At 64.5% G+C, this 57,671-nt stretch carries 42 protein-coding genes and 1 pseudogene (1 of these 43 only partly in view); 21 read left to right on the plus strand and 22 right to left on the minus strand.

All coding sequences use genetic code 11. From position 1 onward, the window contains the following. Window positions 1-341 precede the first annotated feature (341 nt). From V473_RS17445 to galB, 5 genes are all read left to right on the plus strand, one after another. The gene (locus V473_RS17445) at window positions 342-1,301 is read left to right on the plus strand and encodes a 2-hydroxyacid dehydrogenase (RefSeq protein ID WP_066607980.1); all 960 of its coding nucleotides are present in this window, start codon (window positions 342-344) and stop codon (window positions 1,299-1,301) included. After that, window positions 1,285-2,070, plus strand: a complete 786-nt coding sequence (locus tag V473_RS17450; RefSeq protein ID WP_066607981.1) for a kinase — start codon at window positions 1,285-1,287, stop codon at window positions 2,068-2,070. The genes V473_RS17445 and V473_RS17450 overlap by 17 nt, the downstream gene beginning before the upstream one ends. A gap of 126 nt (window positions 2,071-2,196) precedes the next feature. Further along, the gene (locus tag V473_RS17455; protein WP_066607985.1) at window positions 2,197-3,036 is read left to right on the plus strand and encodes an amidohydrolase family protein; all 840 of its coding nucleotides are present in this window, start codon (window positions 2,197-2,199) and stop codon (window positions 3,034-3,036) included. Window positions 3,037-3,156: 120 nt separating this feature from the next. Continuing rightward, window positions 3,157-3,354, plus strand: a complete 198-nt coding sequence (locus V473_RS17460; RefSeq protein WP_066607988.1) for a hypothetical protein — start codon at window positions 3,157-3,159, stop codon at window positions 3,352-3,354. Between the two features lie 150 nt (window positions 3,355-3,504). Further along, window positions 3,505-6,219, plus strand: a complete 2,715-nt coding sequence (gene galB, locus V473_RS17465) for a beta-galactosidase GalB (RefSeq protein WP_244884471.1) — start codon at window positions 3,505-3,507, stop codon at window positions 6,217-6,219. Window positions 6,220-6,253: 34 nt separating this feature from the next. Here the strand turns inward: galB and V473_RS17470 are convergent, their stop codons facing one another. Genes V473_RS17470 through V473_RS17495 form a run of 6 tightly spaced genes read right to left on the minus strand, consistent with a single transcriptional unit; the run spans window position 6,254 to window position 14,282 of the window. Next, window positions 6,254-7,708 (minus strand): GH1 family beta-glucosidase, encoded by a 1,455-nt coding sequence (locus tag V473_RS17470; RefSeq protein ID WP_066607991.1) that lies wholly within the window; start codon window positions 7,706-7,708, stop codon window positions 6,254-6,256. A gap of 13 nt (window positions 7,709-7,721) precedes the next feature. Next, the gene (locus V473_RS17475) at window positions 7,722-10,040 is read right to left on the minus strand and encodes a glycoside hydrolase family 31 protein (RefSeq protein ID WP_066607993.1); all 2,319 of its coding nucleotides are present in this window, start codon (window positions 10,038-10,040) and stop codon (window positions 7,722-7,724) included. A gap of 19 nt (window positions 10,041-10,059) precedes the next feature. After that, a complete protein-coding gene (locus V473_RS17480; protein ID WP_066607996.1) occupies window positions 10,060-11,685 on the minus strand; it encodes an alpha-L-fucosidase in 1,626 nt (541 codons plus the stop codon). Next, complete coding sequence (locus tag V473_RS17485; RefSeq protein WP_201785548.1) at window positions 11,682-12,479, minus strand: SGNH/GDSL hydrolase family protein; 798 nt, start codon at window positions 12,477-12,479, stop codon at window positions 11,682-11,684. The genes V473_RS17480 and V473_RS17485 overlap by 4 nt, the downstream gene beginning before the upstream one ends. 52 nt (window positions 12,480-12,531) lie before the next feature. Then, window positions 12,532-13,500, minus strand: coding sequence for an alpha/beta hydrolase (locus V473_RS17490; protein WP_066608000.1), 969 nt, complete (start codon window positions 13,498-13,500; stop codon window positions 12,532-12,534). Beyond that, window positions 13,497-14,282, minus strand: a complete 786-nt coding sequence (locus V473_RS17495; protein WP_066608004.1) for an IclR family transcriptional regulator — start codon at window positions 14,280-14,282, stop codon at window positions 13,497-13,499. The genes V473_RS17490 and V473_RS17495 overlap by 4 nt, the downstream gene beginning before the upstream one ends. Window positions 14,283-14,534: 252 nt before the next feature. On the opposite strand from V473_RS17495, the gene V473_RS17500 reads away from it, so the two are divergent. The 7 genes and pseudogenes from V473_RS17500 to V473_RS17530 all read left to right on the plus strand — a co-directional run bounded on the left by V473_RS17500 (window position 14,535) and on the right by V473_RS17530 (window position 23,700). Then, a complete protein-coding gene (locus V473_RS17500) occupies window positions 14,535-17,228 on the plus strand; it encodes a TonB-dependent receptor (protein ID WP_066608007.1) in 2,694 nt (897 codons plus the stop codon). Between the two features lie 92 nt (window positions 17,229-17,320). Continuing rightward, a complete protein-coding gene (gene fucP, locus V473_RS17505) occupies window positions 17,321-18,544 on the plus strand; it encodes an L-fucose:H+ symporter permease (RefSeq protein ID WP_066608008.1) in 1,224 nt (407 codons plus the stop codon). Then, window positions 18,541-19,482: pseudogene (locus V473_RS17510) on the plus strand (aldo/keto reductase); the annotation flags it as partial. The gene fucP and the pseudogene V473_RS17510, both read left to right, overlap by 4 nt. A gap of 314 nt (window positions 19,483-19,796) precedes the next feature. Continuing rightward, window positions 19,797-21,023, plus strand: coding sequence for a UxaA family hydrolase (locus V473_RS17515; RefSeq protein WP_066608010.1), 1,227 nt, complete (start codon window positions 19,797-19,799; stop codon window positions 21,021-21,023). Beyond that, window positions 21,007-21,738 (plus strand): SDR family oxidoreductase, encoded by a 732-nt coding sequence (locus V473_RS17520; RefSeq protein ID WP_066608013.1) that lies wholly within the window; start codon window positions 21,007-21,009, stop codon window positions 21,736-21,738. Before V473_RS17515 ends, V473_RS17520 begins: the two co-directional genes overlap by 17 nt. Next, complete coding sequence (locus tag V473_RS17525; protein ID WP_066608016.1) at window positions 21,738-22,082, plus strand: L-rhamnose mutarotase; 345 nt, start codon at window positions 21,738-21,740, stop codon at window positions 22,080-22,082. Before V473_RS17520 ends, V473_RS17525 begins: the two co-directional genes overlap by 1 nt. A gap of 10 nt (window positions 22,083-22,092) precedes the next feature. Continuing rightward, window positions 22,093-23,700, plus strand: a complete 1,608-nt coding sequence (locus tag V473_RS17530; RefSeq protein ID WP_066608020.1) for a DUF5597 domain-containing protein — start codon at window positions 22,093-22,095, stop codon at window positions 23,698-23,700. A 67-nt stretch (window positions 23,701-23,767) separates the two neighbouring features. On the opposite strand, the gene katG is transcribed toward V473_RS17530, so the two are convergent. Then, entirely contained in the window at window positions 23,768-25,972 is a 2,205-nt protein-coding gene (gene katG / locus V473_RS17535; RefSeq protein ID WP_066608029.1) for a catalase/peroxidase HPI, read from the minus strand. Window positions 25,973-26,149: 177 nt separating this feature from the next. On the opposite strand from katG, the gene ku reads away from it, so the two are divergent. Next, window positions 26,150-27,022, plus strand: a complete 873-nt coding sequence (ku, locus tag V473_RS17540; protein WP_066608732.1) for a non-homologous end joining protein Ku — start codon at window positions 26,150-26,152, stop codon at window positions 27,020-27,022. A gap of 3 nt (window positions 27,023-27,025) precedes the next feature. Beyond that, window positions 27,026-29,527: a DNA ligase D gene (gene ligD / locus V473_RS17545; protein ID WP_066608032.1), complete on the plus strand. Its 2,502-nt coding sequence runs from the start codon at window positions 27,026-27,028 to the stop codon at window positions 29,525-29,527. A gap of 3 nt (window positions 29,528-29,530) precedes the next feature. Here ligD and V473_RS17550 read toward each other — a convergent pair whose 3' ends face one another. Continuing rightward, window positions 29,531-30,175 (minus strand): TetR/AcrR family transcriptional regulator, encoded by a 645-nt coding sequence (locus V473_RS17550; RefSeq protein WP_066608034.1) that lies wholly within the window; start codon window positions 30,173-30,175, stop codon window positions 29,531-29,533. A gap of 83 nt (window positions 30,176-30,258) precedes the next feature. On the opposite strand from V473_RS17550, the gene V473_RS17555 reads away from it, so the two are divergent. From V473_RS17555 to V473_RS17565, 3 genes are read left to right on the plus strand one after another with little or no spacing between them, the layout of a single operon-like run. Beyond that, a complete protein-coding gene (locus V473_RS17555) occupies window positions 30,259-31,383 on the plus strand; it encodes an acyl-CoA dehydrogenase family protein (protein WP_066608038.1) in 1,125 nt (374 codons plus the stop codon). Between the two features lie 14 nt (window positions 31,384-31,397). Next, entirely contained in the window at window positions 31,398-32,582 is a 1,185-nt protein-coding gene (locus V473_RS17560) for an acetyl-CoA C-acyltransferase (RefSeq protein ID WP_066608039.1), read from the plus strand. 13 nt (window positions 32,583-32,595) lie between these two features. After that, a complete protein-coding gene (locus V473_RS17565; protein WP_066608042.1) occupies window positions 32,596-33,357 on the plus strand; it encodes an SDR family NAD(P)-dependent oxidoreductase in 762 nt (253 codons plus the stop codon). A gap of 72 nt (window positions 33,358-33,429) precedes the next feature. Here V473_RS17565 and V473_RS17570 read toward each other — a convergent pair whose 3' ends face one another. The 4 genes from V473_RS17570 to V473_RS17585 all read right to left on the minus strand — a co-directional run bounded on the left by V473_RS17570 (window position 33,430) and on the right by V473_RS17585 (window position 41,725). Continuing rightward, entirely contained in the window at window positions 33,430-35,484 is a 2,055-nt protein-coding gene (locus V473_RS17570) for a glycoside hydrolase family 97 protein (protein WP_066608057.1), read from the minus strand. Window positions 35,485-35,495: 11 nt separating this feature from the next. Beyond that, window positions 35,496-37,103, minus strand: a complete 1,608-nt coding sequence (locus tag V473_RS17575; RefSeq protein ID WP_066608734.1) for an alpha-amylase family glycosyl hydrolase — start codon at window positions 37,101-37,103, stop codon at window positions 35,496-35,498. Between the two features lie 16 nt (window positions 37,104-37,119). Continuing rightward, window positions 37,120-38,949 carry an alpha-amylase family glycosyl hydrolase gene (locus V473_RS17580; protein WP_082679192.1) on the minus strand — a complete coding sequence of 610 codons (1,830 nt, stop codon included), beginning with the start codon at window positions 38,947-38,949 and terminating at the stop codon, window positions 37,120-37,122. A 73-nt stretch (window positions 38,950-39,022) separates the two neighbouring features. Then, on the minus strand, window positions 39,023-41,725 hold the full coding sequence (locus tag V473_RS17585) for a TonB-dependent receptor (protein WP_244884473.1): 2,703 nt from the start codon (window positions 41,723-41,725) through the stop codon (window positions 39,023-39,025). A gap of 278 nt (window positions 41,726-42,003) precedes the next feature. On the opposite strand from V473_RS17585, the gene V473_RS17590 reads away from it, so the two are divergent. Next, the gene (locus tag V473_RS17590) at window positions 42,004-43,038 is read left to right on the plus strand and encodes a LacI family DNA-binding transcriptional regulator (RefSeq protein ID WP_066608061.1); all 1,035 of its coding nucleotides are present in this window, start codon (window positions 42,004-42,006) and stop codon (window positions 43,036-43,038) included. 7 nt (window positions 43,039-43,045) lie between these two features. Here the strand turns inward: V473_RS17590 and V473_RS17595 are convergent, their stop codons facing one another. The 5 genes from V473_RS17595 to V473_RS17615 all read right to left on the minus strand — a co-directional run bounded on the left by V473_RS17595 (window position 43,046) and on the right by V473_RS17615 (window position 50,976). Continuing rightward, window positions 43,046-44,437, minus strand: a complete 1,392-nt coding sequence (locus V473_RS17595) for a uracil-xanthine permease family protein (protein ID WP_066608064.1) — start codon at window positions 44,435-44,437, stop codon at window positions 43,046-43,048. Further along, window positions 44,434-45,561 (minus strand): purine nucleoside permease, encoded by a 1,128-nt coding sequence (locus V473_RS17600; protein WP_148648438.1) that lies wholly within the window; start codon window positions 45,559-45,561, stop codon window positions 44,434-44,436. Before V473_RS17600 ends, V473_RS17595 begins: the two co-directional genes overlap by 4 nt. Before the next feature lie 60 nt (window positions 45,562-45,621). After that, on the minus strand, window positions 45,622-48,132 hold the full coding sequence (locus V473_RS17605; protein ID WP_066608067.1) for a TonB-dependent siderophore receptor: 2,511 nt from the start codon (window positions 48,130-48,132) through the stop codon (window positions 45,622-45,624). Between the two features lie 187 nt (window positions 48,133-48,319). Then, window positions 48,320-49,849: an adenosine deaminase family protein gene (locus tag V473_RS17610; RefSeq protein ID WP_066608070.1), complete on the minus strand. Its 1,530-nt coding sequence runs from the start codon at window positions 49,847-49,849 to the stop codon at window positions 48,320-48,322. Beyond that, the gene (locus V473_RS17615; protein WP_244884474.1) at window positions 49,846-50,976 is read right to left on the minus strand and encodes a purine-nucleoside phosphorylase; all 1,131 of its coding nucleotides are present in this window, start codon (window positions 50,974-50,976) and stop codon (window positions 49,846-49,848) included. Before V473_RS17615 ends, V473_RS17610 begins: the two co-directional genes overlap by 4 nt. A gap of 103 nt (window positions 50,977-51,079) precedes the next feature. Here V473_RS17615 and V473_RS17620 point away from each other — a divergent pair, with 103 nt between their 5' ends. The 3 genes from V473_RS17620 (at window position 51,080) to V473_RS17630 (ending at window position 53,237) form a co-directional block, all read left to right on the plus strand. Next, on the plus strand, window positions 51,080-52,012 hold the full coding sequence (locus tag V473_RS17620) for a LysR family transcriptional regulator (RefSeq protein ID WP_066608076.1): 933 nt from the start codon (window positions 51,080-51,082) through the stop codon (window positions 52,010-52,012). A gap of 86 nt (window positions 52,013-52,098) precedes the next feature. Beyond that, complete coding sequence (locus V473_RS17625) at window positions 52,099-52,629, plus strand: phosphoribosyltransferase (RefSeq protein WP_066608741.1); 531 nt, start codon at window positions 52,099-52,101, stop codon at window positions 52,627-52,629. Window positions 52,630-52,658: 29 nt separating this feature from the next. After that, window positions 52,659-53,237: an LOG family protein gene (locus tag V473_RS17630; RefSeq protein ID WP_066608079.1), complete on the plus strand. Its 579-nt coding sequence runs from the start codon at window positions 52,659-52,661 to the stop codon at window positions 53,235-53,237. Window positions 53,238-53,259: 22 nt separating this feature from the next. On the opposite strand, the gene V473_RS17635 is transcribed toward V473_RS17630, so the two are convergent. The 5 genes from V473_RS17635 to xdhB all read right to left on the minus strand — a co-directional run. After that, window positions 53,260-54,276, minus strand: coding sequence for an adenosine deaminase (locus V473_RS17635; protein ID WP_066608744.1), 1,017 nt, complete (start codon window positions 54,274-54,276; stop codon window positions 53,260-53,262). A gap of 76 nt (window positions 54,277-54,352) precedes the next feature. Next, window positions 54,353-55,045: an HAD family hydrolase gene (locus tag V473_RS17640; RefSeq protein WP_066608745.1), complete on the minus strand. Its 693-nt coding sequence runs from the start codon at window positions 55,043-55,045 to the stop codon at window positions 54,353-54,355. A gap of 22 nt (window positions 55,046-55,067) precedes the next feature. Then, window positions 55,068-56,348, minus strand: a complete 1,281-nt coding sequence (gene guaD, locus V473_RS17645) for a guanine deaminase (protein WP_066608082.1) — start codon at window positions 56,346-56,348, stop codon at window positions 55,068-55,070. Next, entirely contained in the window at window positions 56,345-57,265 is a 921-nt protein-coding gene (gene xdhC / locus V473_RS17650; RefSeq protein ID WP_066608084.1) for a xanthine dehydrogenase accessory protein XdhC, read from the minus strand. The genes guaD and xdhC overlap by 4 nt, the downstream gene beginning before the upstream one ends. Beyond that, window positions 57,262-57,671: the 3' end of a xanthine dehydrogenase molybdopterin binding subunit gene (gene xdhB, locus V473_RS17655; RefSeq protein ID WP_066608087.1), read on the minus strand. 1,900 nt of this gene lie beyond the right edge of the window; only the last 410 of its 2,310 coding nucleotides appear in the window; its start codon lies off the right edge, out of view; it ends in the stop codon at window positions 57,262-57,264. The genes xdhC and xdhB overlap by 4 nt, the downstream gene beginning before the upstream one ends.

Genomic DNA, 57,671 nt, shown 5'->3' on the forward strand with positions numbered 1-57,671 from the left:
ACTCTTTCTAGAGCATCGGTTTAAATTCGCATAGATGAAATGTTCATAAATACGAAATTACATGAACATCTGTCTTAATGACGTTTTCGCGGTTGTCCTCCCGCAGAGCTTGCCCCGCCGGCGGCGAACGTCCATCATCCTGGCCCCCATGGCGTCATCGTTATCCTTCCTTGCGGCACGCCCTTTGCGCCGCCGCGGGGGAGGAGCGAGCCGGCGCGGCGCGCCCATGTGGAAGGAGACGAGGTGCGGTTTGATTACGATGAACTGGGGACTTTTGTGGATCAAGTAATAGCGACCGATCGAGGCGAGCCGATGCTCTACCCTGCGCTGCGAGGCATGTTATGAGCGCAGGCCCCCGCATCCTTCTCACCCGCCGCTGGCCGGCCATGGTCGAACAGCGACTGGCCGCATCTTATCATGTGACTTTCAATGAAGACGATCGGCCGATGGACGCGGCGGCGCTGGCTCAGGCGATGCGTGATCATGATGCGCTATGCCCGACCGTCACCGACCGAGTGACGCGAGAGGTGCTGCTGACGCAGGGACGACGGGCGCGGATCGTCGCCAATTATGGTGCGGGTTACGACCATATCGACCTCGACGCCGCGCGCGGAGCAGGGCTGGCCGTCACCAATACGCCCGACGTGCTGACGGACGCGACCGCCGATATCGCCATGACCCTGATGCTGATGGCGATGCGCCGGGCCGGCGAGGGCGAACGGGAATTGCGCGCAGGCGACTGGAGCGGCTGGCGGCCGACCCATATGATTGGCCAGTCGCTGGATGGAAAGCTGTTGGCGCTGGTCGGTTTCGGCCGGATCGCCCGCGCGGTGGCGAAGCGGGCGCAGGCCTTTGGGATGCGCGTCGCCTATCACAGCCGGCGTCCGGCGGCGGATATGCCCATCAACGCCTATTTCGCCGATCTGGGCGCGCTGGCGCAGCAGGCGGACGTTCTGTCGCTTCACGCGCCGGGCGGCGTGGAAACGCGACATATGGTCGACGCCGCGCTGCTGGCGCGGATGCCGGCCCATGGCGTGCTGGTGAATACCGGGCGCGGGTCGTTGGTCGATGAAGCCGCGCTGGCGCAGGCCTTGGCGGCGCGGCGGATCGCGGCGGCGGGGCTGGATGTGTATGAAGGCGAACCGCAGGTGCATCCCAGCCTGATCGCGCTGCCCAATGTCGTGTTGTTGCCCCATCTGGGCAGCGCGACGATCGAGGCGCGCACCGCCATGGGGATGAAGGTCGCCGACAATCTCGACCGTTTCTTCGCCGGCGAGCCGCTGCTTGACCCCGTCGCTTGACCGGATCGCGGCGGCGACGCGGGCGTGGATTGCGGCGAGCGACGGGCCGCTGATACTGGGCCTGTGCGGCGCGCAGGGGTCAGGCAAGTCGACGCTTGCCGCCGGCCTGCAGGCGGCGATGGAGGCAGAGGGGTGGCGCACCGCGATCCTCTCGCTCGACGATCTTTATCTGAGCGGCGCGGCGCGGGCGCAATTGGCCGCGGCGGTGCATCCGCTGCTGCGCACCCGCGGGGCGCCCGGCACCCATGATGCGGTGCGCGGCATCGCAATATTGGATGAGGCTAGGGCCGGTGAAACGCTGCTGCTGCCCCGTTTCGACAAGGGGCGGGACGAACCGTTCGCGCAGGATGAAGCGGCCGGGCCGGTCGATCTGCTGATCTTCGAAGGCTGGTGCGTCGGCGCGCGGCCGCAGGCGAAATCGGCGCTCGTCGCACCGATCAATGCGCTGGAGCGAAACGAAGACTCCGACGCGGTCTGGCGGCGTCATGTCAACCGCCAGCTTTGGGGCATCTATGCCGAACTCTTCGCCCGCATCGACAGGCTGGCCTTGCTCGCCGCGCCGGACTTCGGCGTGGTGCGCGACTGGCGCGACCAGCAGGAAGAGGCATTAAGGGCCAGCAAGGCGATCGGCGCGATGGACGCCGCGCAACTCGACCGTTTCGTGCAGCATTATGAGCGGCTGACCCGGCATATATTGGCGGAGATGCCGGGCCGCGCTGATCTCACCCTGTTCCTAGACCATAACCGCCAGCCAAAGGCGGCATCATGATCAAACCCGTCCCCGCTCGACTGTCGCGACGCGGCCGATCATGCTGTGTGAATTGTTATGCCTATAGGAAAAACAAGGTTCGGATATGATGGGAATGACGAGAACCGGCCTGTATGAGGTCAAGGCGTGAGGCGACCGCGCATAGTGGATTCGCACCAGCATTTCTGGCGGATCGGCGGTCCGGGGCAGGTTTGGCCGGATGCCGATTTGCCCTTGCTCCACCGCGATTTTCTGCCCGATGATCTGCGTGCGGCGACGGTGGGCATCGATCTTGCGGGCACCATATTGATCCAGTCGCAGCCCGACGATCGCGATACCGACTGGATGTTCGAACTCGCGGAGAACGATCCGCTGGTGCTGGGCGTGGTCGGTTGGGTCGCGCTGGAGGCGGACACCGCGCCGGCGCGGATCGCCCAACTGGCCGCCTGGCCCAAATGCGTCGGGCTACGCCCCATGCTCCAGAGCATCAAAGACAGCGACTGGATATTGCGGGCCGATCTTGCCCCGGCGATCGAGGCGATGCTGGCGCAAGGCCTGCGTTTCGACGCGCTGGTTCAACCGCGTCACCTGCCCGTTCTCGCCCGCTTCGCCGAGCGCTGGCCCGATCTGTCGATCGTGATCGACCATGGCGCCAAGCCGCCCGCGTCGGACCATATACTCGACCCCTGGCGGGGCGAACTGGCCGTTCTCGCCCGCTATCCCAATATCTGGTGCAAGCTGTCGGGCCTGCGCACCGAACAGGCGTCGGGTCAGGCGGCGGACGCACTCGCCCCCTTTGTCGCGCATATCCTCGCCTGTTTCGGCGATCGGACGATGTGGGGCAGCGACTGGCCGGTGCTACTGCATAGCGGCGATGCGTACCAGGACTGGATCGATCTTACGGCGCGGCTGGTAGGCGATCTGGACGCGATGCAAAACACAAGGCTGTTCGAAGGTGCTGCGCGCGCCTTTTACGGCCTTGCATGAAGAATGTGGGGCTGGATTTCGGCGAACCGGGTTTCGGGGCCGTGGCGATCGACAATGCTATTGCGCGATTCTGGACGGCGCTGCGTGCGCTTATGCCGACCTTTATTGGAGCCTGACGCCATGACCCAGTCGAACGTCCGCAAACTTGTGCGCGATCGCCTGGCGGCGGGGACCGCCAGCAGCGGCCTGGCGAATCCCGATACAGTCGTAGATCCCGGCGCCATCGCATCGATGCTCGCGCAGATCGAAGGCGACGACCGCATCGGCATCCTCGACTCCCGGCCGCGCCGCGCCACTGTCACCCGACTGGGCGCCTGACCGGCCCGATAGGTTTTCCAACATCGCCACATAGGGGATCGGCATATATATCGGCCCGATCGCCGATCGCGACTTCCACTCTTGCCAAGTTGGGCGCTATCGCTCAGAGTAATGATAACGCTACCAGATTGCGGAGGGCCGGGAGAGGAAATGATGGTGCAACTGTCCATGTCGTTGTCGCGATCGCGATTCATGCGGGGACTGTCGCTCGCCGTGACTGGCCTGGCCGCGCTGGCGACGGCGGGCGTCACCCCTCTCGCTATCGCCGCCGACAGCGTGTCGATCAGCCGCGACTGGCGCTTTGCCAAGGGCGACCCGGCCGGCCTCACCACCGACCTGCGCTATGACGTCCGACCGCCGATCGACGATGCAGGCGACGGCAAGCTGGCCGACACGCCCGCCGACGCAGCCGTGAAGGTGGACGACGGCGGCGCGCAGGTGTTGAAACCCTGGATACTCCCCAGCGCTAACCCCTTCATCAAGGATGCGGCCAAACATCATGTCCGCCCGGCGGGCAATCCCGGCGGCGATGTGCCTTATGTGCAGGCGCATTTCGACGACAGCGCCTGGACCAAGGTGGACCTGCCGCATGACTGGGCGATCGCCGGGCCGTTCATCAAGGATGGCCCCTATGGCGGCATGGGTCGCCTGCCCAGCTGGGGCATCGGCTGGTATCGCAGGACGCTGGACATCCCCGCGCGCGACAAGGGCAAGTCGATCTTCCTCGATGTCGAAGGGGCGATGTCCTACGCGACCGTCTGGCTGAACGGGAAGCTCGTCGGCGGCTGGCCCTATGGCTATAACAGCTTCCGCCTCGACCTGACCCCCTATGCGGTGCCGGGGAGCAGGAACCAGCTCGCCATCCGGCTCGACAACCCGCAGGCTTCGGCCCGCTGGTATCCGGGCGGCGGCCTCTATCGCGACATTTACCTCACCACCGCGAACAAGGTCCATGTCGGCCAGTGGGGCGGCACGGTCCGCACCCCGCAGGTGAGCAAGGCACAGGCGACCATCGACCTCAGCCTGACCCTCGATAATGACGGCGACAAGGTAGCGCAGGTCGAAGTCGCGACCGCGCTCTACGCGCTCGACACCAACGGCAAGCGCACCGGCCGCCCGGTCGCCACCATTGCGCGCCAGTCCGCCAGCATCGCACCGGGCGCCAAGGCGGTGCTGAACGGCAGCACGATCCTGACCAACCCCCGCCTCTGGGGACCGCCGCCGACACAACAGCCAAACCGCTATATCGCCCTGTCCACCGTGACCCAGGGCGGCAGGACGATCGACACCTATGAAACCCGCTTCGGCGTGCGCGACATTCAATTCGATCCCGACAAAGGCGTGATCGTCAATGGCGAACATATCCCGCTGCGCGGCGTCAACAACCATCATGATCTCGGCGCGATCGGCGCGGCCTTCAACCGCCGGGCTGCCCAGCGCCAGCTTGAAATCCTGCGCGACATGGGCGCCAACGCCGTGCGCATGAGTCACAATCCGCCCGCGCCGGAATTGCTCGAACTCACCGACCAGATGGGCTTCCTCGTCATGGACGAGATATTCGACAGCTGGGAAAAGAAGAAGACGCCCCACGACTTCCACCTGATTTTCCCCGACTGGCATGAGGCCGACCTGCGGTCGATGCTGCGGCGCGACCGCAACCACCCCTCCATCATAATGTGGAGCGTCGGCAACGAAGTCGGCGAACAATATGACGGCGAAGCCGGCGCGAAGATCGGCCGCGAACTCATCGCCATCGCGCATGAGGAAGACCCGACGCGCCTCGCGACCGGCGCGATGAACTTCGCCAAGGCGGACATGCTGCTGCCCACAACCGTTGATGTCATCAGCCTGAACTATCAGGGCGCGGGCATCCGCGGCATCATCGGCCAATATCCCGCCTTCCGCGCCAAATTCCCCGACAAGGTCATCCTGTCCACCGAAAGCGCATCGGCGCTGTCCAGCCGGGGCGAATATATGTTCCCGGTCGCCGGCGCGATCAGCGGTCCGGTGCGGCCCTGGTCTGGCGGCAATCCCGACACGCATCAGGTGTCGGCCTATGAACTGCACGCGGCCGATTTCGGCTCTTCGCCTGACCGGGTATGGGCGGCCGACGACCAGAATCCCTATGTCGCGGGTGAATTCGTCTGGACGGGCTTTGACTATCTGGGCGAACCGACGCCCTATTACACATCGCGCAGCAGCTATTCGGGCATCGTCGACCTCGCCGGTTTCCCCAAGGACCGCTTCTGGCTCTATCAGGCGCGCTGGAGGCCGGACCTGAAATTCGCCCATATCCTGCCGCACTGGAGCTGGCCGGATCGCGTCGGCCAGATCACGCCGGTCCATGTCTTCTCTTCCGCGGACGCGGCGGAACTGTTCGTCAACGGCCAGTCGCAGGGCAAGATCAAGAAGCGCGACTATGAATATCGCTTCCGCTGGGACTATGTCGTCTATGCACCGGGCGAGGTGAAGGTCGTCACCTGGAAGGACGACAAGCCCTGGGCGACCGAAACGGTCCGCACCGTGGGCGAAGCGGCGAAACTGTCCTTGACCGCCGACCGGTCGACTATCGCCGATGATGGCCGCGACCTCAGCTTCGTGACGCTCAAAGTCCTGGACAGGGACGGCCATGTCGTCCCCGCCGCCAAGCAGACTATCAGCTTCACGATCGAGGGGCCGGGCCAGATCGTCGCCACCGACAATGGCGACCCCACCGACCTCAACGCCTTCCCCTCGCACAGCCGCGCCGCCTTCAACGGCCTGGCGCTGGCGATCGTGAAGGCCAACCGACCCGGCAAAATCATCCTGCGCGCCCACGCCGAAGGATTGGGCGAAACGCAGGTAGCGATCAGCGCGAAGCGCTAAAGCAAAGGGGGCGGATCATGCCGCCCCCTGTCCGTCACACCAGCCTGTTGGTCCGCACCAGTTCGCGATACCAGTCAGCGCTCAGCTTGGGCGTGCGCTTCTGGGTCTTGAAATCGACATGATGGATGCCGAACAGCTTGCTATAGCCGTCCTCCCACTCGAAATTGTCCATCAGGCTCCACACGAAATAGCCCTTCACCGGAATCCCCTCGCGCGTGGCGCGTTGCAGGTGGGTCAGATAGTTGCGCAGATACATGACGCGGTCGGTGTCATAGACCTTGCCGTCTTCGGCCACCTTGTCGTCGGCCGAGCAGCCATTTTCCGAGATGTAGAGGCCCTTGGGCTTCCAGTTTTCGCTGATGGCGCGCATTCCCCAATAAATGACCTCCGGCGTGACATAGAGCCAGGGGGAGGGCATACGCGGCGCCTGGCCGGGATGCGGCAATATCCTGTAGCCCGATGGCGCAGTCTCGTCGGCGCGGACGGTGTTGCCGGTGTAGACATTGACCGACAGGAAATCGAGCGGCGCGCCGATCAGCTTCATGTCGCTATCCTTGACCACCGGGGCATCCTTGCCCTGCGCGGTCAGATAGCTGTCGATATAGCGGCCTTCCATGATGGCGGTGAGGAACATGGTGTTCTCCTCGCGCACGGCCTTCTTCACCGCCTCGATATGCTCCGGCGTCTCGATCGCGGGCACGAAGACGCTGGGATTGTCGGCGATGCCGACCTGCGTTCCCGCCCTGGTCGCCGCGCGGATGGCCTGCACGCCCAGGCCGTGGGCCAGCACGCCATGATGGCGGATCTGGTTCACCTCCTTCATCGGCAGCTTCAGGCCCGGCGCCTTGCCGCCGGTCATGTAGCTGAGGTCCGTGAAGCATCGCAGTTCGTTGACCGTCATGAAATGCCCCACCCGGTCGCCCAGCTTGCCGGCGGTGTAACCGGCATAGTCGGCGAAGGCATAGCTCGTGTCCCGGTTCTGCCAACCGCCCGGCAGCGCATGGGGCAAGTCCCAGTGGAACATGGTGACATGCGGCGTGATGCCGGCGGCCAGCAGGCCATCGACCAACCGATTATAATAGTCCAGCCCCTTGGCATTGGGCTTGCCTTTCCCATCGGGGAAGATGCGCGACCAGGCGATGGAGAAGCGATAGGCTTTGACGCCCAATGCCTTGAGCAGCACGATATCGTCGCCATAACGATGATAGCTGTCACAGGCGACATCACCCGTATCGCCATTGGCGACCTTGCCGGGCGTGTGCGAAAACACGTCCCAATTGGTCTGCCCGCGGCCATCCTCCTTCGCCGCGCCCTCGATCTGATAGGCAGCGGTGGCGCAGCCCCACAGGAAGTCGGCGGGGAAAGCGCTGTCGCCCTGCGGCCGAGCGGTCTGCGCGGTCTGCGCACCGGCGTTGCTGCCTGCCAGGCCCGCGCCCAATGCGGCCGCGCCCAATCCCATGCCCAGTTCGCGGCGATTGATACCCGTCATAGCTCGAAACTCCTTATTGACCGACGACCTGCACCAGCCCGGCGATCGCCTGGCCGGAGGGTAGCTTCGTCTTGCTCGTCAGCGATTTGGCGGCGTCGTTCCAGACCAGTTCGGCCTTGATGCCCCCGTTGCGATAGGCGTTGGTCGTGCCATCATCGTCATAAAGGGTGAAGCGCGCGTCCGCGCCGGGATAAACGCGGATGCTCTCCAGCGCCTGTTTTTCCGCCGTGCTTTGCACCTGAACGCCCATCGGCACGATCGATCCGGCCTTCACGAACAGCGGTATGCGGTTGATCGGCGTTTCGACTTCGACGCTCTGGCCGCCCTCGAACCGCTGGTTGGTCCAATAATCATACCAGGCGGTGCCGGCGGGCAGGTAGACCGGGCGCCTGGTCTGGCCCTGCGCCGTCACGGGGGCGACCAGGAAGGCGGGACCGAACATATATTGGTCGCCGATGTCGGACACTTTGGGATCGTTCGGGAAATCCATGAACAGCCCGCGCATGAAGGGCGCGCCGGTGTCGTAAGTGTGCCGGCCCAACGCATAGATATAGGGCATCAATGTATAGCGCAGCCGCAGCCAGTCGCCCAGGATCGGCTCGGCCGCCTTGCCATATTCCCACAGCGCGGTGCCCGGCCGCTGGCCGTGGATGCGCAGCGTGGGCGTGAAGACGCTATATTGGAACCAGCGGACGAACAGTTCGGGATAGTCGGGATAGCTGGCGTCCATGGCCGTTGCGCCGGCCGGATCGACCAGAATCGGGTTTTCCGCCTTCGGGCCGCTCGGCCATTGCCAGCCGCCAATGTCGCTGCCCCAATAGGCCAGGCCCGACGCGGTGAAGTTGAGGCCGGCGGGCACCTGCCGCTCCAGCGCTTCCCAGGTCGACTTGACGTCCGACGACCAGAACAGGCCGCCATTGCGCTGCGACCCCAGATATGCGGCGCGCGCCAGGATCATGTTGCGGAAATTGGGGCGGTCGCGCTCCGATCCTTCGGCGACACCCGTGGTGTGCACCAGCGGGAACAGGTTGTGATAGCGGTCGCCCGATCCGATCGAAAATTGATAGCCGTCGGGGATCAGGTCCGGTTCCGTCTCGTCCAGCCAGAACCAGTCGAACCCCTGTGATGCGATATTGTCGCGGATCTTGCCCCAAAACCATTCGCGCGCCTGCGGGTTGGTGCTGTCGATCAGCGCGCCGGCCCGGTCGGACCGCATCGGCAGGCCGTCGATGGGATGGCCGTCCTTGTCATGCAGGAACCAGCCCTTGGCCTTGAGAAACTCGAAATAGCGCCCCTCGCGCTCGAAACGCGGCCAGACGCTGATGATCGATCGCATCCCCATGGCGTTCAACTGGTCGTTCATTCCCTTGGGATCGGGAAAATAGCTGCGGTCGATGTCGAGCTGCCCCATGCGGGTCCAGTAGAACCAGTCCAGCACCATCACGTCGAGCGGCAGGTTCCGCTGGCGATAGCCATGGGCGATGTCGAGCAGTTCCTGCTGGCTCTCATAGCGCGCCTTGCTCTGGATCAGGCCGAAACCGGCCTTGGGCGGCAAAGGCGTCTCACCGGTGAGCTTCGCGTAACCGGCGTAAAGTTCGTCGGTCGTCTTGCCGGTGATGACGAAGAAGGAGACGCGCTCGCCCACCTGGCTCTGGAAGCGGGTTGTGCTGTGCAGGCCCGGCCATACCAGCGTGCGGGCCGGATTGTCCCAGACGATGCCATAGCCCTTGTTGGTGACGAGAAAGGGGACGCAGACGGTCTCGCCGGCCGGGGCGTCATAGCTGTGCGAACAGTCGATCTGCTTGCCGCGCAGATCCATATAGCCTTCCTGATTCTGGCCCAGCCCATAATAATGTTCGTCCGCCGGGGAATCGAAGCTGGCGGCGACCTTGAAGGTCTTTTCGCCATTGACCGTCACCGGCGCCATTTCCCAGCCGGTCATCTTGGTGAGGACATTACCAGCAGCATCCTTCACCGACAGGCTGACCGGGGGCAGGGCGGGCGCGAAATAGCGCTCCATCTGTGTGGGTGCCTTGGGCCATGGCTTGGCGTCGATCATCAACGTCAGGGCGGCAGAGGCGAACACATCCCCGCTCGCATCGCTGCGATGGGTCCATCCGGTCGCGTCCGCCTTCGCATTCGGCCCTTCGCCCGGCGCGGCCGAAGCGAGGTCGGGGTCCATCGCGATCGTCACCCGCACGATATTGGGCGCATAGGGCTCGACCGCCACGCGGCTGCCATGGCGATCGAGCAGCGCCATCGGTTCGGCCAGCGCCGGGGCGGTGAGGCAGGACGCGCCCAGTGCGATCCATTTGAAGCTCTTTGCGATCATCCCTGTAAATCCCTGTATTTCAAACGAGGCCATGGCCGTCGATGCGGACGACCGGCACGAAATGGACGCCATGCGGCATGGTGAGATGGAGGCCCGCGCCATCCTGACGGAAGGCGACCGGACCACCGCCGAGCACTGTCACTTGGCTGATTGTGCCGCCCACGCGACCCCGCGCCAGTGAGCGGATGGTCGTAGATCCCTGCGCCCGGCCCAGGAACAGCGCATAGAGCGCCCCCTTGTTGGTGGTGAAGCGGATGTCCTGCGCGGTGAAGGGCTTGGCCTTCTCCTCATTCTGCATCCCTGCGATCAGTTGCGTCGGCCCTTCGCCATAGACGCGCCAGGGCCGCGACCCGAAGATCGCCTCGCCGCCATGCGTCACCCATCCGGCCATGCCGTCCAGCACCTTCTCCGTCTCGCTGTCGATCGATCCGTCGCCCGGTTGCGGGATGGACAGCAGCAGGTTGCCGTTCTTCGACACGACATCGGCCAGCCGCTGGATGACTTCCTCCGCGCTCTTGTAGCTTTTGTCCTGCTGCCGCGCTGTATTGTAGAACCAGTCGCCGATGCAGGTGTCGGTCTGCCATGGCTCGTCCCATAGCCTGTCGGTAAAGCCGCGCTCGACATCCTGCACCATGCCGAAGCGCGCATAGGGCTTGAGCTGCTTGCCGGTCAGCACGACGTCGATCTGGCCGTGCCAGCCGATCGACCGGTTATAATAATCCGCCGCCGCCTCCAGCCCGACCGGGCCGAAGGGCAGTTCATGATCGTCCATATACACCATGTCGGGCTTATATTTCGCAACCAGATCGGTCTGGCGCAGCAGCCAGCGGGTGACATAGGCCGGGTCGTCCTTCGGCCCGGTCTCGATCCACTGGCCGTTATTGGCGTCGTGCCACTTGTCCATCGCCTCGATCGTGTCGATGCCGTCGGGCAGCACGGCATGGCCGCCGGTATAGAGTTCCTGCGGGTCCAGCCCCTCCCACCATTGCCCCTTGCCGTCCGCCTTGCGCAGGCGGAACGCATCGTAACGCTCGCCCTTCTTCGGCCCTGTCGGATCATAGCCATAGGCCGGCTGATACCAGTGCCAGGCATGGGCGGCATGGTTGGACACGCCGAACTTCATGCCGGCCTTGCGCGCCGCCTGTTCCCAGATGCCGACGATGTCCTTCTTCGGCCCGACGCGCAGGCTGTTCCAGGCGTGATAGCGGCTGTCGTAGCAGTCCAGATTGTCGTGATGGCAGGCGAGCGCCATGAAATATTTGGCGCCCGCCTTCTGATAGCGGGCCATCAGTGCGTCGGGTTCCCATTTGTCGGCGGTCCAGAGATTCTGGATATCCTTCATCCCCGCGACCGACGGATGGCCGTAGGTTTTCAGGTGATGCTCGTACATCGGCTGGCCCTGCATATATAGGAAACGGCCATACCAGTCGCCCTGCGCCGGCACCGATTGCGGCCCCCAATGCGACCACATGCCCAGCTTCGCGTCGCGGAACCAGTCGGGATAGCGGTAATTGGCGACCAGCGAGGACCAGCTTGGCTGCACCGGGCCGTGCATCGTACCCATCGGGCTGGCCGCGCGCGCGGCGCGGGCCAGGCCCAGTGCGGCGGCGCCCGCCAGGAACGATCGGCGTCCCAGCATCGTCATTGGATTTCCCTCAAAGCCTTTTCGATCGCCTGCCGCGCCAGCGGGCGCATGATCGCATAGCCTTCCGCCGTCGGATGGACGCCGTCGGTGGACAGTCCCGGCTTCATCGCTCCGTCCGCCTGCGCCATGGCGGCATGATAATCGACATAGGTGAAGCCCCGGCTGCGGGCATAATCGGACAACCACCTATTAATCGCCGCGATCTGCGGCGCGGGTCGCAACCCCGGACTCCAGGGGAAGGCGCCCGCCGGGGGAACGGACGCGAGAACGACCTTGATCCGATGGGCATCGGCCAGTTCGGCCATGGTCTGGATATTGCCCAGCACCGTGTCCATCGTCGCCGCGCCGGTGTTGCCGGCGATATCGTTGGTCATCGCCATGATATGGACCACCTGCGGCTTCAGCGCGATCACGTCCTGCCGGAAACGCACCAGCATCTGGGCCGTGGTCTGCCCGCTGATGCCGCGATCGACCTGCCCGTCGGTGAACATCGACGGATCGGCATTGATCCAGTTGTCGGTGATGGAATCGCCCATGAACACCGCCCGCACCGGCTTGCCCTCCAGCGCCTTGTTGTCGGCGGCATAGCGGCATAGCTGCCCGAAATCGCGGGTCAGCATGTGCAGGTTCCACAGCGTCCACCCGGCCTGATCGGTCGGCTTGGGATGCATGGGGCAGGGGTCTGCGACGATGCCGACCGGATCGTCGACATGGGGATCGCCCGGCACCTTGCTGACGGCGAAAGCCGGGCAGGTCAGCGCCAATGCGCCACATAAAGCGATAAGATGCCGCATCCTCTTCCTCATTTCTGATCGGTCGTCATCATCATTGTCGTGGCGCGTATCGTCATGCCGGGATCAGCCCATCGCGCGCGGCGAAGGTCGCGAACAGATCGGGCCAGGCGGCGGCCTGCATCGTCCGGGGCAGGCGCACGCCGAAGCCATGTCCGCCATCCTCGAAGATATGGAGCGCGACCGGGCGCTGCGCCGCTTCCATCGCCTGGAACAGGGCGATGCTGTTGGCGGGCGGGACCAACCCGTCATCGCCGGCATGGACCAGGAACAGTGGGGGCGTCCCCGCATCGACCCGCAACTCGACCGATCGCGCCCGGCGCATGTCGGTCGATGCGTCCGGCCCCAGCAGCATGTCGCGCGATCCGTCATAGGTGAAGGGGGCGTCAAGACTGACGACAGGATAGACCAGCCCGGCTATAGCGGGCCGGGCATCCTGCCGGTCGGCGGCATCGACGGGATCATAGACTCGCTCACTATGGCGCGTCGCCAGCGACCCGGCCAGATGCCCGCCGGCGGAAAAGCCGAGCACGCCGATCCGGTCCTGTGCGACACCGAGTTGGACAGCATTCGCGCGAATCATTCGCATCGCCCGCTGCGCATCCTGCAACGGCACATCTTCCCGCTGCGCCCAACCTTCGCTGGGCAGGCGGTAGAGCAGGATGAAGACGGTAATGCCACGCGCATTCAGCCAGTCGGCCTGGCTGGTCCCTTCATTGTCGTAGGACAGGAAGCCATAGCCCCCGCCCGGAACCACCAGCATCGCCGCGCCATTGGGGCGGGCAGGGCGGCGCACGACCAGCACCGGGCGGTCAATGCCTGTGACCCAGCGATCGGGCGTGGTCGGGTCTTTCGACTGGTCGGCGATCTTGCGGACGATCCGCGCGCCCTTCCCGCCCGGCGGCGTGCCCGGCCACAGGTCGATCAGTTCGTCGGCGGCGTTTGTCTGCGCAGCGGCCAGGCCCGGCAGCGCAGCGAGTCCCGTTGCCGCCAGCAAGGCCGCACGTCGGTCCATGTCGCTCATTGTCCGCCCTCCACTTCGCGGGGGGGCGCCAGCATGATCGGCGACATCGCGCTTCCGATCATGGCGGCCGCGTCGCGCACCAACTGGCTGCACGCCTCCACCGTCGCCCGGTTCGCCGCGCCATCGACGAAGGGCATGGTCAGCGCCGCGCGCGCGACCCCGCCGGCCAGGATCGGCGCGGACAGGTCGGTTATGCCGGTCAGCATCGGGCTGGGCGCGATCGCGCCGCCATTGGCCACCGCCGCGTCCAGCCGTTCGGCCAGTTCGGCCTCGTTCAGCGTTTCGCCGGTGGCGCGGATATCGTCCAGCATCGCCGCCCGCGCTTCGGGCGGCTGGAAGGCGAGCAGGATGCGCCCGGAATTGGAGCGATGCAGCGGCCGGCGATAGCCCACGCGCACGGCAAAGCCCGACAGGCCCGGCGCTTCGATCGCGATGATGACGACCATCTCCGCACCCGACGCGACCGCGAGATGACAGCTCTGCCCGGCCCGGCGCGCCAGATCCTGCATCACCGGCAGGGCGGTGGAGGCTAGGTCGCGGATCGGCGGCTGGCTCATGCCCAGCGCGAACAGCCGGTTGGTCAGGCGATAGCCTTCCTCGGCGCGGGCGATATAGCCATGCTCTTCCAACACCTGCAACATACGGAAAATCTCGCTCACCGACCGGCCAAGCGCGATGGATATGTCAGACATTATGAGCGGGTCGCTGGCGGCGGCCAGAAGCTCCAATATTTCCAGGCCTTTTGTGAGCGCGGGCGCCTGATAGCGCGTCTTGCCTGTCATGCGGCTCCATTTCCCCTCTCCAAATCGATGATGTTTCACCTATAGGACCATCCTCGCCGGTTCGAACCTCCTACACATTATCCACATATAAAATCAATTTTTATATTTCATAATTTAAAATGTGGGAGTAATGGAAGCTCGTCTTGTTACCGCTCCCAAAGTGGGCGAGGCGCATAAGGGAAGGTTTTCGGCGGCCGAAGTGGTCGCGAATCGAACGCTCCGATCGGGGCGTCAGGGAGAGGAAGGGGTTTCATGACCAAGATCACGCCTATGCCGCGTCGCGCCGCGTTGCTGGCCGGCATTTCGATCGCCAGCATCGCGCTGGGGACCAACGTCCATGCGCAGGAAGCCACGCCGCCGCAGCCCGCCGCGACCGATGGCGACATCGTCGTCACCGGCGTCCGCGCCAGCCTGTCGAGCGCCCAGGCGATCAAGCGCAACAGCGACGTCATCGTCGATTCGATCGTCGCCGAAGATATCGGCAAGCTGCCCGACCGCAACGTCGCCGAAGCGTTGCAGCGCATTCCCGGCATCCAGGTCCAGCGTCGCTTTGGCGAAGGCAGCTCGGTCGCAATCCGCGGCCTGACCCAGGTCCGCACCGAACTGAACGGTCGCGACATCTTCACCGCCAGCGGCGCCAACCAGCTTAATCTGGAGGATATTCCGTCAGAACTGCTGGCTGGCATCGACGTCTACAAGAATCCGTCGGCCGACCTGATCGAAGATCAGTTGTCAGGCACGATCAATTTCCGCACCCGCAAGGCGTTCGACTTTGACGGTTTCAAGGCTGCAGCATCCCTGACCCAGAGCCATTTCGATCTGGTCGACCGTTATAAGCCATCGGCCTCGCTCCTGCTCAGCAACCGTTGGGACACGGGCATCGGTGAGATCGGCGTCCTCGCCAGCGTCTCCTTCCAGAAGACCGCCTTCCGCCAGGACACCATTTCGACCGAGCCCTTCTATACGCTCGACCCGTCCGTCCCCGCTGACGCCGCCGTGCTGGCGACTTTGGGCCGCACTGGTCAGACGACCACGCTGCCCCACGGCACCGGCATCGGCGAAGTCTATGGCGACCGCCGCCGCCTGGGTACCGACGTATCGGTCCAGTGGCGCCCCAACGACACGCTGGAATTGACTGCCGAAGTCTTTCGTTCGGATTACAAGTTCCGCTACGACGACTATAGTTTCTTTGCCTATACATCGAACAGCGCGATCCAGCCTCTGCCAGGGGCGCCGTTCACCTATGCCGACAATGGCGATTTCCAGAGCGGCACCTTCATCAACCTGCCCGTTGGCAACAACACCAGTGCGGAGACGCGCCGGTCGAAGACGACCGACTATTCGCTGAACCTGAAGTGGAAGCCTACCGCCAATCTGACCGTCACGGCCGATGGCCAATATGTGGACGCCAAGACGAAGAATCTGCGTTCGATCTTCGGCCTTAATGGCACCGCCGATACGCTGTACCAGGATATTTCGGGTTCGGTGCCGGTCGTGAATATCGGTTCGGCCACTGGCCTCGCCAATCCGGCGACTTACAACAGCGCCTTCTATCTCGACAACCTCAACGAATCGACGGCGTCGGACAGAACGGCAAGGCTGGACGCGGAATATCGTTTCGACGCGGGCGTCCTCTCGTCGATCAAGGCGGGCATCCGCTTCGCCGACCGCAAGAACCGGACGATCGACACCGGCTATCGCTATACCGGCCTGGCAGGGATTCCCAGCCAGTTGGAAAATGTCGATTTGAGTGATTTCTTCCGCGGCGACGCCGACCTGTTCGGCGACATCATCGCCTTCAACCGCGGCATCATCCGCAACTATCAGGATACGCTCGACACGCTGGGCATCGCCGGCGCGCCGGCCTATGTCCAGAGCGGCACCAACGAACAACGTCAAAAGACCTATACCGGCTATGCCACCGCTTTCTTCAAGACCGATCCTGTCGATGGCAATATCGGTGTGCGCGTGGTCCGCACCAATCTCGACGTGTCGGGCTTCTATCAGCAGATCGCGATCATCCAGAATCCCGACGGCACTGAAAGCAACGGTCCGGCCGAATTCAACCCGATCAATGCGTCGCGCAGCTATACGTCAGTGCTGCCCAGCCTGAACCTGCGCGTCCATCTGGCTGACGCCCTGCAATTGCGCCTAGCGGCAGCGAAGAATATTGCGCGGCCCAGCTTTGGCCAGTTGAACCCCAGCCTCAACATTACCGAACCCGGTCAGGCGCAACAGGATCAGTTGCACCTGACCAGCGGCGGCAACCCCTATCTCAAGCCGATGAAATCGGACAATCTCGACCTGTCTCTGGAATGGTATTTCTCGCGCACGGGATCGCTGACGGCGGCCGGCTTCTACAAGAATATCAAAAACTATATTCAGACCGCCGTCACGCCCCGCAACGTCACCTTCAACAACGGCAACACCTATGAATATCAGGTCACGTCCTTCAACAATGTCGCCAAAGGCAAGGTGAAGGGCTTCGAACTGGCCTATCAACAGTTTTTCGACTTCCTGCCTGGACCGCTCAGTGGCCTGGGTATGCAGGCGAACTTCACTTATGTGGACTCCAAGGCGCCGTCGCCGGCGACCACCGGCCCTGTCGTCAACGTGCCGCTGGAACTGCTGTCCAAATATAATTATAACCTTGTCGGCATTTACGAGCTCGGCGGATTGTCGGCGCGTGTCGCCTATAACTGGCGCAGCAAATATGTCGTCACGACGGCGGGTAACGGAACCGGCAATCTGCCGATCTTCAACAAGCCCTTCGGTCAGGTCGATGCATCGATCAGCTATAATGTCACGCCGCAATTCGCGCTGACGGTCGATGGCGTGAACCTGACCAACGCACGCCGATCGACCTATTTCGGCATCGACAGCCGTCCGCGCGATGTCGTCGTCAACGACCGCCGCATCAGCCTGACCGCCCGCATCACCTATTGATGCGCCATGCGGGCGTTTCTACCGTCCCTCCCCTGGCAGACCGGACCCATAATGGACTGGTCTGCCTCTTTGGGAAGAGAGAGGATGCACTGATGCACATCCAGCAAGCCGGTATCGAACGGAGCAGCCGTGCGGCGATGGTCCTGACGACCGGCCTCTTCTTCCTATGGGGGGTGGCGAACAATCTCAACGATGTGCTGATCGCCCATTTCCGGCACGTTTTTTCGCTGTCGGATTTCCAGTCCGGGTTGGTCCAGTCGGCCTTTTATCTGGGCTATTTCTGCTTCGCCATTCCCGCCGCGCTGGCGGCCGAGCGGCTGGGTTACAAGGCGACGGTGATCCTGGGCCTGCTGCTGTTCGGCGGCGGCGCGCTGCTGTTCCTGCCAGCCTCTATCCAACTCAGCTACGGCTTTTTCCTCGTCGCCCTGTTCGTGATCGCCAGCGGCCTCGCCTTTCTGGAGACGGCGGCCAATCCAATGGTCGCGGCGATGGGACCGGCGGAGGGGGCGGCGCAGCGGCTGAACCTGGCGCAGGCGTTCAACCCACTGGGGTCGATCGCGGGCGTGGCGCTGGGCGCGACGCTGATCCTTTCCGATGCGCCGCAACAGGGGGTCGCGGGCGCGGCGGCGGTGCAACTGCCCTATCTCGGCATCGCGCTGGTGGTGCTGGTCTGGGCCGCGGTGCTGACTTTCACGCGCTTTCCTCGCGCCGCGACGCAGGCCGACGGCAGCGGCGGGTCGGCGCTGGCGGGCTATGGCGCGCTGCTGCGTCGCCCCCGCTATATGGCCGGGGTGGCCGCGCAATTTTTCTATGTCGGCGCGCAGGTCGGCATCTGGAGCTACCTGATCCGCTACGCCGAAAGCGTCGTGCCCGGCATCGGCGCGCAAAAGGCGGCCTGGCTGCTCACTTTGTCGCTGGCGCTGTTCATGGTCGGGCGTTTCATCGGCGCGGCCTTGCTGTCGCGGTCCGATGGCGCGCGACTGATGGCGTTGTTCGCGGGGATCAATATCATCCTGTCGCTGGTGGCAGTCGCGGGCGGCATCGTCGGCCTTGCCGCCGTGGTGGCGACCAGCTTCTTCATGTCCATCATGTACCCGACCATCTTCGTCCTGTCGTTGCGCGGTCTGGGGCCGCTGACCAAGGCGGGCGCATCGATGATCGTCATGGCGATCATCGGCGGCGCGGTGCTGACCATGGCGATGGGTCTGTTGTCCGACCTGACCGGCACGATCCGCGCGGCGATGCTGGTGCCCGCGCTCTGCTTCGCGGTCGTGACGCTCTATGCCCGCGCCGCGTGGCGGGAGGGGGTGGCATGATCCCCGCATTAGGCATGGGCACAGCCCCGATCGGCAACCTCTATCGCGCCGTCAGTGACGCGGAGGCGCGCGCCACGCTCGACGCCGCCTGGGATGCGGGCATCCGTTATTATGACACTGCGCCCCATTATGGCTTCGGCCTGGCCGAACGGCGGCTGGGCGTCATGTTGGCGGCGCGCGATCCGGTGGGCGAAGCGGTGCTGTCGACCAAGGTCGGCCGCCTGCTGGCGCCGACCGATGCGCAGGGCGAACGCCACGGTTTCGTCGATGCCGATTCCTATGAGCCGGTGTTCGACTATGGTCATGACGCGGTGCTGCGCGCCTTCGAAGGCAGTTGCGCGCGGCTTGGCCGCGATCGGATCGACCTGCTGCTCGCCCATGATCTGGGGCGGGCGACCCATGGCGACGATCATAACCGCCACCTGCGCGCCTTCCTGAACGGCGGCTACCGCGCGATGTGCGACCTGCGCGACGCTGGCGCGGTCGGCGCAATCGGCATCGGCGTCAATGAAGTCGCGATCTGCGATGAGCTACTCGACCATGTCCCCCTGGACATGATCCTGCTGGCCGGGCGCTACACGCTGCTGGATCGCAGCGCGGAACGGCTGTTGGCGCGCTGCGCCGCGTTGGGCGTGCAGGTGATCGTCGGCGGCCCCTATAATAGCGGCATATTGGCGCGCGATCTCAGCGGCCCGCTCCATTTCGACTATGCCACGCCGAGCGCGGACATCATCGGCAAGGCGCAGCGCCTGTCGGGCGCCTGCGCCGCCTGCAATGCCTCGCTGCCCGCCGCCGCCCTGCAATTCCCGCTTCGCCATTCCGCAGTCGTCAGCGTCATCCCCGGCCTGGTCGGCGCGGGTCAGGTCGCCGACACCATGACCCGCCTCTCGACGGCCTTGCCAGACGCGCTTTGGCCCGCGCTCGACGCCTCGCTGAAAGACCCCTCCATGTTGCAGGATGATGCGCGCCTGATCCTGCTACACCCCCACGACAATGTCCTGATCTGCGTCCGTCCGATCGAAGCGGGCGACATTCTCCCTGCGTCGGGCGGCACGATCCCCGCGAGCGAGGGCATATCCATCGGCCACAAGATCGCCCGCGCGCCGATGCGCGCCGGCGACAAGGTCATCAAATATGGCGCGCCGATCGGGTCGATGACCGCCGACGCCGCCACTGGCGACTGGGTCCACATGCATAATATGAAAAGCGACTATATCAGCAGCCACACGCGCACCGCGCTGGAGGAGGGGGCATGATCCGGGCCTGGCTCCGGCAGGATGGGCGCAAGGGCATCCGTAATGTCGTCGCGGTCGCCTATCTGGTCGAATGCGCGCATCATGTCGCGCGGCGGATCGTCGACAAGGCCGACGATCCCGATGTGCAGTTGATCGGCTTTCCCGGCTGCTTTCCCAACGCCTATGCCGCCAAGGTGATGGAGGCGATCGCAACCCATCCCAATGTCGGGGGCCTGGTGATCGTGTCGCTGGGGTGCGAAAGTTTCAACCGCGAACGGCTGCGGGCGGTGGCGCGGGCGAGCGGCCGGCCGGCCGAACTGCTGGTGATCCAGGAAACGGGCGGCACGGCCGCGACGATCGCGGCGGGCGCCGAAGCCGTCGCGCGGGTGCGCGCCGCCATCGCCGGGGTTCCGCGCGGGCCGATGGGCGTGGAAGAACTGATCGTCGGCACCATCTGCGGCGGGTCGGACGGGACCAGCGGCATCACCGCCAATCCGGCGGTCGGCCGCGCCTTCGACCGGCTGGTCGCGGACGGTGCCGCCTGCTTATTCGAGGAAACGGGCGAACTGGTCGGCTGTGAAGCGATCATGGCCGACCGCGCTCGCACGCCGGAACTCGCCGTCGCGATCGAGCAATGCGTGCAAAAGGCGGAACGCTATTACGCCATCATGGGCTTCGGCAGCTTCGCGCCCGGCAATGCCGAAGGCGGCCTGACGACGCAGGAAGAAAAGTCGATGGGCGCCTATAGCAAGTCCGGCGCCTCCACCATCGACGGCATATTGAAGCCGGGCGATATTCCCCCGACGGGCGGCCTCTATCTGCTCGACGTCGTGCCCGATGGCGAACCGCGCTTCGGCTTTCCCAATATCTCCGACAATGCGGAGATCGTGGAGTTGATCGCCTGCGGCGCGCATCTCACCCTCTTCACCACCGGCCGTGGATCGGTGGTCGGGTCGGCCATTTCGCCGGTCATCAAAATCTGCGCGAATCCCGACACTGGCCGCCGCCTCGCCGCCGACATGGACATCAATGCGGGCCGGATATTGGAAGGTGCGGCGACGCTGGAACAGGTCGGCACGGAAATCTACGACAAGGTGTTGGCCATCGCCGCGGGCGAACGAAGCATCTCCGAACAATTGGGCCATCAGGAGTTTATTTTGACCTACAAGGCTTTCGACCCCATCGGCCCAGACTGTCTGCCGACGAAGACCGGACTGGGGGGCGCGCATGAGCGGGCGGCTTGACAGCAAGGTCGCCCTCATCACAGCGGCTGCACGGGGCATTGGCCGGGCCACGGCGCAGCGCTTCGTGGCGGAAGGCGCGCGCGTCATCGCGACCGATCGGGACCGCGGCGCGCTCGACGGGCTGGAGGGCTGCGACCTGCGCACGCTTGACGCAACCGACGGGGCTGCGGTGCGGGCGCTGGCGGCCGAGGTCGGCGCGGTCGACATCCTCGCCAATATTGCGGGCGTGGTCCATGCCGGGACCATCCTGGAATGTCCGCAGGAAGATTGGGATTTCGCCCTCTCGCTCAACATGACCGCCATGTATCACACGATCCGCGCCTTCCTGCCCGGCATGGTGGACAGGGGCGGGGGATCGATCGTCAACATGTCCTCCATCGCCAGTTCGGTGAAGGGCATCCCCAACCGCTTCGCCTATGGCGCCAGCAAGGCGGGCGTGATCGGCCTGACCAAGGCGGTGGCGGCCGATTTTGTGGGGCAGGGCGTGCGCTGCAACTGCATCTGCCCCGGCACGATCGACACGCCCTCGCTGCAACAGCGCCTCCACGATACTGGCGATTATGTTGGGGCGCAGGTGGCGTTCGCGGCGCGCCAGCCAATGGGCCGGCTCGGCCGGGCGGAGGAGATCGCGGCGCTGATGCTGTACCTCGCCAGCGACGAAGCGTCCTTCACCACCGGCGCGGTCCATGTGATCGACGGCGGTTGGGTCAACTGATGCGGCATGTCCTGCTGATCGATCTGGCCGACGATGCGGCGGCCATCGCCCACTATGAGGCCTGGCACGCATCCGGCGCCTTGCCGCCCGCTATCGGCGCCAGCATCCGCGCCGCCGACATCATGGCGATGGACATCTACCGCAGCGGCAACCGGCTGGTCATGCTGATGGAAACCGGCCCCGGTTACGATCCGGCGGCCAAGGCGGCGGCTGACGCCGCCGATCCGGCGGTGCAGGCCTGGGAAGCGCAGATGGGCGCTGTCCAGCATTCGCTCCCCTGGGCCGCGCCCGACGCGAAATGGACGCCGGCGACCCATATCTTCTCCCTCGACGAACAGCCCTGAAAGGCCTTTGATGATGCTCGCCCGGACCCTGATCGCCGCGTCCCTGCTGCTCGCTACCCCCGCCCTGGCGCAGGGCGACACGCCCCATATCGAAACCAAGACCGGCCGCCACGCCCTGATCGTGGACGGCGCGCCCTTCCTGATCTTGGGCGGGCAGGTCAATAACAGCAGCAATTATGCCGCGCCGCTGGCGAAGGCCTGGCCGGTGCTCGACCGGATCGGCGCGAACACGGTCGAGGCGCCGATCGCCTGGGAGCAATTGGAGCCACGGGAGGGCAAGTTCGACTTCAGCTTCGTCCAGACGTTGCTCGATGAAGCGCGCCAGCATAACAAGCGCATCGTCCTGCTCTGGTTCGGCGCATGGAAGAATACCGGCCTTGCCTACACGCCGGATTGGGTGAAGCTCGACAATCGCCGCTTCCCGCGCATGAAGACGAAGGACGGGCGGGACCATGGCGTCCTGTCGCCCCATGGCGCAGCGACGCTGGCGGCGGACAAGCGCGCCTTCCTGGCGCTGATGACCTATATTCGCGACCATGACGCCCAGAATACGGTCATTCTGGTCCAGCCGGAAAATGAGGTCGGCAGCTATAAAAATCCACGCGACTACAGCCCCGCCGCGCAGAAACTGTTCGACGGCCCGGTGCCGGCGGCGCTGACCAGGGCGCTGCGAAAGCCCGATGGCAACTGGGCCACGGTCTTCGGCGAAGCGGCCGATCGCGCCTTCAACACCTGGCACACCGCCCGCTATGTCGAGGCGCTGGCGAGCGCGGGCAAGGCGATCAAGCCGCTGCCGATGTATGTGAACGCGGCGCTCGGCGACCCGTTCGGCAAGCCCGATCCGCAAGCGCTGTCGAGCGGCGGGCCGCAGGGTGACGTCATCGACATCTGGAAGGCGGCGGCCCCCTCGATCGATTTCGCCGCGCCCGATATCTACGACCGCGCCAGCCGCAACGTCTTCAAGCATCTCGATCTCTACACCCGGCCCGACAATGCGCTGATGGTGCCGGAAATCGGCAATGCCGCCGAATATGCCCGCTATTTCTGGGCGGCGCTGGGCCGCGGCGCGATCGGCTTCGCGCCGTTCGGCATGGATGACACCGGCTATTTCAACTATCCGCTGGGCGCCAAGCGCTTCGACGATGCGACGTTAAACGCCTTCGCCGCCAAATATCGGGTCATGGCATCGGCCCCCTGGGCGAAGATCGCGTTCGACCATCCCGTTTGGGGCGCGGCCAAGCCCGACGACGGCGCGCCGGTCAGCGCGATCATGGGCGACTGGCGCATCACCGCCAGCTTTGGCCAGTGGCAGTTCGGCCAGCGCGACTGGTTCCCCCAGGCCGACCTGCCGGCCTGGGCGGCCGAAGCCACCGGCGGCGCGGTGGTCGCGCAAGTGTCGGCCAATGAATTTCTCTTCACCGGGGATCATGTCCGCCTGAACTTTGCGGCCAAGGAAGGCAGCGCGCCGGGCGGCATGATCGTCAAGGTGGAGGAGGGGCATTTCGACAAGGGCGCATGGGTCATGGACCGCGTGTGGAACGGCGACCAGACAGATTATGGCCTGAACCTGATCGACCAGCCCGTGTGGATCAAGGTGACGATGGGCCGCTATCGGTAACCATCGACTCCCTGGACAGTGCGCAACGCCGTAAAAGCGCTACGAACTGTCCAGGTCGCTGTCTCGATCAGGCCCTCAGGTCGAACCGGTCGGCGTTCATCACCTTGGTCCAGGCCGCCACGAAGTCCTTTACGAACTTGTCGCTCGCGTCCGATGACGCATAGACTTCCGCCAGCGCGCGCAACTGAGAATTGGCGCCGAAGGCCAGATCGGTGCGCGTCGCCGTCCATTTTTCGGCGTTGCTGGCGCGGTCGGTGCCAACGAACGTCTCGTCGCTCGTATCGTCCACTTGTTTCCAGGCGGTGTCCATGTCGAGCAGATTGACGAAATAATCGTTGGTCAACTGCCCGACACGGGTCGTCAAAACGCCATGCTGCGACCCGCCATGATTGGCGCCCAAAACCCGCAGCCCGCCGACCAGCACGGTCATTTCCGGCGCCGACAGGCCCAGCAGTTGCGCCCGGTCGACCAGCAGCTCCTCCGTCGGCACATTATAGCGCGTCTGGAGATAGTTGCGGAAGCCGTCCGCCTTGGGTTCCAGCACGTCGAAGCCGTCGGGGTCGGTCTGTTCGGCGGTCGCATCGGTACGACCCGGCGTGAAGGGAACGGTCAGGTCATGGCCCGCCGCCTTCGCCGCCTGTTCGATACCCACGCTGCCGCCCAGCACGATCAGGTCGGCGACCGACGCGCCGCTCTCGCTGGCCATGCCTTCATACACCGCCAACACCCGCGCCAATGCGGCCGGTTCGTTGACGTCCCAGTCCTTTTGCGGGGCCAGGCGGATACGAGCACCGTTCGCGCCGCCGCGATGGTCCGACCGGCGATAGGTGACGGCGGACGCCCAGGCGGTCTTGACCAAGTCCTGCACCGACAGGCCGGACGCGGCGATCTTTGCCTTGAGCGCCGTGACGTCCGCTTCGCCCAGCGCCGGTCCGGTCGCGGCCGGGATCGGGTCTTGCCAGATCAGGTCTTCAGCCGGGACTTCGGGGCCAAGATAGCGGGCCTTCGGTCCCATGTCGCGATGGCACAATTTGAACCAGGCGCGTGCGAAGGCGTCGGCGAAATAAACGGGGTCCGCCCGGAATTTCTCCATGACCGCGCGGTAGGCCGGGTCCATCTTCATCGCCATGTCGGCGGTGGTCATCATCGTGGGCACCTTGACGCCGGGCGTATGCGCCTTGGGCGCCAGCGTCTCTTCCGGATTGCCGACCGGCTGCCATTGCTTGGCGCCTGCCGGGCTGCGCACCAGTTCATAATCATGGTCCAGCAGCATGTCGAAATAGCTCATGTCCCAGGTGATCGGGGTCGGGGTCCACGCCCCTTCGATCCCGCTGGTGATGGTATGGTCGCCCATGCCGCTTTCATGGCCACTCTGCCAGCCCAGCCCCTGCTGCGCGATATCCGCGCCTTCGGGTTCCGCGCCGACTAGCGATGCGTCGCCCGCGCCATGCGCCTTGCCGAAGGTGTGGCCGCCCGCCGTCAGCGCTGCCGTCTCTTCATCGTTCATGCCCATCCGGGCAAAGGTTTCGCGAATGTCGCGGCCCGACTGGAGCGCGTCGGGATTGCCGCCCGGCCCTTCGGGATTGACGTAGATCAGGCCCATCTGGATCGCGGCCAGCGGGCTTTCCAGCACCATCTCCTTGTCGGGCTGGATGCGGGTTTCATTGGCTTCGTCGCCGACCCAATTTTCTTCCGTGCCCCAGTAGATGTCTTTTTCCGGCTCGAACACGTCGGCGCGGCCGCCGCCGAAGCCAAACACAGGTCCGCCCATCGACTCGATCGCGACATTGCCGGCCAGGATCATCAGGTCGGCCCAGCTCAGCTTCTGACCATATTTCTGCTTGATCGGCCACAGCAGCCGGCGCGCCTTGTCCAGATTGCCATTGTCCGGCCAGCTATTGAGCGGGGCGAAACGCTGCGACCCGGAGGACGCGCCGCCGCGCCCGTCGCCGGTGCGATAGGTGCCCGCGCTGTGCCACGCCATGCGGATGAAGAAGGGGCCATAATGGCCATAATCGGCCGGCCACCAAGGCTGGCTGTCGGTCATCAGGGCGGTCAGGTCCGCCTTGACCGCATCATAGTCGAGCGACTGGAACGCCGCGGCATAATCGAAATCATGGCCGAGCGGATCGCCCGACAGGCCGTTCTGCTGGAGGATTTCGAGCGACAGCTGGTTGGGCCACCAGTCGCGATTGGTGCGGCCGAGCAAGGTGCGCCGCGCCGCGGGCTCCTTCATCGGGCAGCCCAGCGGGTCAGAGGTCTTGGCATCCATGTCTTCTCTCCTGCTTCAAATCGCTGCACTATTTTGTAGGAGCATAGCCTATCGGGACAAAACCGGGAATCTCGCTTTGTCTGATCGATAATATCGGTCGAAGGCAGTCTGATGACGCGCCATGGCCGCAAGGAACTTCCGCCTTGGCCGGGCGCTGATGCGAACGGAGGTGAGATCATGGCGGCACGCGCATATTGGCAGGGTCAGATCAGGCTCGCCCTGGTATCGATTCCGGTGGAGATATACCCGGCCACCCGGTCCGGCGCGGCGATCAGCTTTCGCCAGATCCATGAGCCGACCGGCAAGCCGATAAGCTATGAAAAGATCGTGCAGGGTGTCGGCCCGGTGGATCGGGACGAAATCCTCAAGGGGTTCGAAATTTCCAAGGGCAATTATGTGCTGCTGGAAGAGGAAGAGATCGAAGCGGTGAAGATCGAAAGCCGCAAGACGCTGGAACTGGTCCAGTTCGTCGAGGCCGATGCCATCGACGTCCTCTACTATGAAAAGCCCTATTTCGTGGTGCCGGCGGACGATCTGGCGGAGGAAGCCTATGCCGTGCTGCGCGATGCGTTGCGTCAGACGAAGAAGGTGGGGCTAGGCCAATTGTCGGTGCGCGGGCGCGAACAGCTGGTGTCCTTGAAGCCCTGCGGTCGCGGGCTGGTGCTCGAAGTGCTGCGCTATGCCGATGAGGTGACGCGCGCCCAGACCTATTTCCGCAACCTGCCCGACGACAAGGCCGACGCCGATCTGCTCGACCTGGCCACCACCATCATCGAAAAGAAGACCGCTCCGTTCAAGCCGGAGGAATTTCACGATCGCTATGTCGACGCGCTCCAGCGGCTGATCGAGAAAAAGAAGAAGGCCAAGGGCAAGCGGATCATCGAGGATATTGAAGAACCCACCAGCGCCAAGGGCGGCAACGTCATCGATCTGATGGCCGCGCTCAAGAAATCGGTCGGCGATGGCGGCAAGGCGTCGCCGACGAAAAAAGCGCCGGTCAAGACGGCCGCGACCAAGCCCCGCGCGCCAGCGAAGCGCAAAAGCGCCTGACCCATGGCCCGCAATCCGCTCGACGCCTATAATGCCAAGCGCGACTTCGCCCGCACCCGCGAGCCCAAGGGCGAAGTCGCCAAGGCGGGCGGGAACAGCTTCGTCGTGCAGAAACATGATGCGACGCGGTTACACTGGGATTTCCGGCTGGAGATTGACGGGGTGCTCAAAAGCTGGGCCGTGACCAAGGGGCCGAGCATCGACCCGGCGGACAAGCGCCTGGCGGTGCGGACCGAGGATCACCCGCTAAGCTACGGCGATTTCGAGGGATTGATACCCGAAGGCGAATATGGCGGCGGCACGGTAATGCTATGGGACCGCGGAACCTGGCGGCCGGTGGCAGGCAAGAGCGCCAAGGATCTGGAAAAGGGCCATTTGCACTTCACCCTGGATGGCGAACGGATGAAGGGTGAATGGCTGCTTGTCCGCATGAAAGGGCGTCCAAAGGAAAAGCGCGAAAACTGGCTGTTGCGCAAGATCGAGGATGCCGACGCCGGCGAGGGCGACCAGTTGGTCGAACGGGCGCTGACCAGCGTGCTGACCGGACGTTCGATGGCGCAGATCGCCGCCGACAAGGCGGGCGCCCAGTCGCTAGCCGGGGTCAAGGGCAAGGCCTTCGCCGGCAAGATGCAGGCGGCGCGGGATCATAATGAGAAGGTCGCGGCCAAGCCGCGCAAGGCCGCAGGCAAGCCGCCCGCCTTCGCCAAGCCCCAACTCGCGACGCTGGTGAACGATGTGCCGGTGGGCAATGACTGGCTGCATGAGATCAAGTTCGACGGCTATCGCGCGCTCGCCGCGGTGGCGGGGGAACGGGTGCGCATCTTCACTCGCAGCGGCCTCGATTGGACCGACAAGTTCCAGCCGCTCGTCCGCGCCATCGCCGCGCTGGACCTGCCGCCCGCGCTGATCGACGGGGAGATCGTCGCCTTCGGCGCGGATGGCAATCCCAGCTTTTCCGCGCTCCAGTCTGTGCTCAAGCGCGGCCATGGCGCGCAGCGGGACGATACGCCCTTCCATTTCTTTGCCTTCGACCTGCTTGCGCTGGAGGGGCAGGATATGAAGGCGCTGCCGCAGATCGAGCGGAAGGAACGGCTGGAAGCCCTGCTCAAGGCGACAAACTCGCCGATCCATGTCGCGGACCATGTCATCGGCGCGGGCGAGGCGCTCTTCCGCTCGCTCTGTGACGCGGGGCAGGAGGGGATCATCTCCAAGCGGATCGATGCACCCTATCGCGGTGACCGCACACGCACCTGGGTCAAGGTCAAATGCACTCGCCGACAGGAGTTTATCATCATCGGCCGCAGCGCCAGTAGCGCGCGGGGCCGCCCCTTCGCCTCGCTGCTGCTTGCCCAGCATGAGGGCAAGGCGCTGGTCTATAAGGGCAAGGTCGGCACCGGCTTCGACGCGGACCTGATGGCCACGCTCGACAAGGTTATGATCCCGCTCGAAACGGACAAGGCGCCGGTCGATGTGCCGCGGACCGAAACGCGCGGCGCGACCTGGCTGAAACCCAGGCTGGTTGCCGAAATCGCCTTCGCCGAATTTACCGCCGACGGCCGGGTGCGCCATGCCAGTTTCCTCGGCCTGCGCACCGACAAGCCGGCAAAAACGGTCAGGCCGGAAAAGCCCGCCGCCGCGCCCAAAGCGACGCCGGTCGTCAGCATCACCAATCGCGATCGCGTCATCTTCCCCGAAAGCGACCAGACCAAAGGCGAACTGGCGGATTATTATGTGGCTATCGCCCCCCTGATGCTGCCCTTCGCCGCGCGCCGGCCGATCAGCCTGGTCCGCTGTCCGCAGGGGCGGGCGAAAAAATGCTTCTTCCAGAAACATGACAGCGGCGCCTTCGGCAAGGCCGTGCGGCAGGTTCCGATCCGCCAGAAGGACGGCGGCAGCGAGGATTATATCTATGTCGAGGATGCCGAAGGGCTGCTCGCCTGCGTCCAGATGGGCACGATCGAGTTCCACGGCTGGGCCAGCCGCACCGACGCGGTGGAGCGGCCCGACCGGATGATCTTTGACCTCGATCCCGACGGAGGCATGGATTTCGACCGGGTGAAAGGCGCGGCGCAGGACATTCGCGCACGTTTGTCCGATATCGGCCTCGTCTCCTTCGCCATGTTGTCGGGGGGCAAGGGCGTGCATGTCGTGGTGCCGCTGACGCCGGGCCATGATTGGGAGACGCACAAGGATTTCGCGTCTCGCTTCGCCCAGGCGCTGAGTGCGGCCGAGCCTGAGCGTTTCGTCGCGACCATGAGCAAGGCCAAGCGCAAGGACAGGATCTTCATCGACTGGCTGCGTAACCAGCGCGGCAGCACCGCCGTGCTGCCCTATTCGGCCCGCGCCCGCGCTGGCGCGCCGGTGGCGATCCCGATCGACTGGGATGAGCTGGACGGCATGAAGGACGCGCATCCCTTTTCGATCGGCGATGCGGAAACGCTGGTCGAACGCGCCGCCAGTCTCAAGGGCTGGGGCTTCGCTGCGCAGGCATTGCCCGACATCTGATCCTCAGCGGCGCGGGGTGAGGCCACCCAGCGCGATATCGACCAGCTTCTCCGCGATCTCTTCCGGGCTGAGCGGCCCATCAGGATCATGCCAGCGCGCCGGCCAGTTGAGCGCACCCGCCAGCGCGAAGGAGGCAAAGCGGACATCGACCGGCGCGATCGATCCGTCGGCGACTCCCTCCGCGATCAGCCCCCGCACCGCATCGTCAATCTCCCGCTTGCGCGCGCGAAAGCGGATGGCGCTGTCCATCGACAACACCTCCTCATTGGTGCGGATCACGCAACGGCCGAAATCGTCCATGTTGATGCAGGCATAACGCAGCAGGAAGGCGCGCAGCCGGTCATGGCCGCTGCCCGGCGCGCCGGCCGCCGTATCCGCGGCCTCCCGCAGCATCGACAGGCCGCGATTGACGCATTCGACCAGCACCTGCTCCTTATTGCCCAGATAATGATAGATGGTCGGCTTGCTGACGCCCAGGCTGGCCGCGACATCGTCCAGCGAGGCGGCATGATAGCCGCGTGCGTTGAACATTCGCACCGCCGCCAGCAGCACGGCTTCGCGCTTTTCCGCCCGGTCATGCTCGCGTTCCGCCTTGCTGCGGAAGGGGGAAGGCACGGCGGCGGCGGGAACGGCGGGCTTGGGCAACATTGTCTCCTTGGGCGTTAGAAGCATTGACAACAAACGCCCGGACAATCAATATACCCATGAGTATAGAAAATACGAGTGAGTTTATGCTGACCGAGATTCAGGCTGCCATCCGCGACACGGTGCGCGACTTCGCGCAGGAGACGATCCGCCCGCACAGTGCTCGCTTCGAATCGGAAGGCGGCTATCCGCCCGAACTGTTCCGCGAGATGGCGGGCCTGGGCCTGTGGGGCATGACCGCGCCCGAAGCCTTTGGCGGCGCGGAAACGGACGCCGTTTCCTATGCGCTGGCGCTGATGGAGATCGCGGCGGCCGACGGGGCGCTCTCCACCATCGTTTCGATCCAGAATTCGATCCTTGTGTCCGGCCTGCTCAAGGACGGCAGCGATGCGCAGAAAGCGCGCTTCCTGCCGGACCTGATCGGCGGGCGCATGATCGGCGCCTTTGCGCTGACCGAAGCCGATGCAGGGTCCGACGCTTCTGCGGTGCGCACCCGCGCGACCAAGGTGGACGGCGGCTGGCGCATCACGGGGGCCAAACAGTTCATCACATCGGGCAAGATCGCCGGCCTGGTCATGATCGTCGCGGTGACCGATCCCGACGCCGGCAAGAAGGGCCTGTCGGTCTTCCTCGTGCCGACCGACCGGCCCGGCTATGGCGTGGACAAGGTCGAGCATAAAATGGGGCAGGGGGCTTCGGACACCTGCGCCTTGCGCTTTGACGACATGTTCGTGGAGCATGACCTGCTGATCGGCCAACCTGGACAGGGCTATCGTATCGCACTGGCTAATCTGGAAACCGGCCGCATCGGCATCGCCGCCCAATGTGTCGGCATGGCGCAGGCCGCGCTCGACATTGCGGTTGCCTATGCCAAGGATCGCAAGAGCTTCGGGAAAGCCATTATGGAGCATCAGGCGGTGGGCTTCCGCCTCGCCGACCTCGCCACCCGGCTGGAAGCGGCGCGGCAACTCGTCCTGCACGCCGCACGGACCAAGGATGCGGGCCTGCCCTGCCTCGCCGAAGCGTCCATGGCCAAGCTGTTCGCGTCCGAAGCGGCCGAAGCGATCGTGTCCGGCGCGCTCCAGACGCTGGGCGGCTATGGCTATCTGGAGGAATATGGCGTCGCCAAAATATACCGCGATGTCCGCGTCTGCCAGATTTACGAAGGCACGTCGGACATCCAGCGCATGGTCATCGCGCGCAGCCTTTAAGCAGGAGTCATAAGATGCAGAACGATCCCATTGTCATCGCCAGCTATGCCCGCACCCCGATGGGCGGGTTCCAGGGCGCATTGTCGGCGGTCAAGGCCACCGATCTGGGCGCAGCGGCGGTCAGGGCCGCGGTGGCGCGCGCGGGCGTGGCGGCCGATGCGGTCGATCGCATCTATATGGGCTGTGTCCTGCCCGCTGGTCTGGGGCAAGCGCCTGCGCGACAGGCGGCGCTGGCGGCTGGCCTTGGCCTCAATACCGAAGCGACCACGGTCAACAAGATGTGCGGTTCGGGGATGCAGGCCGCGATCATGGCGCATGAGGCGCTCGCCAGCGGCGCGGCGGACATCGTGATCGCAGGCGGCATGGAAAGCATGAGCAATGCGCCCTACGCCTTGCCCAAGCATCGCTCTGGCGCGCGGATCGGCCATGACCGCATCGTCGACACGATGATGATGGACGGCCTGGAGGACGCCTATGAACCGGGCAAGGCGATGGGCGTGTTCGCGGAAGAAGCGGTGCGCGACTATCAGTTCACGCGCGCGGATCAGGACGCCTATGCCGTCCGCTCGCTCGAACGCGCCAATGCCGCGATCGGCAGCGGGGCCTTCGCCCGCGAAATCACGCCCGTCACGGTCAAGGGGCGCGGCGGCGACACGATCGTCGATACCGACGAGCAGCCGGGCAAGGCCAAGCCCGACAAGATCCCGTCGCTCAAGCCCGCTTTTGTCAAGGACGGCACGATCACCGCCGCCAATGCCTCCTCCATATCGGACGGCGCGGCGGCGCTGGTCATGACCCGCGCCAGCGTGGCGGCGAAGCTTGGCCTCAAGACTGTGGCCAAGGTCGTCGCCACCGCCGGCCATGCGCATGAGCCGTCCAAATTCACCACCGCGCCGGTGCCTGCCATGCGCAAGGTGCTGGAGAAAGCCGGCTGGTCGGTCGCCGATGTCGATCTTTTCGAAGTCAACGAAGCCTTTGCCGTGGTCGCCATGATCGCCGCGAAGGAACTGGGCATCCCGGCCGACCGTATCAACGTCAATGGCGGCGCGACCGCGCTCGGTCATCCGATCGGCGCATCGGGCGCGCGCATTCTGGCGACTTTGATTGCCGCGCTGGAGACGCGCGGCCTGAAGCGTGGTGTGGCCAGCCTGTGCATTGGCGGTGGTGAAGCCACGGCGATGGCCGTCGAATTAATCTGAAGGGGACAGCGAGATGGACATCAAAGACGTAGCGGCGATCGTCACCGGCGGCGCATCAGGCCTGGGCAAGGCGACCGCGACGATGCTGGCGCAGCAAGGCGCCAAGGTCGCGATCTTCGACCTCAATGAAGAGGCAGGACAGGCGACCGCGCAAGCGCTGGGAGGTGTCTATGTCGCTGTCAATGTTGCGGACGAGGCCAGCGTTTCGGCGGGTCTGGACGCGGCGGAAGCGGCGCATGGCGTCGCCCGCATCCTCGTCAACTGCGCCGGGATCGCTCCGGCGATCAAGACGGTGGGCAAGGAAAATGCGCCGCATCCGCTTGATGCCTTCGCCAAGACGGTGACGGTCAATCTGATCGGCAGTTTCAACATGATCGCCAAATTTTCCGCCCGGCTTGCCGCTGCGGAAGAGATAGACGGCGAACGCGGCGTCATCGTCAACACCGCATCGGTCGCGGCCTATGACGGGCAGATCGGCCAGGCGGCCTATAGCGCGTCCAAGGGCGGCGTGGTCGGCATGACCCTGCCGATCGCCCGCGACCTGGCCCAGCACAAGATCCGGGTGATGACGATCGCGCCCGGCATCTTCCTGACGCCGATGCTGGAGGCCTTCCCGCAACAGGTGCAGGACGCATTGGGCGCGCAGGTGCCGCATCCCAGCCGCCTGGGCAAACCGGCTGAATATGCGCAACTGGTGGAAAGCATCGTCCGCAACCCGATGCTGAACGGCGAGGTCATCCGCCTGGACGGCGCGATCCGCATGGCGCCGCGCTAAATAAAAAAGCCCCCGGATCGGCGTGCAGTCCGATCCGGGAGCGGGGGAGACCGGCCTCAAAGGCCGGATTCCTTATCGGCTGGGCGCCAGTCGCATCGCCGCGCCGCCGCCCGGCGCCAGCCACAGGTCGTAGCGGTCGCCCTTGCGGAACGTCCGCGTCTCATAGGCGATCCTGTGGCGGGCGTCGCTAAGATAGGTCGCGCCCTCGCCATCTTTGTAGATGGTGGCATTGTAGGTCTTGCCCGGTTCCAGATAGTCGAAGTTCAACGTCACCGTCCGCGCGGTCGCGTCGTTGACGCCGCCGACATACCAATTCTCGCTGTTGCGATCCTTGCGCGCGAACATGGCATAGTCGCCCACTTCGCCTGCGATCAGATGGCTTTCGCTCCAGTCGGCCGGGACTTTCGTGATAAAATCCAGTTCCTTTGGATATTTGGCCAGCGTCTCGACAAAATCCGCTGCCATCTGGATCGGGGAGTAAATGGCAAGATAGAGGCCGAGTTGCTTCGCCAAGGTCGATGCCAGCGGGGCATGGTCCGCCCCCTCCAGGCTCAGTACGCCGGGCGTGAAGTCCATCGGGCCGGACAGCAGCCTTGTATAGACCAGCGTGGGTTCATGGTCCGGCCCGTTCGCAAATCTGCCCCAGGCATTATATTCCATGCCGCGCGCGCCTTCGCGCCCGACCCAGTTGGGATAGGTGCGGCGCAGGCCGGTATCCTTGATCGGTTCATGCGCATTGACCGCGACATGATATTTAGCCGCCGTCTCCACGACGCGCAGATGATGTTGCGCCATGCGCTGGCCGTCATGATATTCCATATGCGTTTCGCCAGGCTTGTCCCCCGGCGCGATGATGCCGCCCGCGTCGGCGACATAGCCGGTCTTGACGACATCGACGCCAAGACCAGCATAGAGCTTCATCGCGTCGTCCAACTGCGCTTCATAATTGGCGATATTGCCGCCGGTTTCGTGATGCCCGATCAAGTGCACGCCCTTTGTCTTCGCATAGGCGGCGAGGCCCGGCAGGTCGAAGTCGGGAGTCGATTGCGTGTAGCTGAAGTCGTCGCCATGGCCGAACCAGTCGCCCTTCCAGCCCTTGTCCCAGCCTTCGACCAGCACGCCGCGGAAGCCATGTTTGGCGGCGAAATCGATATATTGCTTCGTGCGGGTGGTGGTGGCGCCATGCTTCGGCCCTTCGGCCCAGCTCCAGTCGCCCCGGATCATGCCCCACCAGATGCCGATATATTTGGCGGGTTGGAACCAACTGACGTCGCCCAGCCTGTTGGGTTCGTTGAGGTTCAATTCCAGATCATTTTCGACCAGCCCCGCCGCACTATCGGCGATGCGGATGGTCCGCCAGGGCGTGTTGAACGGCAGGTCGCGGATCACCCGTGCGCCCTGCGACGAGGGCGAGAGCGTGGTGCGGAAGGTCTGGCCAGACGCGCGCTTCAGCCAATAGGCCGCATAATCGACCAGCGCGGCTTCGTGGAAGCTGAGATGCGTGCCGTCGTCCAGCCGCATGGTGATGGGCGTATGGGCGGTCGAGACAGCGTCGATCGGCGTATTCTGATAGACCTGCTCGTAGCGGTTCCATTCGCCGCCCGGAATCCACCAAGCCGTGCCCTTGGGCGCGATGTCGAACTCGGTCGTCTCGTCGGCGATCTTCATGCGGCTCAGATTGGGCTGCGCGGGCAGTTCGTAGCGGAAGCCGACGCCGTCATCGAACAGGCGGAAACGCACGTTCATCAGCCGCGCGCCCTGCACGTCGGACTGGCGGAAGCGGACCGTCACTTCATTATAGCGGTCGGTGACGAAGCGGCGCTCACCCCAGGGCTGTTCCCATCGATCATCGCCCTGGCCCTTGTCCGACCCGGCGATCGCAAAGCCGCGGACCATGTTAAGGCCGTCGGTCAGGATGAAGCCCAGCTTCGACGGCGCGATCAGCAGCTTGCCTTTGCGCGAGAGCGACCAGGTCGGGCGGCTGTCATTGTCGGTGGAGACGGTCAGGATGATCGAGCCATCGGGCGATGCGGCGGTGACGGCGGGGCGGGCCTCCTGCGCAACGGCCGGCGTCATGAAGACGAATGGAAGGGTCAGCGCGCAGGCGCGCAGCGACAGGTTCAGCATGGAGTCTCTCCTTATTCCTCGATCATCAGCGCGCCGAAGGGTGGCAGGGCGCCGGGCGTGGCGCCATTGACGGCGGACAGCAGCTTGTTGGTCGGGGCGATCTCTTCGGGCCAGGTCGCCGGTTTGGCCGACAGGTTGAACAGGCAGAGCAGCGACTGGCCGTCGGCGGCGCGGCGGAACAGCAGACGCTGGTCGTCGGCGACCAATATCTCCAGGCTGCCGTGGCGCAGCGCCGGGTTCGCCTTCCGCAGCGCGAGCATCGCGCGGGTGTGGTTCAGCAGCGATGCAGGATCAGCCTCCTGCGCGTCGACCGCCAGCGCCAGATGATCGGCACCATGGGGTAGCCAGGGTTCGACACTGGAAAAGCCCGCTTGCGCGGCATCGGCAGCCCATGGCAAAGGCGTGCGCGCGCCGTCCCGCGACAGGGTCAGCGGCCAATTGGCGATCGCTTCGGGATCTTGCAGCTTGTCGAAGGGGATATCGACCTGGGTGATCCCCAATTCCTCGCCCTGATAGAGGATCGCGTTGCCGCGCAGCGCCACCAGCAGCATCGCCTTCAGCCGTCCGAACGCCGGGCGATCCTCCGCCGCGCACCAGCGGGACAGCGCGCGCGGCGCATCGTGATTTTCGAACGCCCAGCTCGGCCAGCCCATGCCCGGTTCATCCGGCCAGCGATCGACCGTGTCAGCCACCAGAGCGGGCGTCAGCGCGTCGGCATAGAGGAAGTTGAAGCCATAGGCGCTGTTGAGGTGGGTTTCGCCCGCCGTATAGGCCTTCATCTCCGTCTCTGACAGGTCGCCGCCGACCTCCGCCACGGTGAAGATCGCGCCATATTCGTCGCAGAGCGTGCGGATTCGCTTGATGAAATCGACTACGCCGGGGTGAGACTGACTATATGTCTTGATCTGGAAATCGAAGGACCGCGTGCGCGGCTTGCCGGTGTCGGGCGCTGGCGGATTGTCGCGCAGTTGCGGGTCGTGCATCGAATGGTTGAGCGCGTCGAGACGGAAGCCATCCACTCCGCGATCGAGCCAAAAGCGCATCGCGTCCAGCAGCGCATCCTGCACCGCCGGGTTGTGGAGGTTGAGCTGCGGCTGGCTGCTCAGAAACTGGTGCATATAATATTGGCCGCGCCGCGCGTCCCAGGTCCAGGCCGGGCCGCCGAACACCGACTGCCAGTTGTTGGGCGGGGTGCCGTCTTCCTTCGGATCGACCCAGACGAACCAGTCGGCCTTTTCACTCGTCCGGCTGGCGCGGCTTTGCGCGAACCAGTCATGAAGGTCGGAGGTATGGGCATAGACCTGATCGATCGTGACCTTCAGGCCGAGCGCATGGGCGCGCGCGACCAGCGCGTCAAAATCGGCCAACGTGCCGAAAATCGGATCGACATCGCAATAATCAGCGATGTCATAGCCGAAATCGCGCATGGGCGACGTGAAGAAGGGCGAAATCCAGATCGCGTCTGCGCCGAGCCGGGCGATATGCTCCAGTCGCTGGGTGATCCCATTCAGGTCGCCGATGCCGTCATGATTGCTATCCTGAAAACTGCGCGGATAGATTTGATAGATCACCGCGCCCTTCCACCAGGGCTGATCGGTCGATGTCGTCGCAAGCGTCATGAAGGAGCTTTCCGGTTCAGGGTTTGGCGGCGCAGACGGCATAGCCGAAGGCGGGGAGAGCGAGGGCCAGGCTGCCCGGCGCTTGCGGGGTGACAGGGCAGGCGCCGATCAGCGACGTGAAGCCGCCGCTGGCCGGATCGACCGCGACAGGGCCAACATAAGGCGTCGCGGCGGTATTGAACGCGACCAGCACTTCGCGGCCCGTATCGGGGTCGATGCGCGACACCGCGAACAGGCCGGGCTTGTCCGAACTGGCGCGCAGGATAGTCGCGCCGCGCGACAGGGCTGGCGTGGCGCTGCGGATTTTCGCCAGCGTTGCGATTGCGCGATAGAGAGGCTGGTCGGTGCGGAAATTGTCCGTCCCGGTGGTTGCGTGCGTCCCGACCAGCCGTTCCGCATTATATTCGGCGACCTGCGAGGCGAACATGTCGTGCCGCGCCTGCTGATCATTGCCCGTGCCGGCGAAACCCTGTTCATCGCCATAATAGAGCGTCGGCACGCCGCGCAGCGTCAGCAACATCGCATGGCCCAGCAGGGCGCGCGCCAGTTCCTCCTCCGCGCTGATGCCGGGCTTGGCCTGACGCAGAAACCAGGCAAAGCGACCCGCGTCGTGATTGCCGAGGAAGGTCGGCAATTGCAGCGCCGCCGCCTTGCCGCCTTCGTAGAGGGCATCATCATCCCCCAGCCGCGCCAGCATGTCGGTGCCGCTCTTGCCGCTGGCTGCATCCACGGCCGCGCGCATGAAGGCGAAATCCAGCACGGCGGGAAATCCCGCGTTGCGCGTCCAGCTGGCCAGCAGCGCCGGATCATAGGCGTCGGTAGCGACTTCGCCGAAGACATGAAAGTTGGGGATTCCCTTGGCCGCGGCATGAGCGCGGATGGCGGGAATGAAGGCGCGCCAGAATGCCGCATTCACATGGCGCGCGGTGTCGATGCGATAGCCATCGATGCCGAAGCGGTCGATCCAGTCCTTGTAGATGGCTATGAAGCCTTCCACCACCCGCGGATCTTCGGTCGCCAGGTCATCCAGCCCGACGAAATCGCCATATTGCGAGCTTTCGCCCTTCCAGTCGGTGTCGCCGCGATTGTGATAATAGATGGGGTCGTTGAGCCAGGCGGGGACTTTGACCGTCTCCTCGCTCTTCGGAACGATCGGGGTGTAGGCGAAGGCCGGATCGGTCAGCTTCGCCCAGTTGGCCGCGCTGCCGTCGCGATCGCCGGCAAAGCCTGTATTGATTGGCTGGCCCGCCGCGCCGCCCCGGCGCAACCAGGGATAGGCCCCCTTGCTGCGATAAGGCGCTGCGCTGGTCGGGCTTTCGCGATATTGGATCACATCGGCCGTATGGTTGGCGATGATGTCCATATAGACTTTCATGCCGCGCTTGTGCGCCGCATCGACCAGCGCCTTGAAGTCGGCGTCGCTGCCGAAATGCGGATCGACGGTAGTGAAATCCGTCACCCAATAGCCGTGATAGCCCGCGCTTTCCTGCCCCTTGGCGCCCTGCACCGGCTTGTTCTTGAACACCGGCGCCAGCCAGATCGCTGTCGCACCCAAGCCCTGTATATAGTCGAGCTTCGCCGTCAGCCCCTTCAGGTCGCCGCCATGATAGAAGGCGCGCGAGGTGGGATCATAGCCGGTCTGGAGCGGGCCGCCCTTCAGGCCGCCCTTGTCATTACTGCGGTCGCCATTGGCGAACCGGTCGGGCAGCACGAAATAGACGATCTCCTGCGCCGGCGTGCGGGCGCGCAGGTCGGCCAGCGTGTCGGCCATCGCCAGCGGCGCGCCCACGAGAGCCGCGCCGATCCCGGCGGCTGTCACGAACAATCTCGTGGCCGTTCGACCCATAAGGGGCACCCCTCTGCTTGAACCTTTGAAAAAAAGGCCCGGCGACGACAAGGCCGCCGGGCCACTCTACACATCAGAAGCGGTAGTTGAAGCCCGCCATGAAGCGGCGGCCATAGCTTTGATAGTTGCGGATCTGGATCGATGCGCCGGTATCGACCGACACGAAGGGTTCGTCGGTCAGATTCTGGCCTTGTACGAAGATCGCCAGCCCCTCCAGCGCGCTGCCCTTCTGGAAATCATAGCCGATCTGTCCATCAACGATGGTTTCGCTCAAGGCCCGGCGCAACTCGCGCTCGCCCCCGAAGCCGACGAACTGGCCGACGAAGGCGGAACGATAGCGGGCCGAAGCGCGGGCGTTGAAGCCCCATTTCTCGAAGAAGATCGTGGCGTTGGCGACCCAGCGCGAATAGTCGGGCAGGTCTTCCGATGCGGCGCCGACGCCCGGCTTGATGCTGGTTTTGGTATAACCCACGCCGCCGGTCAGGCCAAAGCCGTCCAGCGCGGGCGTCACGATGTCGAACGGCACCGTGCCGGCGACTTCGAAGCCATAGAGCTTGCCACCCTCGCCGTTGACCGGACGGGTCAGCGTGCCGTCAGGATCGGTGACGCCCGGCGGCAGCACGACCGGCAGGCCGGTATAATCGAACGCCGCGGTTTCCCGATAGACATAGCTTTCCAGCTTCTTGGCGAACAGTTGCAGGCTGACATAGCCCTTGGTCCCGAAATATTTCTCGACATTCAGGTCCGCCGCCCAGGCGCGATAGGGGCGCAGGGTAGGGTTGCCACCCGTGCCGGTGATAACCCCGCTGGCGGTATTATAGCCATAGTCCAGGCTGACCTTCATATCCTCGAAACGGGGGCGCTGGATTTCGCGGGCGGCGGCCAGGCGGATGATGAAATCGCTGGGAAAGCGCAACGACAGGTTCATACTGGGCAGCACATCCCAATAATTGTCGCCCCGTGTCGTCGGCACCAGATCGGCCGCCGCCAGGTTCACGAAACCGCGCGACTTCTGTTCGGTATTCTGGGCCAGCACGCCGACATTGCCGGTCAGCTCGGCCGAACCCACTTCCGACTTGATATTGGCCATCAGATAGGCGGACATCACCCGCTCGGTCACCGAATAGGCCTTGGCCGGCACATCCTTGCTGGGGTTCAGCGTCTTGATATAGACGCCGTCGCTGAGCAGCTTGAACGGGTCGTAGGACAGGATCGGGCCGATGCCCAGGAAGCTCAGGTCCGTCGCGGCCAGACGATATTGCTCCGGCAGCACCAGCGACGTTGCGCCATTGGCCAGGTTCAGCACATATTCTTCGGGCGTCTTGGCCTTGGTGCGGTCGACATAGCCCAGGCCCGCGGTGACCTTCGACAGGAAGCCGCTCTCGATCTCCTTGCCGAACTCGATCTGATAGCTTTTGATCTCATCATCGATGATGCGGTTGTTATAATAGCCTTCCTGATGGCCCAGCGGCGCGCCTGCGCCCCAACCCAGCGGATCGGTCAACACCATCAGATTGGGGTCGCTATAGTCGAGCTGGTGGCTGGTGAAATGGGTGCCCTTGCCGTCGCTGACGAAGTCCAGCGTATCGGTCGCGCCATTGCCGGGACCATAGCCGGTGCCCGCGTTGGATTCGAGCGACAATTCGCTGCGGTCGGTGCGCGAATAGCCGAAATCGAAGCTGGCCGACCAGCCATCGTCGCCGGTATATTTGCCGTTGAAGCCACCCGAAAAGATCTTCGACTTGCGCTCATAGCCATGGTTGTTGACCACCGCCTCGACACCAGTGAACGTGCCTTTATTGATGAAATCGCCTTCGGCGCCGATGCTGGCGGGGACCAGCGTCGCGCCGCTCCAGTAGAGCGGAAATTCGACGCCGCGCTTGATCTGCTTTTCCTTGAAGTCGCCATAAAAGCCGTCGAAGGTCAGCAGCAGCGTGTCGGTCGCCTGCACCTGCACCGCGCCCTGGATGCCCAGGCGCTTCAACTGGGTGGACACGCCGAAAGGCTTGATGCCGCCGATCACCTTGTCGCCATCCGGTCCGTCGGCATAGCCCCAGGCTTCGAACTCCTTCGACTGATAGGGTTCGTCATTATAGGCGGCCGACAGCGACACGCCGATGCGGTCGCCCGCAAACTGGCCGACATAGGTGCCGGTCAGGCGATAGCCCTTGTCCTTACTGTCGGCATTGACCTTACCCAGATCGGTATAGACGCCGCGGGCGCCGACCGAGAACAGTTCCTTGCCGTAGTCGAGCGGACGGATGGTGCGGATGTCGACAGTGCCGGCCAGACCCTGGTTGATCAGGTTGGCCTGGGGCGACTTGAACACATCGACGCGGCTGACGACTTCGGAGGGATATTGGTCGAATTCGACATTGCGCTGTTCGCCGGTGGACGTCTGGGGACGGCCGTTGAGCGTGGTCGAGGAGAGGTCGGCGCTGGCGCCGCGGATCGCGATCGAATTGGCGCGACCGAACAGGCGCTGCGACGTCAGGCCGGGCAGGCGGGCGATGGATTCGCCGATCGATGCGTCGGGCAGCTTGCCGATATCTTCGGCCGACACCGATTCCACGATCTGCGCGGCGTTCTTCTTGACGTTGACGGCGCTCTGCAACGCGGCGCGGAAGCCGGTAACGACGATCGTGTCGCTGGCCGCATCCTGCGGCGCAGCGTCGGCCTGCGGCGCGTCCTGGGCGAAGGCGGGGCTGGCGGCCGTCGCCATGATAGCCAGAAGCGATGCGCCGAACAAACGGACGCGATGATGATGATGAGCCACTTTTATCCTCTCCCCCATGGACACCGGACAGACCCTGTTCGCCGGTGCTGGAAACCCTGGCCGCAAGCATGGCTGTGCAGCGCCACGTTCCTGCGGATGGGCCGGTCATACGCCCCGTTCGCGCCACCCGGCCATAAGGCATACGTATACGCATATATGCACAGGCCCCGACTGTGGCCGTCATGTCACGATGGGCCTTGCCCGAAAGGACGCAATTGCCTTGTTTTCAGGGTGGCCCTACCATGGCTGTGGCGTATCGACCGCGCCGGGAGAGGGATATGGGGCGCCAGCCCAGTAGCAAGCCGACCAGCTTCGACATCGCCTATCTGGCCGGCGTGTCCCAGCCGACCGTCAGCCGCGCGCTGCGCGGATCGCGATCGGTCAGCCTGGCCACCCGCCAGCGGATCGAGGCGATTGCGCGCGAACTCAACTATTCGGTGGACAAGAACGCCTCGTCGCTTCGATCGCAGCGTTCGAACACGATCGCGCTGCTGTTCTTCGAAGACCGCACGCCCGACGAATCGAACATCAACCCCTTCTTCCTGGCGATGCTGGGGTCGATCACGCGGCAATGCGGCGCGCGCGGGCTGGACCTGCTCATCTCCTTCCAGAAAATGGAGGACGACTGGCATGTTCGTTACCAGGATAGCCATCGCGCCGACGGTCTCATCCTGCTCGGCTATGGCGACTATACGCTCTACGCCCGGCGGCTGACCGAACTGGTCGATCATGGCACGCATTTTGTGCGCTGGGGGTCCGCGGGGGAGGACACGATCGGCCCGACGGTGGGGTCGGACAATGTTGGCGCGGGCCGCCTGGCCGGCGAGCATCTGCTCAGTCTGGGTCGCCGCCGCATCGCCTTTCTGGGCCAGGCGGACGAACATTATCCCGAATTTGCCGATCGTTACACCGGCCTGTGTCAGGCTATGGCCGCGTCCGGCATCGCCCCCGACCCGGCGTTGCAGGTCGATGCGCTGACCGCCGAGGATGCCGGCCATGCCGCCGCCCGGACGCTGATCGCGCGCGGCGCGCCGTTCGATGCGATTTTTGCAGCGAGCGATCTGATCGCGATTGGGGCGATGCGCGCGCTGGCGGAGGCGGGATTGTCCATTCCGGGCGACGTCGCCATTATCGGCTTCGACGATATTCCCGCCGCCAGCCTGACCACGCCCCCTCTGACCACCATCATGCAGGACATGAAGGGGGCCGGCCAGTTGCTGGTCGACACCCTCGTCGCGCAAGTGGAGGATCGGCCCCTGCCGCCCTGCACGCTGGGAACCAGGCTGGTCGTGCGGCGCAGCACGGCCGGATAGGGGCGGGTCAGTTCTGCGGCACGGCCGTTCGGCCCGGCACGATCAGGTTGAGTATCACCGCCACCACCGCGGCTGGCAGCACGCCGGACGCCAGGATGATGCGCGCGGACGCTGGCAGGTGCGACAACGCATCCGGTTCAAGCTCCAACCCGATGCCCAGCGACAAGGCGAGGCCGAAGATCAGCATGTTGCGCTGTGTCCAGGCGACCGCCGACAGCATGGACAGGGCGGCCGACGCGACCATGCCGAACATCAATATCACCCCGCCGCCCAGCACCTCTATCGGGATGGTGGTGATCGCCGCGCCGATTTTGGGCACTAATCCGCACAGGACCAGGAACAGCGCGCCGACCGTCACGACATGGCGGCTGACGATGCCGGTGATGGCGATCAAGCCCACATTCTGGCTGAAACTGGTGTTGGGCATGGCCCCGAACAGCGCCCCGATCGCCGTCCCCACGCCGTCGGCGGCCGTCGCGCCGATCAGTTCGTTGTCACGCGCCGGGCGACCGACATTGGCTTCGCAGATGGCGGACACGTCAGCGATCGATTCGATCGCGGAGATGAAGCCCATCAGGCAGAATCCCACTATGGCGGACGCGGACAGGGCGAAGCCGAAATGGAACGGATCGGGCAGCATGACGACAGGCGCGACGCCGATCGGGTCCAGCGACACCCTGCCCATGGCGGCGGCGAGGGCATAGCCCGCCAGCAGTCCCAGCAGGACCGACGCGGTCGACCAGAGGCCTCGTGCGAAAAAGCTGAGCCCCAGCGTCGTGATGATGACCACGCCCGCCAGCAGCCAGCCCGCCCCCGCGCCATAGGCCGGCGTGCCCTGCGCCATGACCCCGCCGGCGGCATATTGGATGCCGACCCGCATCAGCGACAGGGCGATCATCAGCACGACCAGACCCGTAACCAGCGGTGGCAGGGCGAAGCGGATACGGCCGACAAACATGCTCAATACCGCATGAAACAGCCCGCCGCACAGCGCCGCGGCGGTCAGTTCCGCCATGGCGTCCACCCCGCGCCCGGCGCAGATCGGAATGATGACCGGCAGAAAAGCGAAACTGGTGCCCTGCACCAGGGGCAGGCGCGCGCCGACCGGCCCCACGCCCACGGTCTGGAGCAGGGTGGTCAGCCCGGCGAACAGCATCGCCATCTGGATCATGTAGATGAGCGCGCTGGGTTCCGCCGATCCATAGCCGAACCCGGCGGCGCCCGCGATGATGATGGCGGGCGTGATGTTGCTGACGAACATGGCCAGCACATGCTGGATGCCCAGCGGAATGGCGATGGCCAGGCCGGGGAAATGATCGGGATCGCGCGCCTGCGCCGCCGTCATTCCCATCGGCTGCTCAGCGGCGGCCTGCGGTACGGCGAGCGGCGCTACGGTCATTGCGGCGGCGCCTGCTCGTAACGGTCCCAATGGTTCAGCAGTTCGTCCACGACTTTGGACCCGACCAGATACAGGCTTTCAAGCGATGCCCGCATCCCCGAATAGCCCTCATTCTCCCGCATCAAATTGTCGGCGGCGGCGACGCCTTCGGGCGGCATGGAAAAATTGCTGCCCGACCGCAGCACCATGACCCGGTCCTTGTCCACCCGGCCCGCGCGGGTGAGATAGGCGATGGCTTGCAACGTCCCCGTTTCCTCCATGGCGGAGGTGACGAACTCTCCCTTGCCGCTGGTGGAATAGCGGGTGAAGTCGTTCGCCCAGCGGTTGAGCAGCTTGCCATGCCAGAAGGTCATGGCGGAAAACTGGTCGCCGATCAGGACGAAGGGCGGTTTTTGCGCATTGGGATAGCCTTTGTAGCGCGCACGTTCCTGCTGGATGCCGACATCGTCGGGAATGACGACGTCCTTGGTCAGGGCGAAAGCCCAATCGACCAGCTTGGGGTTGAGCGCGAACACCCGGCCTTCGGTGATGGGCGGGCTCGTGTCGCCCGGTCCCTTCTTGTCGAGAGGGAAGAAGCCCGACGTCCAGTCTTTGGGAATTTCGCGCGCATCGATTTCATGCGCCAGGTCACCGTCGACGCTGTAACGCGCCCAGGCGGCCGATCCGATCGATGCATCCTGCGGATCGATGCCGGCGATCCCGGCCACCAGCCAATAGGCTTTGCCGAGGTCGAAGCGCGGGTCGAGGCCCAGCGCCATGGTCGCGTTGGCGGACCGCGCGGTGCCGACACCCGTCACGATGGCCAATATCTGGCTTTCGGGATTGTAGAAGAGGTCGTGATAGCCCTGCGGAAAGGGGATGCGCGTGTCGAGATGCCGCCTTTCCTTCCACAGCTGAAATTCGCCGGGCGCATCGCCTTCATCCGCGCCGATCTCGAACATGGTGACGATGACCATGCGCACCGGCAGCGTCGCGGCGCAGGGTTTGGTCGGCACGCAGGCGAGCACGGTTTCGAGCGGCCCTGACTTGACAGTGACAGGCTCGACGGGCGGGGTGGCGGCAGGGGCCGCCGCGGCGCAGGCCAGGATGGCGAGCGGCAGGACGCAGCGGGAAAGGGAGCGCATCGGGGTTCCTTGACAATAGCGGCAGGAGCGCTCGTTACGGGGCGCTCCTGCGATGAGGCGTCAGAATTTATAGACGGCGGACGCCTGGAAGCTGCGCGGCCGTTCCGGCAGGACGATGGTGCTGCCGAACAATTCGGTGAAGTTGGCGCGGAAATATTTCTCGTTGGTCGCGTTCTTCACCACCAGCCGCAACAACATCGGCCCGGTTTCGAACGATACGCCCAGGTCCACGGTGGTGTAGGCCGGCAACTTTACGGCCTGGCTTTGGCCCGAATAGACCGAATCGACATGCACCAGGCTGCCCGACAGGGCGAGACCGAAGTCGAACGCATAGGTCGCGGTGGCCGAGAACATGTTCTGCGGAATACCCGCGCGCTTGGAATCGCTCTTGCTGTTGATCGGCACCAGCCCGATCGGCTGACCGCCCAGGAACAGGGTGGGGTCGGAGACATTCACCAGATCCTCGATGCCGAAGAAGCTGAACAGCGTGCCGTCCTGCAACGCGGTCAGATTATAGACATTGGTGTGGGTATAGGCGCCGGTCACCAGTAGGTGCCGATCGACTGACCACCGCAGTTCGGCCTCCAGCCCCTTGGTTTCGACCGACTGGTTCACTGTGATCGACTGGATGTTAAAGTCGGTGCGCTTCTGCTTGTAGACGGAGACGGCTGCGTAGAGCTTGTTGTCGAGCCAGCTGCCTTTGATGCCGCCTTCATAGAGTTTGGAGGCGGACAGGAAGGTGCCGCCGGCGACATCGGCCGGATAGATTTCCGCGCCCTGACCCGCGATCACCGTCGATTGCTTCGCGATGGTGCCGTAGGGGATCAGGCCGAAGGGCAGTTTGTAGGAGGCGCTGCCCGACCAGGACCAGGCGCCCTTGCTGCCGCTGGCATTGTTCGCCGCCAGGCCGGCGGCAGGCGCTTCCAGCTTGGTCGTGATATTCGTCGCCTTGACGTCCAGATGGTCGTAGCGCGCGCCCAGCGTCACATCCAGGCCGAAGGCGAAGTCGAGATCGACCAGCCCCGCCAGCGCTAGGTCGCTGTAATGGCCGACGACATAATTGGTGTAGTCACAGTCGCATTCAGTCGACAGCAGGCGATCCGACAAGGCGTCATATCCCACCGTCAGGTCGACGCGGTGGAAATATTCATAGTTGAAATCGTCGCCATGCGCGAACTTGGTATAACGGACTGACGGCGACAACTGGAAGGAGAATTTGCCCGCGCTGCTTTCCAAAGTCTTGGATGCGACGATTTTGTCCTCGATCACCCAGCTGTCGTGGAATTGCGAGAAGCCATAGGCGTTCTCGTTAATATTTTCATAGCTGTCGTAAAACCACTGGTTCTTCAGCTCGAAACCACTGTCGGCGGTGTAGATGGCGTCGAAATAGAAGGTCGAACCGCGGTTGACCAGTCTGTCGTCCTTGCCGGTCAGCACATTGCGGCGACTGAGCTTCGTCGTGCCTGTGTTGGTCAGCGCCAGGCTGGGATAGGCGGAGGTGAAGCAGGCGTCGGTAAAACCGCTGGCGAAGGGGCTGAATGTGCTATCGGGGCAGGTGAAGTTGCCGAAGATCGATAGGCCGCCGGGCACCGATGCATTGATTTCCTGCTGCGAAATCTGCCCGTCGCCGCTGGTGTCGAGCGGCTGGGCCTGGCCGGTGATATAGGTGCCGTCATCCACCAGCGCCTGGGTCAGGCGGTTCCAGCCACCATTTTGCTGGCCTTTGTAATTTTGATACTGGCCGCCAAATTCAATGCGGACATGGTCGGACAGGTCGGTGTCGAAGGAGCCCTGCAGGATGGTCTGCTTGGTCCACATGTTGCGATAATAGCTGCCGTCATCCTCATATTGGCCGAACAGGCTGTAGCCGAATTCCTGCTCGCCGATCTTGAGCGGGCCGGAGACATTGCCCTTGACGACATTCATGTCCCAACTGCCGCGCGTATAGCTGATTTCGCCGCTCGCCTTGTCGCGCAGCTTGCCGTCGGCGACGCGCGCCGATTTGGGCACGAAATTCATGTAGCCGCCGGTCTTGGACGGGCCGAAGATCGGCGATGCCGGGCCGCGGACGATGTCGATCCGGTCCGATGCGCCGATGGGCGTGGGATAGTTGCCCGGATTGTCCAGGCGGCGCATACCGCGGAAATAGACTTCGCCGGGCGTGCCGCGAATGTCGAGCGCGCCGCCGACGCCGAAGAAACTGTTGGTGAAGGTGCCGGGCGCCTGTGCGACCAGATCATAAATGTCGGTGATGCCGAACCGCTCCATCTGCTCGCTGCTGATGGTCGATGCGGAGCGTGGCGTTTCAAGGATCGTCTTGTCGAAGCCGAAGATCGACCCGACATTCTTGATCGGCAATGCGTCGAGCGCGCCCGTCACCACGATTTCGGCGGTCGGCTCCGGCGCATCCTCTGGCGCGGGCGTCTGCGCCCAGGCGGCGGAACTCAGCCCAGGGCTTAGGGCGGTGCAGGATAGCAGCGCCAGCGTGGCGATGGCGGTCGATCCGGTCCGAAAACGATGCTGCGGCGCAGCTTTATGTGCGACGCGATGAAAAGGCAGATAATTCGCCATGATGAGCCCCCTTTATGATGGCGGCGAAGCGTAAATCCCCACGGCTTCGCCAGCCGGTTGTCCCTGCTGCCTGCCTCTCCCATGAAGATTTTTGATGCTGCAATGCGTCATGCTAATATTTCTGACACGCCGCAGCAAAGAAAATGTCTTATTTTTATCGTTCTTCTGTTCGGGGTCGGTCGGCCTATTATGGTCCGATCGACTTGCTTAGATTGAGCACGGTAACATCTTCGAAAATCTGAAAATCTTCCTCCAATTGAACTTGAAGTGCGGCTTTGGCGCTGGATCGTGCGAGGCTGCGGCAGCGATCGTCGGTCCACCCTGCCGTGCAAGGCGAGACGCGCGCGCCCACATGCCTGTCCGCCCAGATGCTCGTCCCGTCGATGAACGCCTGCTCCAGGCTGGTGCGCGCCATCTGCTTGAGGTCCGCATAGCCCATGCCTTGCTCGCGCGCGGCGCGCTGATATTCCTGGGTCATGTCGGTGCGCAATATGCCCTGGTCGTCGGTCGACAGCAGCGTCGGGACACCCGCCCGGCGATAGAGGCGCAGCGGGTGATCGTCGCCCTTCACCCCCAAAATCACCGCGTTGCTGGTCAGGTTGATTTCCACTGCAATATCATCGCGCGCCATGCGCGCGAGGGTGGCGACGGCGTCCTCCTCATAAGCGATGGCGGTGCCATGGCCGATCCGCTCCGCCCCGGCTTCCAGCGCCTTGGCGATATGGTGGCGCAAGGCAGCGGGCGGCACGAGGCCGAACGCCAGTTCGCCCGCATGGAGGGTGCGATGCACACGCGGATGCCGTTCCGCCAGGAAACGCAGCATCGCCATGTGCAGGTCATAGTCGCGCAGCGCGATCACCCAATCTTCCGGCTGGACGATGTTGATACCGACATAGCGTGGATCGCGATCGGCCAGGGCGAAGGCGAGGATGAGCGAGGTGAAGGCCTGCGCCGGGGGCAGGTCGCGCCATCCCCAGGCGAGATAGCGGATGGCGACGCCGCAGCCGGGGTCGGGCTTTGCGCCACCACAGGCCAGCGCCTTGCCCGCCGCCGCCTCGTTCGCATCCAGTTCCGCGATCGCCCGGTCGATGACGGGCTTGGCGTCCTTGATCGTCCGGCTGTAGAAAGCGGCCAGGCCGCTGGCGTCCAACGGCATGTCCGCCGCGCCCAGCGTCGCGGCGATCAGCGCTTGCGGATTGTGGATCAGTTCCAGATAGCCGACCCGATCGCCCGCCGCGACTTGCCGTGCAACGGCCAGCGCGCCGGCCTCAACCGACGGGCTGGTCGGACCTAATCGGTCGAAGCTTCCAAAAAATTGCGTATGGCCCGATGCGTCGTTGGCGCCCACGCCCTGCTGCACCCCCCGCGTCGACATGGCGTCGACCAGCCGGGCGAAGGCGAAGGGCGTCTGTTCGCTCATCCGCTTCACCGTCTGGGCTTGCGGGCAGGGCGGCGCGACGATGCGGGCGCCGCTGTCGTCCACGCACAGCCCCGCCTGCGCCGCCCAGCGCAGATAATCCTCCGCATAGGGCGTGCCGCCCAGATGATTGTGCAGGTCGCCGCCCTTGGGCATCGCTTTGAGGAACAGCCGCAGCGCGGGCGGGCTGTCCGCCAGCCTGTCGAACAGAGCGGCCGCGGCCGCTTCCCCGCTTGTCGTCTGCGCCGCAGCCGGCGACAGCACGGCCAGCGAGGTCATGAGGGCCAGGCCACGCTTCATTGCGGACCGGTTCCCGGCACATGATCCTTGTAGCTGTCCCAATGGCTCAGCAATTCATGCACCACCGGCACGCCGACGCGATAGTTGGCTTCGAACGCCGCGACCTGGCCAGCGCCTTCGTCGGCGACGCTTTCGACCGCCGATCGGCCTGGCGGCGGCATGGACGGGTTGCTGCCGGTGCGTAGCACCAGCACCCGCGCCGGATCGACCAGCCCCTGTTTCGCGGCGATCGCCATGGCGCCGGCCAGCGACTGGCTTTCCATGTTGGTCATGGCGAAACGGCCCTTGCCGCCGGTCCACAGCTTCACCCAGTCGCGCGCCCATTGGGTGCGGCCGGGGCCATGCCAATAGCGCACCGACCCCAGCGTCTCGCCCATCAGCACGAAAGGCGGCTTTTGCGCATTGGGATAGCCCGCCCAGGCCGCGCGCGCCTTTTGCAACGCCGGGCTGTCGGGAATGGTCACATCCTTGGTGCGATCATAGGCCCATTGCGCCAGGCTCTGGTTCAGCTTCACCGACATGGTCAGCTTGCCGGTATCGGTGAAGCCAGCGAAACTCTCGGTATTGTGGGGCAGTGTGTTGGGCGCGTCGGCGCCGATCGCGAACAGGCCATAGGGCCAGTCTTTCGCCACTTCGCGGTCGTCAAATTCGCGCAGCGTGTCGCCCTGCACCACCCAACGCGACCAGGCGGCGCTGCCGACCGATGCGATTTGCGGATCGACCCCCGATATGCCGGTAAACAGCCAATAGGTCTTGCTGAAATCGAAACGCGGATCGAGCAACAGGCTCATCAACTGTTCGGCGACGCCGCCCAGCATCGTGTCCGGGCTGCCCCAGCACATGCCATATAGACCTGCCGCATTGCGGCGCAGCGGGTGCAGCGCGCCCCTGATCGGGATGACCTCGGTCAGCTTCTCGCGCTCGGCCCAGAGCTGAAACTCGCCAGGCGCATCGCCCATATCCGCGCCCGGCTCGAAATTGGCGACCACGATGACTTTGACTGGGATCGGCTTGACCGACGGCAGCATCGGAACGGGCGGTTCGGAAGCAAGGATAAAGGACGGACCGGCCAGCGCGGCAACCGTCGCGGCCATCGCCACCAATGCCTGTCTTGCGGATCCTGCCACCGTTGCATCCCATTATTTCGCCCTGCAGAGCGCGTAGGGGCTTGACCTGACGCGATCAAACGCAATGAATCCTACGGAGTGTTGCAAAAATTAGGGTGGGTCTATGCCGGCATTTTCGCGTTTTCTGCGTTACTTCATGGCGGTTGGAAGACTGGGTTCGATCCGCAAGGCGGCGGACGAACTCAATATCTCCGCTTCCGCCATCGACCGGCAGATTTTGAATGTGGAGGCGGACCTGGGAATGCCGCTGTTCGAGCGGCTGCCGACCGGCCTGCGCTTGACCGCCGCGGGGGAGATCATGATGGCGGCGGGAGGGCGCTGGCAAAAGAATTTGAGCGACGTGCGCGCCCAGATAGAGGATTTGCGCGGCCTCAAGCGCGGCCATGTCGATATCGCCATCATCGACGCGCTGGCCAAAGGCTATATTCCCGGCGCGATCCGCGCGATTCAGAGCCGATATCCGGGCATCACCATCGGCGTGCGGGTGCTGGAAAACGACCGGGTGCGCGACGCCATCGCCAGCGGCGAAGCGGATTTCGGCATATTGTTCGAACCGCAATCCTATCGCGACCTGACCGTGCGCTCCTTTGTCGAGGTCGTCCTGGGCTTCCTCACGCCCGCTGGCCATCCTTTTGGCGACCAGCGCGAAGCGCGTTTCTCCGCCTGCGCCGGATCACCGTTGATCGTCCCGGCCGAGCCTCTGGCGGTGTGCCAGCAGATCGCCGTGCTGGAAGGGACCAGCGGCCTCCAGATCGATCGCACGGCTAGTTCCGACAATATCCAGATGATCACCTCGCTGGTCATGCAAGGCGTAGGCATCGGCATATTGACCTCGCTCGACGTGATCACGGAAGTGCAGCGCGGCACCCTTTCCTTCACCCGCATTGCCGATCCGATCCTGCGGCCGATGACGCTGGCGCTCTGCACCGCGGCGGCGCGCACCCCTTCCTATGCGGCGGGGATCGTGCTGGGCGAGATAGAGAGCGGCTTTGCGCAACTCAGCTATCCCGTTTCGATCGAGCGCGCCGACCTCTGATCCGACTCGCAGCCGATTGCCCCCTTGGCACGGGCGGGATAATCGGCATGGTCATGTCCATTCCCTGCCAACTGGATTCGCTTTTCATGAGCAGCACCGCTGAACCCGAACTTTTCTACATCGGCTATGACGCCTTCCTGGCCGACGTGCAGACCGTCGCGCGCCAGGTGGGGGAGGGCGACTGGACGCCCGACTTCATCATCGGCATCGGGCGCGGCGGGCTGGTTCCGGCCGTCTATATCTCGCACCAGCTCAAGCTGCCGATGCTTTCCATCGACCATAGCAGCAAGGTGCCCGGCTTTGCCGACGAATTGCTGGGCAAGGTCGCGGCCAAGAGCGCGGCAGGGGTAAAGCTGCTGTTCGTCGATGACATCAACGACAGCGGCGGCACGATCGACTATATCCGCCGCCTGCTGGCCGACAATCGCTGCGATGCTGGCAACCTGCGCTTCGCCGTGCTGATGTCCAACAGCCGGTCGCGGCAGACGGTCGATTATTGGGCGAGCATGATCGATCGCGACAGCGACAAGCGCTGGTTCGTCTTCCCCTGGGAATCGGTCGGCGCCAGCGACGATATCGTGGAGGAGGCGCTGTCCGTGCCTGAGCGCCTGTCCTGAGCGGGGACAAGAGCGTCCGCGACGGGCGGATGCGGATCTGCGTGTTTCTCGGTTCGTCGCCGGGGCGGCTGCCCGTCTATCGTGAGGCGGCGGAACAGTTCGGGACCCTGCTGGCGCAGCGCGGCATCGGCCTGGTCTATGGCGGCGGCACGGTCGGGCTGATGGGCGTGGTCGCCGATGCGGCCTGCGCCGCGGGCGGCGAAGTGATCGGCGTCATCCCCGAAGCGTTGCGCGCGCGCGAGCATGACCATCAGGGGATCAGCGAACTGCATGTCGTCCAGACCATGCATGAGCGCAAGGCGCTGATGGCGAAGCTGGCGGACGGATTCGTGACGCTGCCAGGCGGCATCGGCACGTTCGAGGAGATGTTCGAGGCGTGGTGCTGGTCGCAGCTGGGCTATCATGAAAAGCCAGTCGGGATGCTGGACGTCAACGGCTTCTACAGTGGCATGTCGGGCTTCATCGATCATGTCGTGGCGGAAGGTTTCCTCAAGCCCGAACATCGCGCCATGCTGCTGATCGAGCGCGACCCCTCAGTGATGCTCGACCGCATCGCGCAATATCTGCCGCCCCGGACAGAACATTGGCTGGGCGACGGTGATGTTTAGGCAATAACGCGAAAGGAGCGGACTAGACATTATCCGCCAGCCATTTGGCCAGCCGTTCCAGATTCGACGCCACCGCCTCTTCCGGCAGGAACGAGCCGGTAAAACTGTTGCGCGCCAGTGTCGCCAGCTGATCCCGGTTCAGCCCGCGCGCGGCCGCCACCGCACGGTAATTGTCCGCGATATAGCCGCCGAAATAGGCCGGATCGTCCGAATTGATCGTGGCTTTCAGGCCCAGCGCCAGCATGTGGTCGATCGGATGATCTTCGATCGCATCGATCACGCAGAGTTTGAGGTTGGACAACGGGCAGACGGTGAGCGTCATGCCTTCGCGCGCCAGTCGTTCGACCAGCGCCTTGTCTTCAAGCGCCCGGTTGCCATGGTCGATCCGATCGACCTTCAACAGATCAAGGGCCTCATAAACATAGGCGGGCGGCCCTTCCTCCCCCGCATGGGCGACCAGTTTCAGTCCCTTATCCCGCGCTGCTTGAAAGACGCGCGCGAATTTTTCAGGCGGATGGCCCATTTCCGAGGAATCGAGGCCCACCGCTGCGATCCGGTCGAGCCAGGGTTCGGCTTCCGCCAGCGTCGCGAACGCCTCCTCCTCGCTCAGATGGCGCAGGAAGCTGAGGATCAGCAGGCTGGTCATGCCATGACGCGCCTCTGCTTCGGCACAAGCGGACAACAGCCCCTCGATCACCGCAGCGAAGGGGATGCCGCGCGCGGTGTGCGTCTGCGGATCGAACATGATCTCGGCATGGACCACGCCGTCGGCCGCCGCGCGATCGAAATAGGCGGCGGCAAGGTCATGGAAATCCTGTCGCGTCCGCAGCACGTCGGCACCGGCATAATAGATGTCAAGGAAATCCTGGAGATTGCCGAACGCATAAGCGGCGCGCACCGCCTCCACATCCGCATAGGGGATCGCGATTCCATTGCGTCGGGCGAGGGCGAACATCAGGTCCGGCTCCAGGCTGCCTTCGATATGCAGATGGAGTTCGGCCTTAGGCAGGCCAGCGATGAAGGTGTCGAGATCGGTCATGGCATGGTCCATAAAAAGCGCACCATGTTCCCGCGCAGGCGGGAACACGGGGTTGTCATAGGCTGGGTCGCGCGCATCAGATCGATCGCACCCATTCCGGCAAGTCGCCCAGCCGGTCGAGCATATGGAAGCAGGGATGGTCGTCCGGCACCCGGCCCATTTCATGCGCCCAGGCCCCTTCCTGCGGGATATAGGCGGCCCAGGCGCCTGCCTCCAGCGCGGGGTTGATATCCGACCGCAGCGAATCGCCGGCCATCACCGCCTGGTCCGCAGCAACGCCATATTGAGCGAAGATGCGGGTGAAGGTGTCCGGCCTCTTGTCGCTGACGATCTCGATCCCGCTGAACAGGTCGCCCAGGCCCGACGCCGCCAGCTTGCTTTCTTGGTGCAGCAGGTCGCCCTTCGTCACCAGCACGACCTTGCCCAGATGTGACAACGCCTCCAGCGTCTCCAGCACATCATCGAACAGCTCGACCGGATGGGCGAGCAAGGTGCGCCCGGCCGCCAGGATGTCGGACACCAATGACTTGGAGAGATTGTCGCCCGCCAGTTCCACCGCCGTCTCGATCATCGACAGGGTGAAGCCCTTGGCGCCATAGCCATAAAGTTTGAGGTTGCGCGTCTCGCAGGCGATCAGCCGGTCGCGCGTGACTTCATCGTCGGCGAAAGGTTGCAACATCGCCACCAGCGCTTCTTCGGTGGCATTGAAATGGCGCATATTGTGCCAGAGCGTGTCGTCGGCATCGAGGCAGATAAGCTTGATCGTCATCGTCTTTCCATCATGCGCGCCATCATCCACAGGCGACGCGCCGCCCCATAATATAGGTGCGCGCGACGGCCCGGTCATCGCCCAATATCTGCAATGCGAACAGCCGTTCGGCAAGGTCCGCGTCGGCGGTGCGCCGCGCCAGCAGTGGCGTGGCGGCGCAGTCCAGCACCGCGAAATCGGCCTCCTGCCCTGGCAGCAGCCCGCCGACCCTGTCACCGATATGCAGCAACGCCGCGCTCCCTGCGGTTGCAAGATATAGCGCGCGAAACGGATCGAGCCGATGTCTGCGCATCAGCGCTGCCTGATAGGCGACCCCGGCGGTGTGCAGCATCGAAAAACTGGTGCCCGCCCCGACATCGGTGCCAAGGCCGATCGTCAGCCCATGCCGCGCCGCCTGCGCGAAATCGAAGAAGCCCGACCCCAGGAACAGATTGGATGTCGGACAGACCGCGACCCCCGCGCCGCTCTGCCCCATCCGGGCGCAAGCGCGGTCGGACAGATGGATGCCATGGGCGAAGACCGACCGCGCGCCCACCAGTCCGAAGCGATCATAGGCGTCTAGATAGTCTGCCGCGTCGGGAAAACGCGCCGCCACCGCCGCACATTCGCGTATATTCTCCGCCAGATGGGTGTGGAGCAGCACATCGGCATGATCCGCCAGTAAAGCACCGGCGACATGCAATTGCGCGTCGGACGAGGTCAGCGCGAAACGCGGCGTCACCGCATAGCCCAGCCGCCCTTGGCCGCGCCACCGGCCGATCAACACCTCGCTCTCCCCACGCGCCGTTTCCGGCGAGTCGGCCAACCCTTCAGGTCCCAAATCCATCAGCACCTTGCCGGAAATGATCCGCATGTTCCGGGCCAATGCCGCATCGAACAACGCATCTACCGAATGGGCATGGACGGTCGGGAAGACCAAGGCGCTGGTGGTGCCGTTCCGCAGCAGTTCGTCCAGAAACAACCCGGCGACCAGGTCGGCATGGGCGCGATCGGCAAAGGCTTTCTCCGCCGGGAAAATATGGCGGTCGAGCCAGTCGAGCAGCTGTTCCCCATGCGAAGCGATCCGGTCCATTTGCGGATAATGGACATGGGCGTCGATGAAGCCCGGCACGATCAGCCCCGGCAGCGTTTCGACCGGCATATCGGCATGAAGCGGCGCCAGGTCGGCATAGGCGCCGCGCGCCACGATGATGCCGTCCTCGACTAGCAGCATCCCGTCCGGCTCATGCCGCACCGCTTCGGCGCAGGTCAGCGGATCATGCGCCACCGACAGGATTTCGCCGCGAAAGGCCTGGATGGTCATGGCCGCTCCAGTTGCAGCAATTGGGCCAGCGCGGCGATGGCGATCACATCCGGTTCCTTGCCGGTCACGCCGCTGACCCCGATCGGGCAGGTCAGCCGCGCGCGGGCCGTTTCGCCCACACCGTCGCGATCTAGCCGACTATGGAAGCGTGCGCGCTTGGTCTGCGATCCGATAAGGCCGACAAAGGCGATCGGTCCCCGCTCCAGCGCCGCGCGGGTCAGCCGATAATCGAGCGCATGGTCATGGGTCAGGATCAACAGCGCGGCGTCATCGGGCGCTTCGGCGACGCACTGGGCGATGGCATCTTCCGGCACGATGGCCACGCCGTCGATCGTCTCGAACAAGGGCCGCGTGTCGAACCAGGCGAGGCGGAAGGGGAGCGCCTGCGCATGGCGGGCGATCGCCTGCCCGACATGGCCCGCACCGAACAGATAGAGCGGACGACGGCGCTGGCCGATCATCTCGGCGAAGGTCGCGCCCTCACGCGGCCGATCGCCCCGCGCTGACAGGGCGATGGGCGCGGCCTGCGCGCTGACATGGCGTTCGATCCGGCCGGGCGTGAGCGTGGACACCAACACCCGCTCCTCCGCCGCATCGGCCAACCAGTCGAGCGCTGCGGGATCGACATGCTCGATCAGCAACCGCACCCGCCCGCCGCAACATTGGCCCAGCAATGGTCCCAGCGGATAATCCTGCACACGCCAGTTGCCCGGCGGCAATGCCAATATGGCCTGCGCCTGCTCGATCGCGCGATGTTCCAGTTGGCCCCCGCCGATCGTCCCGAACAAGCGGTCGGCGCTGACCAGCATCCGCGTGCCCGCGCCGCGCGGCGCCGATCCCTCGCTCGCCAGCACACTCACCAGCGCGGCCGGTTCGCTCGACGCCACATCCTTCATCCATGCCAGCCAGTCGCTCATGCGGCGCGATGATCCGCGATGGCGCGCAATATGCGCTCCGGCGTCGCCGGGGCGTCGAGCGGGGGCAGGGCGCGCGTGTCGGACGCGACCGCGGCGATCGCCTGATGGAGCGCGGAAAAGACCGAAATCGCCAGCATGAAGGGCGGCTCGCCCACCGCCTTGGACCGGTTGATCGTCGGCTGGACATTCTCCCCATCCCATAGCTGGATCGACAGATGGCGCGGCCGGTCCGATGCGGTCGGGATCTTGTAGGTGGCGGGCGAATGGGTCAGCAGCCGGCCCTTGTCATCCCAGACCAGTTCCTCGGTGGTGAGCCAGCCCTGCCCCTGAAGGAAGCCGCCTTCGATCTGGCCGATATCGATCACAGGGTTCAACGATTGGCCGACATCATGCAGGATATCGACCG

Source organism: Sphingobium cupriresistens LL01, assembly GCF_001046645.1.
In the GTDB taxonomy this organism is placed as follows: Bacteria; Pseudomonadota; Alphaproteobacteria; order Sphingomonadales; family Sphingomonadaceae; genus Sphingobium; species Sphingobium cupriresistens.

Coding starts and splice junctions, on each gene's coding strand:
- V473_RS17445 (WP_066607980.1), top strand. CDS start 342: ATGAGCGCAGGCCCCCGCATCCTTCTCACCCGCCGCTGGCCGGCCATG.
- V473_RS17460 (WP_066607988.1), top strand. CDS start 3,157: ATGACCCAGTCGAACGTCCGCAAACTTGTGCGCGATCGCCTGGCGGCG.
- galB (WP_244884471.1), top strand. CDS start 3,505: ATGATGGTGCAACTGTCCATGTCGTTGTCGCGATCGCGATTCATGCGG.
- V473_RS17470 (WP_066607991.1), bottom strand. CDS start 7,708: ATGACGGGTATCAATCGCCGCGAACTGGGCATGGGATTGGGCGCGGCC.
- V473_RS17475 (WP_066607993.1), bottom strand. CDS start 10,040: ATGATCGCAAAGAGCTTCAAATGGATCGCACTGGGCGCGTCCTGCCTC.
- V473_RS17480 (WP_066607996.1), bottom strand. CDS start 11,685: ATGACGATGCTGGGACGCCGATCGTTCCTGGCGGGCGCCGCCGCACTG.
- V473_RS17485 (WP_201785548.1), bottom strand. CDS start 12,479: ATGCGGCATCTTATCGCTTTATGTGGCGCATTGGCGCTGACCTGCCCG.
- V473_RS17490 (WP_066608000.1), bottom strand. CDS start 13,500: ATGAGCGACATGGACCGACGTGCGGCCTTGCTGGCGGCAACGGGACTC.
- V473_RS17495 (WP_066608004.1), bottom strand. CDS start 14,282: ATGACAGGCAAGACGCGCTATCAGGCGCCCGCGCTCACAAAAGGCCTG.
- V473_RS17500 (WP_066608007.1), top strand. CDS start 14,535: ATGACCAAGATCACGCCTATGCCGCGTCGCGCCGCGTTGCTGGCCGGC.
- fucP (WP_066608008.1), top strand. CDS start 17,321: ATGCACATCCAGCAAGCCGGTATCGAACGGAGCAGCCGTGCGGCGATG.
- V473_RS17515 (WP_066608010.1), top strand. CDS start 19,797: ATGATCCGGGCCTGGCTCCGGCAGGATGGGCGCAAGGGCATCCGTAAT.
- V473_RS17520 (WP_066608013.1), top strand. CDS start 21,007: ATGAGCGGGCGGCTTGACAGCAAGGTCGCCCTCATCACAGCGGCTGCA.
- V473_RS17525 (WP_066608016.1), top strand. CDS start 21,738: ATGCGGCATGTCCTGCTGATCGATCTGGCCGACGATGCGGCGGCCATC.
- V473_RS17530 (WP_066608020.1), top strand. CDS start 22,093: ATGATGCTCGCCCGGACCCTGATCGCCGCGTCCCTGCTGCTCGCTACC.
- katG (WP_066608029.1), bottom strand. CDS start 25,972: ATGGATGCCAAGACCTCTGACCCGCTGGGCTGCCCGATGAAGGAGCCC.
- ku (WP_066608732.1), top strand. CDS start 26,150: ATGGCGGCACGCGCATATTGGCAGGGTCAGATCAGGCTCGCCCTGGTA.
- ligD (WP_066608032.1), top strand. CDS start 27,026: ATGGCCCGCAATCCGCTCGACGCCTATAATGCCAAGCGCGACTTCGCC.
- V473_RS17550 (WP_066608034.1), bottom strand. CDS start 30,175: ATGTTGCCCAAGCCCGCCGTTCCCGCCGCCGCCGTGCCTTCCCCCTTC.
- V473_RS17555 (WP_066608038.1), top strand. CDS start 30,259: ATGCTGACCGAGATTCAGGCTGCCATCCGCGACACGGTGCGCGACTTC.
- V473_RS17560 (WP_066608039.1), top strand. CDS start 31,398: ATGCAGAACGATCCCATTGTCATCGCCAGCTATGCCCGCACCCCGATG.
- V473_RS17565 (WP_066608042.1), top strand. CDS start 32,596: ATGGACATCAAAGACGTAGCGGCGATCGTCACCGGCGGCGCATCAGGC.
- V473_RS17570 (WP_066608057.1), bottom strand. CDS start 35,484: ATGCTGAACCTGTCGCTGCGCGCCTGCGCGCTGACCCTTCCATTCGTC.
- V473_RS17575 (WP_066608734.1), bottom strand. CDS start 37,103: ATGACGCTTGCGACGACATCGACCGATCAGCCCTGGTGGAAGGGCGCG.
- V473_RS17580 (WP_082679192.1), bottom strand. CDS start 38,949: ATGGGTCGAACGGCCACGAGATTGTTCGTGACAGCCGCCGGGATCGGC.
- V473_RS17590 (WP_066608061.1), top strand. CDS start 42,004: ATGGGGCGCCAGCCCAGTAGCAAGCCGACCAGCTTCGACATCGCCTAT.
- V473_RS17595 (WP_066608064.1), bottom strand. CDS start 44,437: ATGACCGTAGCGCCGCTCGCCGTACCGCAGGCCGCCGCTGAGCAGCCG.
- V473_RS17600 (WP_148648438.1), bottom strand. CDS start 45,561: ATGCGCTCCCTTTCCCGCTGCGTCCTGCCGCTCGCCATCCTGGCCTGC.
- V473_RS17605 (WP_066608067.1), bottom strand. CDS start 48,132: ATGGCGAATTATCTGCCTTTTCATCGCGTCGCACATAAAGCTGCGCCG.
- V473_RS17610 (WP_066608070.1), bottom strand. CDS start 49,849: ATGAAGCGTGGCCTGGCCCTCATGACCTCGCTGGCCGTGCTGTCGCCG.
- V473_RS17620 (WP_066608076.1), top strand. CDS start 51,080: ATGCCGGCATTTTCGCGTTTTCTGCGTTACTTCATGGCGGTTGGAAGA.
- V473_RS17625 (WP_066608741.1), top strand. CDS start 52,099: ATGAGCAGCACCGCTGAACCCGAACTTTTCTACATCGGCTATGACGCC.
- V473_RS17630 (WP_066608079.1), top strand. CDS start 52,659: ATGCGGATCTGCGTGTTTCTCGGTTCGTCGCCGGGGCGGCTGCCCGTC.
- V473_RS17635 (WP_066608744.1), bottom strand. CDS start 54,276: ATGACCGATCTCGACACCTTCATCGCTGGCCTGCCTAAGGCCGAACTC.
- V473_RS17640 (WP_066608745.1), bottom strand. CDS start 55,045: ATGACGATCAAGCTTATCTGCCTCGATGCCGACGACACGCTCTGGCAC.
- guaD (WP_066608082.1), bottom strand. CDS start 56,348: ATGACCATCCAGGCCTTTCGCGGCGAAATCCTGTCGGTGGCGCATGAT.
- xdhC (WP_066608084.1), bottom strand. CDS start 57,265: ATGAGCGACTGGCTGGCATGGATGAAGGATGTGGCGTCGAGCGAACCG.